The sequence below is a fragment of the Gordonia sp. C13 genome, assembly GCF_023218005.1.
In the GTDB taxonomy this organism is placed as follows: Bacteria; Actinomycetota; Actinomycetes; order Mycobacteriales; family Mycobacteriaceae; genus Gordonia; species Gordonia namibiensis.
On record NZ_JALPSY010000003.1, the window covers coordinates 115,344 to 171,224 of the forward strand.

Below are 55,881 nucleotides of genomic sequence, written 5' to 3' on the forward strand. Positions count from 1 at the left end.
CACGCGGTAGCGGCAACACAGTGAGCACGGCAACCGCGAGGACCACTCCGCCGATGATGTTGGCCCAGGAGACGGTGCCCCACAACAACACCCAGACAAAGGTCAGCCAGGCGATGGTCCACAGCCGGACGCCGACCTCACGGCTGTCGCTGCCGAGCCACTTCGGCAGGCGTGTGTGATTGCGCAACCACACCAGCGCACTGACGAAATGCCAGAAGATGAACAGCAGTGACACCCGCCAGGTGTTGATCACCAGCGACAACACGGGTCCCTTGGTGGACACCACCGGCGCGCGTCGTTTCGGTGCCGTGGTCCGGGCACTCTGTTCGGGCTTCCCGGTGGGCTGCTCTTCGGAAGTCATCGTGATTCACCTCCGCCCAATACGGCCTCGACGTACACGCCGCGGTGGACGACGTCGGTCGCGGCGCTGTCGGTGAAGTCGAAGATCGGTCCGGCCCACACGGTGAGCACCAGACCGGCGAGGACCATCGCGAACGTGGGGAGAACCATCATCGCCGGCATGCGGCCGACGTCCTCGCGTTCGGAGAAGGCGCCGTCGTCGCGTTCGTCGATCAGTGCGGACGGTCCCTGGTCGGCGAGCTCGCCCTCGGGGGCGTCGGCACGCGGCCGCCAGAAACCCTTGGTCCAGATGCGGGCCACCACGTACAACGTGAGGAGGCTGGTGACGACCGAGCCGGCCACCAGAATCCAGGCGAGCACCGATCCGTTCTGGGCGCCGGCCTCGAGAAGCGCGACCTTGCCGATGAACCCGGAGAACGGTGGGATGCCGCCCAGGTTGAGCGCCGGGACGAGGAACAGGATGGCGAGGACGGGGCTGGCGATGAGGCCGCCGAGACGGCGCAGCGACGCCGATCCCGCCTGGCGTTCGATGAGTCCCACCACGAGGAACAACGTGGTCTGGACGAGGATGTGGTGGGCGACGTAGTAGATCGCCGCCGACATCCCCAGTTCCGACGACAGGGCGACGCCGAAGACCATGTAGCCGATGTGGCTGACGAGCGTGAACGACAGCAGACGTTTGATGTCGGACTGGGCGATCGCACCGAAGATGCCCACGATCATCGTCAGCAGACCCGCGACCATCAGCACCGTGTCCATCGACCCACCGGGGAACAACAGGGTGTGGGCGCGGACGATCGCGTACACGCCGACCTTGGTGAGCAGGCCCGCGAACACGGCGGTGACCGGGGCCGGTGCGGTTGGGTACGAGTCGGGCAGCCACGTCGACAGCGGGAAGACCGCGGCCTTGATGCCGAATGCCACGAGCAGCACGGCGTAGAGCGCGTTGCGGGTGCCGCTGGAGACGTCGTCGAGCCGGACCGCCATCTCCGCGAGGTTCAGCGTGCCCGTGGTCGCGTAGGCGAAGGCGATGCCGGCCAAGAAGATCAGCGACGACGCCATCGACACCATCACGTACGACGCACCGGCTCGGACGCGTTCCTCGCTGGCGCCGAGCGTGAGCAGCACGAAGCTCGCGGTGAGGAGCACCTCGAAGGAGACGTAGAGGTTGAACAGGTCGCCGGCGAGGAAGGCGTTGCAGACGCCCGCGGTCAGGATGAGGTAGGTCGGCAGGAAGATCGATGTCGGCTGCTGGGCTGTGCCGTCGCGGATACCCTGACCGATCGCGTACACGATGACGCAGAGGAGCACGATCGTCGAGACGACCAGCATCAGGGCGGCGAGCTGGTCGACGACCAGCGTGATGCCGAGTGGACCGTTCGGGAAGCCCTTGTCACCCCAACCGCCTATGGCAACCGCGAAGGTGCCGTGCCGGTCGGTCAGGAAGAGCAGCAGACACGACGCGATGAAGGCCACGGAGATCGCGGCGATGGCGACCACGCGCTGGAACCGCGGGCTGCGGCCGAGCAGCAGCGACAGCGCGGCGGCGCCGAGGGGGACCAGCGTCGGCAGCGTGATCAGGACGGGAATCCAGGACGGTTGCGGAATCATCGGTCACCCCCTTCGGAATCGTGTTCGGCGTCGTCGGTGTCGACCTGCTCCCCGGAGCTCCCGATGACCTTCGGGTCGTCGGACTCGTCTTCGGGGATCTTGTCGCCCACGAGGTCGGGGTCGTCCTCGAGGTCGTCGGACCCGATCTCGTCGATGACGTCGGAGTCGGTCGGCATGATGTCGGTCTCGTGCAGTGCCGCGTGCCGTTCGGCGACCTCCTCGGGGGAGAGGGGGTTGCCCGAGTCGTCGAAGTAGTCGCCGCTCGCGGTGTCGGACAGGGTGACCGGGTCGTCGCTGCGGTCGCGGTCGGGAGCCGTGTCGAGGGTGCCGGTCTTGATCTTGACGTCCTCGACGTCGTCCTCGAGGTCGTCGTCGTCGCGGTTGATCACGAACAGCCGGTAGACCAGGGCGAGCACGAAGGCCGCGACGCCCATGGTGATGACGATCGCGGTCAGGACCATTCCCTGGGCGAGCGGGTCGGCGTCGGCGGCACGGTTCTCCGACGATCGGCCCAGGATCGGCGGGTTACCCATCCCGCCGGACACCACGATGATCAACAGGTTGAGCGAGTTGCCGGCCAGGAGCAGACCGAACAGCATCCGGACCAGGCTGCGTTCCATCAGCAGGTACACGCCGCAGGCGGCCATGATCCCGACGACGAGGAGGAGCGGGAGGTTGGTGCTCATCGGGCCACCTCTTCCTCTCCGGTCGGAACGTTCTCCGCGGTCGGTTCGTCGGATTCGGCCGGGATCGCTGTCGGGTCGTCCTGGATGCGGGCGGGTGTGCGTGCCATCGTCGTCTCGACGTCGAGGCGGGCGCCGAGGCTGCGCAGCACGTCGAGCACCAGGCCGATCACGATGAGGTAAATGCCTAGGTCGAAGAACAGCGCGGTGACCAGCTTGATCTCGCCGAGGACCGGGACGGTGATCTCGAAGACCGCCGACGAGAGCGCGGGTGCCCCGAAGAACATCGAGGTGACGGCAGTGGCCGCGGAGATCGCCAGACCCGCACCGAGGATGCGGCCCGGTTCGATGGGCAGGGCCTCACCCAGTTCGTAGCGGCCGCCCGCCAGGTAGCGCAGGACCAGGGCGAGACCCATGGTCAGACCGCCTGCGAAGCCGCCGCCGGGCGAGTTGTGGCCGGCGTAGAAGAAGTAGACCGAGAGGATCACCATCGTCGGGAACAGCAGTCGGGTGGTGGCCTCGAGGACCATCGACCGATGCCGTGGATCGCGCAGACCCGAGCCGAGCAGCCAGGTCGTGCGGTCCGGTGGGATCTGATCTTCGTCGTCATCCGGGTCGCTGCCGCTGATACCCGCCTGCGGGCGGGCCGCGTCGGCGACGCGTGGAGCAGCGCCGAAGCGTCGGTTGCGGAACACCATCGAGGCGACGCCGGTCGCGGCGGCGATCAGCACCGACACCTCGCCGAGCGTGTCCCAGGCGCGGATGTCGACCAGCAGGACGTTCACCGCGTTGGCGCCGTGGCCGTACTTGTAGGCGGCCTCGGGGAGGTCGACGTGCAGCGGTTCGGTCGAGCGTGCGGAGGCCGCGTACAGGCCGATCACGACGAGCATGGCGCCGAAGGCGAGACCGATGAGCGCGCGCAGGGGCTTGAAGCCGGTGGCGTGCCGCTTCTCGGGTTCGGCCGGCAGTTTGCGCAGGACGAGCACGAAGATGACCAGCGTCAGCGTCTCCACCAGGAACTGGGTGAGCGCGAGGTCGGGGGCACCGTAGAGGGCGAAGAGCATGCCGCAGCCGTAACCGGTGATGCCGACGAGCAGCGTCGCGGCGAGGCGGTTGCGCAGGACGACCGCCGCGATCGCCGCGGCGATCATGATGCCGCCGATGACCAACTGGGGCGCGGTGGCGGCGTAGTCGATCTGCAGTTGGTCGCGGGCGCCGACGAACAGCACGATCGTCGGCAACAGGATCGCCGTGCAGAGGATGATGCCCTGGGTGACCGGCAGCGAGCCGCGCTGGGTGTTGCGCGTGAGCAGCAGCGAGATGGTGTCGGCGGACCGCAGCGCGGCGTCGTAGATGCGGTCGGCGTTGAGCACCGGCCGGAAGCCGAAGACGCGGTCGCGGATCCTGCGGATGCCGAGGAAGGCGATGACGCCGCCGACGATCACGATGATCGAGAAGATCACCGGGAGTCCGAAACCGTGCCACAGAGCGAGGTGTTCGAGCTCGTGTCCGTAGCTGTTCAGGGTCTCGGCGTAGGGCTCGAAGAGGCCGCCGATCGGCCCGCTGACGAATCCGGCGACCACACCGGCGACCGCGAGGACGACCGGGGAGATGTAGAAGGCCCAGGCGGGGGCGTGCATCTTCGCCACGGCCGGGCTGGGGGTGTTGCGGACCTTGCGTCCGAACGCACCCCACAGGAAGCGGAGCGTGTATGCGCAGGTGAGGATCGATCCGACCAGCAGGACGATGTCGACGGTGTGGGCCTGCCAGGAGTCGAGGGCCCCGGTGTCCCAGACCGACGCGAAGGCGGTCTCCTTGCCGATGAACCCGAAGGTGAACGGGATGCCGGCCATGCTGGCGCCGGCGAGCGCCGCGGTGGCGGCGAGCACCGGCAGGCGATGTCCGAGGCGCGCGAGCTTGCGGATGTCGCGGGTACCGGTCGCGTGGTCGATGATGCCGACGACCATGAACAGCGACGCCTTGAACATGGCGTGTGCGACGAGCATGGCGAGACCGGCCATGGCCACGTTCGCGTCGCCGATGCCGACGAGTACGGCCATGAATCCCAGCTGGGACACGGTGCCGAAGGCGAGGATGAGCTTCAGGTCGAGTTCACGCAGTGAACGCCAGCCGCCGAGGACCATCGTCAGCGCACCGAGGCCGACGACGGCGATCTGCCAGCTGGCGGTGGCCGAGAACCCGGGGGCCAGGCGAGCGATCAGGTAGATGCCGGCCTTCACCATCGCCGCGGCATGCAGGTACGCGCTGACCGGGGTGGGGGCGGCCATGGCGCCCGGGAGCCAGAAGTGGAACGGGACGATGGCCGACTTGCTGAGCGCGCCGATGAGCAGCAGGACGATCGCGATGTCGACGTAGACGCCGGTCGGCGGTGCCGAGACGATCTCGGAGAGCAGGTAGGTCCCGGACCGCTCGCCCAGCATGATGATGCCGACGAGCATGGCCAGACCGCCGAACGTGGTGACCAGCAGGGCCTGGGTGGCCGAGCGGCGGGCCGTCGCGCGCACGTTGTAGAAGCCGACGAGCATGAACGACAGGACGGTCGTGAGCTCCCAGAACACGTAGAGCACGAGCATGTTGTCGGCGATGACCAGGCCGAACATGGCGCCGGCGAAGGCGACCATCTCGCCGCCGAAGAGTGCGACGCGCGGGCGGGCGTCGTCGAAGTAGTGGGCGCAGTAGCAGAGTACGAGGGCGCCGACGCCGAGGATCAGGACCGACAGGATGGCTGTGAGGGTGTCGAACCGGGTGACGATGTCCATCTGCAGCGACGGAACCCAGCTCACCGTCTCGACGACGGCGTGGTCGGCCTCGGGGGCGGGCCAGTGGGAGATCACCCAGATCAGGGCGCCGAGGGGCGCGAGCGCGAGGATGTAGAAACCTCGGGTGCCGATCCAGTGGATGACTGCGGGCGCAATCAGTGCGCACACTGCCAACGCAGCCAACACAGAAATCAAAAGGGCACTCCGTCTTTCTCCCGGCGGGGTGTCACGGGCGATCACCCGCGGGGACTACTTTACCGTTGCCCGTATGTTCCGGTTCGACTGGCTCTGGCGCCTACTTGTGGTACTCGCATCGATCGTCATGGTCGGAGGCGTCCTGGCGGGGTGCGGCGACGAGGAACAAGCAGGTCCGGACGGTGTCCCGCTGCCTTCTGACTTCCCGGTCACACAGGTGCCGCTGATCGACGGTCACGTGCTCTCCGCCAGTGGTACCCGGGCCGACGGCTGGGAGGTCACCGTCCAGGGACCGGCGAACGCCGGTAACCAGCTCGAGGCGGCGACGAAGAAGCTGACCGACGCCGGCTTCGTCGAATCGCATCGCTCCACCGAGGGCGGACAGTCCGTTGCCGTGCTGTCCGCGGCCAAGGGCGGATCGACCTACTGGGTCCAGATCGGGGCCTCGCCACAGGCTGCCGGTGGCGGCGCGTCGGTGTTCTATCTGGTCAACGCCGAGTAGGTGCTTGCGTCGAGGCCTGACCGCAGGGCATGTGGGGACCCTCAGTCCAACCGACGCTCGGCATAGGCCCGGAGGTTCTCCACCTGGTCGGGGTCGAGCGACGGGCGGACCCGCTTCCTGGCCTCGGCGACGTCGTCGGCGGTGACTGCCGCGGCGTTGATGTCGCGACGCATCGCCGACAGTGCGGCTTCGCGGAGCAACGCCGAACAGTCGGCGGCGGAGTAACCCTCGAGGTCGGCGGCGAGCTCGTCGAGGTCGATGTCGGCGAGGGGGACGTCGCGGCCGCTGGTTCGCAAGATGTCCCCGCGGGCAGCGGCGTCCGGCGGCGGCACGAAGACCAAGCGCTCGAGGCGTCCGGGCCGCAGCAGTGCCGGGTCGATGAGGTCGGGCCGGTTGGTCGCGCCGAGTACGACGACGTCCTGCAGTGGTTCGACGCCGTCGAGTTCGGTGAGCAGCGAGGCGACCACACGGTCGGCCACCCCGGAGTCGGTGGATTGCCCACGACGCGGCGCGAGCGCGTCGACCTCGTCGAGGAAGATCAGCGACGGCGCCGACTCGCGGGCGCGGGCGAACAGGTCGCGGACCGCCTTCTCCGACGAGCCGACCCACTTGTCCATCAGCTCGGCACCTTTGACGGTGTGCACCGACAGCTGCCCGGACGCGGCGAGCGCGCGGACGACGAAGGTCTTGCCACATCCGGGAGGACCGAAGAGCAGCACACCGCGCGGCGGGTCGACGCCGAGCCGGGCGAAGGTGTCGGGATGCTGCAGCGGCCACAGCACCGCCTCGGTCAGGGCCTGCTTGGTCTCGACCATGTCGCCGACGTCGGCGAGGGTGATCGAACCGAGTGCCACCTCGGGAGAATCCGACCGGGACACGGGCCGGATGACGTCGAGCGCGCCGACGAGATCCTCGGTGCGGAGGGCCGGTTCGGACTTGCCGGCGCTGGCGCGGGTCGCGGCACGCAGGGCAGCCTCGCGGGTGAGTGCGGCGAGGTCGCCGGCGACGAAACCGGGGGTGCGGGCGGCAACCGAGTCGAGGTCGAGGTCGCCCTCGGTGGGCACGGTCGACAGGATCGCCGACAACAGTCGTGCGCGTGTCGCGGCGTCGGGCAGGCCGATGATCAGTTCGCGGTCGCACAGCGACGGGTCGCGCAGGCGCGAGTCGAGGCGAACGGGTTCGGCGGTGGTCGCGACGAGCGCGATCCGGCCGTCGGAGATACCCGAGCGCAGCTCGTCGAGGATGAGGGTGGCGACCGGTTCCGGTTCGGACGGCAGCAGGGCGTCGATGTCGGTGATGAGCAGGACCCCACCGGTCGCCCGGGCGCGGGCCACCGCGTCGGCGACCGTGCGCAGGCGGGTGTTGGGTTCGGTGGCGCCGGTCGTCGGGCCGTCGACGGTGACGAGGGTCCGCTTGGCGCAGACCGATCGGACCAGCGTCGCCTTGCCGCCGCCCGCGGGCCCGGTCACCAGGACGCCGAGGCGCGGTGCGGCGCCCAGGGTTCGCAGGACATCGGGCTCGTCGAGCGTGATCGCCAGCCATTCGGTGAGCTTGGTGATCTGCGAGTCGACGCCGACCAGTTCCGACACCGGCCGGACCGGGACGTCGGGTTCCTCGACCGGGACCACCCCGACGGGCGTTGCGGTCGTCGTCGGTGACGGTGAACCGACCGGCGCGTCCGGCACGATGCCGAGGGCGCCCGGGATACGCGGGGAGCCGGCGCGGTCGCCGAGTGGGGGCACCTCGCCGGCGGTCGTCGACCACAACACGGCGGTGTTGGTCTGGACGCTGACGGGCGAGCCCGGATCGGTGCCGGTGACGGTGAGCAGCTCGGTGGTCCAGGTGATGCCCACCGAGCGGGCGAGGGCGCGCGTCGCCTCGGTCGCGGCGAGTTCGGGTCCGAGGTCGCGGGGCAGCAGCGACACCGCGTCGCCGACCGAGAGCACCTTGCCCAGCAGCGCGCGTCGGAGCGTGGACTCGGTGATCGACTGCGTGGCCAGCACCGAACCGTTCACGACGACCCGGCTCGCGCCGTGCACGACGACCGGCGCGAGGACGACCGAGGCGTTCTCCTTGACCCCGGCGTTGGAGAAGAGGATCTCGTCGAGCAGGGCGACCCCGGTCGGCGCCGACGAGTCGGTCGCCGCGACCACCGCGGCGGTCACACGGGCGCCGGTGATCGACACGGCGTCCCATTCGCGCAGGGAGAGCGCGGTCAGCACCTCGGGGTGGACCCGGATGATGCCTCGGCGTGCCTCGGCGGCGGAGGCGTTGAGCCGCGCGGTCAGCGTCAGGGACACCTGTGAGCTCATTCGGTCTCGCTTTCGGTCTGATCGGCAACCGGCTCGGAGGACTTCGTGGCGACCGGAGCGCCGGTGGGCCGGTTGAGGCCCAACCTGCGCTGCGACTTCAACACCGGGCGTCGTCGGCGGCCACCCGGCGCGGCCTTCGACGCCTTGCGCTGCGCACGTCGTTCGGAGGGCTTCTCGTTCCAGTACTCCGGTCGGGAGGCCACCCAGCGCCGCGACCGCCAGGCGAACGGGATGTGAATCGCGTAGGCGAGGATGCCGATCATCATCAGCACGTACGGGTAGGTGAGCAGGAGGGCGGCACAGACCGCGACGAGGACCAAGAGGCCGGCGATCGCGCGGGACGGGATCGACGCGGTCTTGAAGGACGCGGTCGGGACGCGGCTGACCGCGAGGAAGGCCACCAGGACGAGCCAGCCGCCGACGGCCGGCAGCGAGGTCCACCAGCCGTCGCCGAACTGCTGGGCCAGGCCGATCGGAAGCAGCGCACAGATCGCGGCCGCGGGCGCGGGGATGCCCACGAAGAAGTCCCGCGTGTACGCGGGCGCCTCGTCGTCGTCGAGCAGGGTGTTGAACCTCGCCAGGCGCAGCACGATCGCACAGCAGTAGATGAGCGCGAGTGCCCAACCGAGATCCTGGCCGTCGAGCAGGAAGAAGTAGACGATCATCGCCGGTACGACGCCGAAGTTGATGGCGTCGGCGAGGGAGTCGATCTCGGCACCGATCCGACTCGTCGCACCCATGAGGCGGGCGACCCGTCCGTCGATCCCGTCGAGGAAGGCCGCGGCCACCAACAGACCCATGGCGGCGTCGATGTCGCCGGTGGTCGCCGAGCGCATCGCCGTCAGTCCCGCGCAGATCGCGAGGATCGTCAGCGACGACGGGATGATGAGGCGGCCGGCCTGAGCCTGCTTACGGAGACGCCGCCGCTCGGGTTCGCGCGGTTCCGCTGGTGTCGGGGCATGGGCCTGCGCCTGGCGTCGCGCCGACCGCGCGGTGGGGTTCTTGGAGGGCCGGCGGATTCCGGTGCCGCCGACCCGGCGCCCGGCGGGACCGTCGGAGGAGTTCGCAGCTTGGGGGTTCACGGGCCGGATCAGAGGTCGAGGTGGGCGAAGGGGGTCTCGCCGCCGACGGCGCGCTGACCCACCGAGACGCGGGGCGTGGTGCCCTTGGGGAAGTAGACGTCGACCCGGGAACCGAAGCGGATCAACCCGTAGGTGTCGCCGAGCCGCAGGGCGTCGCCGACCTTCGCGTCGCAGACGATACGGCGTGCGATGAGTCCCGCGATCTGCACGACTGCGAGGTCGGGTCCGGCGTCGCCGCCGGTCTTCGTCGTACGGATGGTCATGGTGGTGCGCTCGTTGTCACGGCTGGCCTCGGGCAGGTCCGCAGACAGGAACGCGCCCGGAGTGTGCGTGACCGCGGTGACCGTTCCGGCGATGGGCACACGCTGTACATGGACGTCGAAGATCGACAGGAAGGTCGAGACGCGGGGCAGCGGATCGGTGCCCAGACCGGCTTCGGCCGGTGGGACGGCCTCGTCGACGAGTGCGATCGTGCCGTCGGCAGGTGCGACGACCACGCCCGGCTCGGTCGGCGGGATACGACTCGGGTGCCGGAAGAACGCGGCACATGCCCCCGCGGTCAGAGCCGCGGGTCGCGCGATCCAGCGGTGGCGGCGTCCGAGCAGCGCGACCGCCGCGGGGGCGGCGACGAACGGGATACCGGCCGGATGGATCGGCGGGACGGTCTCACGGGCCAGGTCGAGGAAATGGGCGACACGACCGACGTTGCCCTCGTCCGGACGCGGACGTCTGGCCACGATCTACCTCCTGTTGTGCCCGATGCGGGCCGCTCGATGAATGTGGCGCACCACGGGTCGGGTACGACTCCGGTCCAGCTTAGAGCTCAGCGCAGGACGAGCACGTCGACTGCGGATCCGACGGCCAGACCGTCGACCTCGGTGGGCACGTCGATCAGTGCATCGGCTTCGGCGAGGAAGCGGAGGTGATGGGAGCCGGGCGGGCCGATCGGGTCGACGACGACGCCCGATCCGTCTTCGTCGGTCCGGAGGACTCCACGGAGGAACTGCCGCTTGCCCTGCGGTGACCGGATGTCGGCACCCAGTCGGGCGGTCACCCGACGTCGCTGTGGCGGCAACCCCATTGCGGCACGGAGTGCCGGCCGGATGAAGACCTCGAAGGACACCAGGGCACTGACCGGGTTGCCCGGGAGTGTGATGATCGGCACGGTGGGCCCGGGCGTTCCGTCGGGCCGGTCGGATGCGGTGTGGTGACCGCACCCCTGCGGCATGCCGGGTTGCATCGCTACCTTCACGAACTCCACCGAACCGGTGGCCGACAGCGCGTCCTTCACGACCTCGAAGGCGCCCGCGCTGACACCCCCGGAGGTGATGATCAGGTCGGCCTCGCCGGCGACCTGATCGAGCCGTGCGAGGAAGTCGCCGGTATTGTCCGGCACGAAGTGCACGTGCCGGCCGATCGCCCCGGCCTCGATGGCGGCGGTGGTGAGCATCGCCCCGTTCGACTCGTAGATCTGCCCGTGCTGCAACGGTTTTCCGGGTTCGACGAGTTCCGAGCCGGTGGACAGCACAACAACGTGCAGCGGGCGGGCGACGGTGATCTCGGCGATCCCGAGCGCGGCGAGCAGCCCGACCTGCGGTGCTCCGATGACGGTGCCGGCAGGTAGTGCACGCTCGCCCCGCGCGATGTCGGAACCCGCACGTCGGAGGTGTTTTCCGGATTCGACCGGTGCCGTGAAGGTGACCGTCTCCGCGGCCGCCACCGGGCCGACGACCGCGTCGGTCAGTTCCACCGGGACGATGGCGTCGGCGCCGGCCGGCAACGGGGCGCCGGTCATGATGCGGTGCGCGGTTCCGGGTGTCAGTGCGAGGGCGTCGGTGCGCCCGGCCGGGATGTCCGCGGCGACGGGCAGCGTGACGGGGGAGTCAGGGGAGGCGCCCGCGAGATCGTCGGCGAGGACGGCGAATCCGTCCATGGCCGAGTTGTCGAAACCGGGCAACGACAGCGGCGCGTCGACGTCGTCGAACGTCGCCCTGCCCAGCGCCTCCGACAGGGACAACCGGACGGGAACGGGTGGGCCGAACAAGGCGGAGACGACGGCCTGATGCTCTGCGACGGTACGCATGCGCTCAGGATGCCAGGTGAGTCGACGCGTCCGGTCGGGGTACCCGGTTCGAGGGATGCCTGCACTGCGTCGCCGGGGACCGCAGACTACATTCGTGCGCATGGCATTGGGTCTGCTTCTCGACATCGACGGGGTGATGGTCACCTCGTGGAAGGCTCTGCCCGGCGCAGTGGAGGCCGTCTCCCGACTCGCCGACCGCAAGATCCCGCGGATGTTCCTCACCAACACCACCTCGCGCTCGCGCAACGAGATCGCGGAGTTGTTGAACGACTGCGGGTTCTTCGTCGATGCCGACGAGATCCTGACGGCCGCGAAGCTGACCGCCGAATACGTCGGGACCACCTTCCCGGGTAAGCGGGTGTGGGTTCTCAACCAGGGCCCGATCGCCGAGGACATGACCGGCGTCGAGCTGACCGACGACCCGGCGGACGCCGAGGTCGTGGTGCTCGGTGGGGCAGGCCCCGTGTTCACCCACGATGCGTTGTCGAAGGTCCTCGAGATGCTGCTCGACGGAGTGCCCGTGATCGCCATGCACCGGTCGATGACGTGGTCGACGGCCGACGGGCTGTCGATCGACACCGGCGTCTACCTCGAAGGGCTCGAGAAGGCGTCGGGCAAGAAGATCAAGGCGATCGGCAAACCGTCGCCGCTCGGATTCCGTGCCGCCACCGACATGCTGGGACTCGAGCCCACCCAGGTGGTGATGGTCGGCGACGACATGCACAACGACGTCCTGGGTGCGCAGGCGTCGGCGCTGATCGGTGTGCTGGTGCGCACCGGCAAGTTCCGCGAGGAGGCGCTCGATGCGCTCGCGCGTGACGAGTTCGGGCCCTACCCGGACCACGTCATCGACTCGGTGGCCGACCTCCCCGAGCTGATCGACAAGATCAGCGGAACCTGACGGGCGTCACCGGTTCTCAGACGCGGTCGAGCTGGCTCTCCGCGGCGCGCTTGATCTTGCCGAGGGTCTCGGCCATCCCCAGTTTGAGTTCGGCCTCGAAGGAATCGGCACCGCCGAACAGCTTGTCGACGAGCAGCGACGACACCTTGGTGGTGGAGCCGTTCACCTCGCGGCGCTCGGTCACGGTCACGCCCGACCCGTTCGGGGTGATGGCGTAGCTCCAGACGGTGTGGTTCTCGGCCACGCGGAAGGCGATCTCCTGGTTGGGCGTGAAGCGCACGACCTTGGAGGTGGTGGGCCACACCAGCGGGCCACGGCGGTTGATGTTGATGGTCTTGGTCCCCAGGCCGACGGTGCCCCCGCGGATGATCATCTTCTTGCACTGCGGGCTCCACTCGCCCATGCGCTGGAGATCGGAGATCACCGACCACACCTGCTCGGCGGATGCGTCGATGTCGATGGACTCTTCGATGAGTGATGCGGTCATGGTCGCCAACACTATGGGCTTGTTGGCGCACCGTCAATAGGTTGTTGGCGGACCGTCAATAGGGCTGGGTCGCGCCTCCGAAACGGGCTCAGACCAGCAGTGTCATACCGATGACGGCACCGATGCCGACGAAGACCGCGGCGGTGATCCAGCCGGCGGGATGCTCGTCGTTCTCCAGCAGAAGCGTGCCGAGCTTGCCCGGGGTCAGCCAGTCGATGAGCACGAACGACCACATCATCACCGCGATCGTCAGGACCACGTATGCGGCGGTGTAGAGCAGCGCCCGCCACAGCTCGAGGAGTTCGGTGTCGATGACCGAGCAGACCAGCACGATCGACAGGCCGATGACCATCGAGGTGGTGAGGATGACGGCGTTGCGGTTGTGGTCGATCCACACCAGCTGCCGCAGCCGGCCCGGGGTCACCATGTCGAGCGCCACGAAGCCGACGACGAGCAGGGCGATCCCGACGAGGCTGAACGACGCCCCAGCGGCCAGATTGTCACGCAGCAATTCCATCCGAGTCCCTCTCTCCTCACCGACGTTCGCAGATGAACACTATCGGTGGGCAGGGCAACGGGGTGGGAGGCGAAGCCCACCCCTTGCTCCCTGAGGTGCGAGCGAAGCGAGCCACGAAGGGCTGGTGACGATTTCTCACCAGGCCTTCGTGGCTCGTCGCTATCGCTCCTCAGGCAGCGGAGGGGTGTCAGCCGACGCTGAGCATGTCGTAGGACGCGAGGTTCTTCGACAGCTTGGTGACGTGGGCGTCCGCGTCGCCGAGGGTGTGGCTGATCGCGGTCAGGCGGCTGACGTAGTGCGCGATCGGGTACTCGGCGGTCATGCCGATACCGCCGTGCATCTGGATGGCCTCCTGGCCGATCAGGCGTGCCGAACGCACGGTCTGCAGCTTCACGCGCGAGGCGATGGCCGCGTCGGCGATACCGTCCGAGAGCGCGACCGTCGCGTACAGCACCATGCTGCGGGCGAGCTCGAGCTGGACGTACATGTCCGCGGCGCGGTGGGTGAGCGACTGGAAGGTGGCCAGCGGAACGCCGAACTGCTTGCGCGACTTCAGGTATTCGACGGTCAGCTCGAGGCTGCGCTCCATGGCGCCGAGGGCCTCGGCGCACAGTGCGGTCTGGATGCCGATCTCCGCGTTGGCGATGAGCTCGGTTGCGTCGCCGCTGCCGAGGCGGGTGGCCTTGGCGTCGTTGAACGTGAACTCGGCCCCGCGTCGACGATCGTGGGTGCGGTACGCGGTGCGGGTGACACCCTCGGCGTCGGCGTCGATGAGGAACAGACCCACCTCGTCGCCCACGCGTGCCGAGACGATCAGCTTGTGTGCGGAATCGCCGTGTCCGACAAGCGTCTTGGTGCCGTTGAGCACGCCCTCGGCGGTGGCGGTGGTGGCCACCGCGGCCAGCGGCCAGCGGTCGCCGGGCTCGTTGTGGGCGAAGGCCATCAGCAGCTCACCGGAGGCGAGACCGCCGCGCAGCTCGGCGCGTGTCGCGTCGTCGGCGGCGTCGAGCAGCGAGCCGGGGACCAGCACCGAGTCCAGGTACGGCTCGGGGGCGAGTGCGCGACCGAGTTCGGTCATCACGCTGGTGAACTCGACCGGTCCGGCGTCCATGCCGCCCTCGGACTCGGGGAAGGTCAGGCCGAGGATGCCGATCTCCGCGAGTGACTTCCACACCTTCTCGCTGTAGCCGAGATCGGTGTCGGTCACCTTGCGGAGGGTCTCCACGTCGTAGGTCTTGGTGAGGACCTCGCGCACGGTGTCGCGCAACATCCCCTGTTCTTCGGAAAGCTCGAAATCCATTGTCGTCCTTGGTCTGTGAAGTCGAAGTGAGGTCGGAGGGGCCGGCGGTCAGAGACCGAGGACCGCCTTGTCGATGATCTGGCGCTGGACCTCGGAGGAACCGCCGTAGATCGAGACCTTGCGGTAGTTGAGGTACTCGGGTGTGGCCAGCTGGGCCCACTCGGGTGCGTCGACCTGGGCGCTGCCGTTCGGCGCGTCGGCGGCGACCTCGGCGACCGGGAGCGAGTCCGGGCCGGCGATGTCGGAGAGGAGCTCCTTGGCGGCCTGCTGCAGCTGGCTGCCCTTCAGCTTCAGCAGCGACGAGGCGGGGTTCGGCTTGCCGTCGGCCGACGACGCGGCCACGCGCAGCTGGGTGACCTCGAGGGCGAGCAGTTCGTTCTCGATCTCGGCGAGGCGCGTGGCGAACAGCGGGTCGTCGAGGAGGGTCCCGTGGGCGGTCTTGGTCTGTGCGGCAAGACGCTTCGCGCGGGCGAGGTTGGTCTTGGTGTAGCCGACGCGGGCGATGCCGCTGCGCTCGTTGCCCAGCAGGAACTTGGCCTGGGTCCAGCCGCTGTTCTCCTCGCCGACCATGTTCTCGGCGGGCACCTTGACGTCGTTGAAGAAGACCTCGTTGACCTCGTAGCTACCGTCGATCAGCTGGATCGGACGCAGTTCGATGCCCGGGGTGTCCATCGGGATCAGGAACATGCTGATGCCGGCCTGCTTCTTGACGTCCGGGTTGGTGCGGGCGAGCAGGAAGATCCAGTCGGCGTACTGGCCCAGCGTGGTCCAGGTCTTCTGGCCGTTGATGACGTAGTGGTCGCCGTCGCGGACCGCGCGGGTCTTGAGGGATGCGAGGTCGGAGCCGGCCTCGGGCTCGGAGAAGCCCTGGCACCACCAGATGTCGAGGTTGGCGGTCTTCGGCAGGAAGCGTTCCTTCATCTCCTGCGAGCCGAACTGGGCGATGACCGGGCCGATCATGCCGGCGTTGAACGGCAGCGGGTCGGGGACGAACGCCAGGCTCATCTCCTCGCGGTAGATGTGGAACTGGATCGGGGTCCAGTCCTTGCCGCCCCACTCGACCGGCCAGTTCGGGGTGTGCACGCCGTGCTCGTTGAGGATGCGCGCCGAGGTGATGATGTCGTCGGGGTAGTTGAGCTTCCCCTCTTCGTTCCGCTTGCGGAGGTCCTCGGGGACCTTCGCGAAGATGCTGCGCAGTTCCTCGCGGAACGCCTCTTCCTCCGGACTGAACTTCAGGTGCATGGGTTCTTCTCTACTCCTGTCGGGGGTTGCCGGGTGTTCGGCGACACCAATCACGGACCGTCTACCTGGGAGAACCCTGAAGACCGGCCGCTGACTAAGCGCTTGCTTAGTGATATCTTGCACTATGCCGCGCATCGGAGGCGGTGTCAATCGGCTGGAACAGGCGCGAGGTCGCCGAGTGAACGAGGGGGTGGACGTGGTCTCGTCAACGGAACCGACGACCCGTGCGCAACCGGTCGCTGCCCGACAGCGGTTGTTGCTCGCCGCGGTCGAGGCGTTCGCAGCGAAGGGCTTCAACGCCACGACGACCCGTGACATCGCCAACGGCGCGCAGATGAGTTCGGCCGCGGTCTACGTGCACTTCCGGTCCAAGGAGGAGTTGCTCTTCGAGCTCTCCGACGCCGGGCACCGACGCATCCTGGCCATGATCGACGAGGTCGACGATCCGACGGCCCCGCCCGGGGAACGACTCGAGACGGTCATCGGCGCCTTCACCGAGCACCATGCGCGCGAACACGTGCGCGGCCGCGTCGTGAACTACGAACTCGCATCGCTCGCCCCCGAACACCTCGAGCCGGTCATGGAACTGCGTCGGGAGATCACTCGGCGAGTGCGTGCCATCGTCGACGCCGGGATCGAGAACGGCGACTTCGACGTGTCCGATTCCCAGGCCACCACCAACGCGATGCTGTCGATGGGCATCGACCTCGCGCGCTGGTACCGCGCCGAGAACTCACTCCCGCCCGAGAAGATGGGCGAGTTCTATGCGCAGCTGGCCACCCGGATGGTGGGGCTGCGGGGCCGGGGCTGATCCCGGCGTCCGTTCAGGACTTGCCGACCGCCACCGGCTCCGTCGCGTCTTCCGGTTCAGGAGTTGCCGACTCGGTCCTGGCGGCGGCGCGTCGCATGACGACCGCCAGCCCCGCCCCGAACAGTGCGACGGCGAGGACGTAGCCGACGTATCCGATGACCGTCGCGCGTAGCCCGATGTGGGACACGACGATTCCCGCGATCACGGCAGGCATGCTGAACGCGAGGTAGCTGGCGACGAACACCGAGGAGTAGACCTGTCCGCGCTTGGCGGGAGGTGTCGCGGCGGTGATGTTGTCCATGGCGCTGAGGAAGGTCGCCGCCCAGCCGGAGCCGGCCACGAGCGAGCCGAGGATGTAGAGCGGCAGGATCTCGGTCAGGACGCCGGACAGCGAGATCAGGACGCCGATGGCGAGGGTCGGGTAACCGTAGGCCTGTTTGAACGTCGCCGGTCGTCCGGTGATGAACAGCGAGGTGATCGTCGCGCTGGCGAAGAAGGTGAAGAGGATGAGCCCGGCCTCACCGTGGTTGGTGACCCCGAAGACCCGTGCGACGACCGAGGAGCCGAGCGACAGATACAGCCCGCCGAGTGACCAGGTGGCCACCAGGGTGGGTACCGCGGCGAAGAACACCGGGCGGACCTCGCGGGGCACCCGAACCTGGGGTGCGAGAGTCGTGGCCAGGTGCCGGCGCGAGGTGAAGCCCACGCGTTCGCGGGTCTCCGGGACCACGAGGAGTGCGATCAGCAGCGCCGCGAACAGTCCGAGAACGACCTCGTAGACCAGAATTCGGGGCGCGGGTGCGTACTCGACGAGCAGTCCGGCGACACCGACACCGGTCGCGAGACCGAAGGCCGGGGCGGCGCCGATGATCGTCGAGCCGAGTCGGGCGGTGGGCTGGAGGTCGACGGTCGTCGCGGTGAGCGTGCCCATGGCCGCGCCGGTGGCGAGGCCCTGCAGCGCGCGTGCGGCGAGCAACGTCCCCACGTCCCCGGCGACGACGAAGAGCACCATGCTGGCGATCAGCAGGACGAGTGCGACCGCAAGCACCGGGCGACGGCCGATGTGGTCGGAGAGCGACCCCACCGTCAGCAGACTCGACAGCATCGTGACCACGTAGACCGCGAAGACCAGGGTCAGGGTGAGTGACGAGAAACCCCAGAGCTCCTGATAGATGGGGTACAGCGGCGACGGAGCTGCGGAGGCGAAGAGCACCATCACGTACGTGGCCGCGATCAGCCAGAACGCGCGGTGGGGATGTAGCGGCGCCATGTCGTCTCCTTAACGCAAATGCAGTTGCATTTAGAACGACGATAGCCGCGGATTCCTTCCAAAAGCAATCAGATTTGCAATAATGGCTGCATGGCTATGGGCAGCGCAACACCGCAGGCGGATACCGCGGACGCGACACCGCGCGCGAAGAGGCCCGGCGGTCGGAGCGCTCGCGTCCAGTCGGCGGTGTACGCCGCCGTCGGGCAACTCGTCGGTGCCGGCCAGCGCGACACGATGACGATCCCCGAGGTCGCCGACCTCGCCGGCGTCAACCCGACCAGCATCTACCGCAGGTGGGGCTCGATCGACGCGCTCCTGGGCGAGGTGGCGGTTGCCGCACTGACGCAGGGTGAACCGCTGCCCGACACGGGCGTGCTCCGCGACGACATCGCCGAGTGGGCGCGCGTGATCGCCGCCGACATCGGCCGGCCGAAGCGGCGGGCCTACCTGCGTGCGATGGTCGCGGCGCGCGACGACGTCGTCGAGGTGTGCCCGTGCTGGGAGATCCGCCGCGAGCAGGTCGAGGAGATGATCGCGCGGGCGCGCGAGCGCGGCGAGGCGACGCCGTCGGTGCGGCAGCTCCTCGACCATGTGATCGCACCCCTCTACCACCACGCGGTCTTCGGTCTCGCGGTCGACGACGCCTACGTCGCGGAGCTGGTCGACGATGTCGCCGCGATGCTGGGAGCGGCCCCGGGGTCCGCCGGAGGGCGATAGGGTCCGGGCATGAAGAAGGTTCACGCGTTCACAGACGACGCACTCGGTGATCTCGATGCCGTCGGCATCGCCGACGCCATCGCCGCCCGGGAGATCTCGGCCGCCGAGGCTGTCGAAGCGGCTCTCGCCCGGATCGACGCAGTCAATCCCCAGCTGAACGCGGTCGCCTTCGACGACCGCGAGCGTGCCCGCAAGCGCGCCGTCGACAACGACTTCCCGTCCGGATCGTTCGTCGGCGTGCCGTCGATCATCAAGAACAACACCGACTTCGCGGGCCTGCCCACCTGCCACGGGTCGGCTGCGGTCGCGCCGAACCCGGCCTCGGCGAACGAGGCCTTCACCAACCAGTTCCTGGCGACCGGCGTGAACCTCGTCGGGGCGTCGAACATGCCGGCTTTCGGGCTGACCGCGACGACCGAGTACGTCGACCGGGAGCCGACTCGCAACCCGTGGGACACCGACTACTCTGCCGGTGGCTCCTCCGGTGGTTCGGCCGCCCTCGTGGCGGCGGGCGCGCTGCCGATCGCGCATGCCAACGACGGTGGCGGGTCGATCCGGATCCCCGCTGCCGCATGCGGTCTCGTGGGACTCAAACCGAGCCGGGGTCGAACCGCGCCGGCGAAGCAGACCGAGGATGCGCCGATCGACCTGGTGTGCAACGGGATCGTGAGCCGGTCGGTGCGGGACACCGCTCGCTTCCTCGACGACTCGCAGGGCTTCCGTCCCGGTCCCGGCCTGCCGCCGGTCGGTCTGGTGGAAGGGCCGGGGGAGAGGCGGCTGCGGATCGCGCTGATCACCGAACCGATCACCGGCCAGCTGCTCGACCGCGACACCCAGCGGTGCGTCACCGAGGTCGCCGAACTCGTCGAATCGCTCGGTCACCGAACGGAGATGGTGCCGCTACCGGTCGACCGCGCCTACATCCGGCAGTTCATCGACTACTGGTCGCTGCTGGCCTTCGCGCTGGACCGCACCGGTAAGCGGTTGCACGACAAGGGCTTCGATCGCAAGCAGCTCGACCCGTTGACCCGCGGTCTGTCGCGCAACGCCCTGCGGCACTTCTACCGCATGCCGTCGTCGATCCGCGGTCTCCGACGCTCCACCGCCGCGTTCCGGTCGCTCCACGAGCAGTTCGACGTGATCCTGTCGCCGACGCTCGCACACCTGCCGCCGGAGATCGGTTACCTCGACCCGGGCATCGACTTCGGCGAGGCGATGGACCGTCTCACGCGCTACGTCGCGTTCACGCCCGCGAACAACACGTCGGGCACCCCGGCGATCAGTCTGCCTCTGGGACAGGCGAAGTCGGGACTGCCCGTGGGTACCCAGTTCTCCGCCGACCTCGGTGACGAGCGGACCCTGCTGGAACTCGCATTCGAACTCGAGGCGGCCCGGCCGTTCGCGCGGATCCAGGACGCCTGAGCGCTGGAACTCAGCTGCTCCAGACTGCCCTCCGTAAACCCACCACGAATGGCCAGGTCCACCACCTTTCGAGGTGGTGGACCTGGCCATAAGGGGTGGGTTTGCTGCGAAGGCTAGTGCTGCACGGCCTTCTCCGCGCCGATGCCGGTGAGGGAGCGAACCTCCATCTCCGCGTTGCGTTCCGGGGTTCCGGCGTCGCTCGGCGAGGTCAGGGTGCCGATGATGCCGAGGACGAAGGCCAGCGGGATCGAGACGATGCCCGGGTTGGCCAGCGGGAACCAGGCGAAGTCGGCGCCGGGGATCATCGCGGTCGACGAGCCGGAGACGGCCGGCGAGAAGACGATCAGCAGAATCGTGGAGATCAGGCCACCGTACATGCTCCACAGGGCGCCGCGGGTGTTGAAGCGCTTCCAGTAGAGCGAGTACACGATCGTCGGCAGGTTCGCCGCCGCGGCGATGGCGAAGGCCAGGGCCACCAGGAAGGCGATGTTCTGACCGTTGGCCAGGATGCCGAGCACGATGCCGAGGACACCGAGCACGACGACGGTGTACCGCGAGACGCGGACCTGGTCGTCCTCACTCACCTTGTTGCGCTTGATGACCGACGCGTAGATGTCGTGGGCGAACGAGGCCGACGCGGTGATCGCCAGGCCGGCGACGACAGCGAGGATCGTGGCGAAAGCGACCGCGGAGATGATGCCGAGGAGCACCACACCGCCGAGTTCGAAGGCCAGTAGCGGTGCCGCGGCGTTCTGTCCGCCGGCGGCGGCGAGGATCTTGTCCGGTCCGACCAGAGCGGCCGCGCCGTAACCCAGGATGAGGGTGAACAGGTAGAAGGCGCCGATGAGCGCGATCGCCCAGACCACCGACTTACGAGCCTCTTTCGCGGTCGGCACGGTGTAGAAGCGCATCAGCACGTGCGGCAGGCCCGCGGTGCCGAGGACCAGGGCGATGGCCAGCGAGAGGAAGTTGATCTTGGACTCGAGCGAACCGCCGTACTGGGCGCCGGGTGCGAGAACGTCACGCGAGGCGACCTTTTCGCTGCCGGAGCTGCTGATGGCGTCCTGTGCGGCACCGAGGATCGACGACAGGTTCATGCCGAACTTGGCGAGGACGATGAAGGTCATGATCGCCGCGCCGCTGATGAGCAGCACCGCCTTGATGATCTGCACCCAGGTGGTGCCCTTCATGCCGCCGATGAGGACGTAGACGATCATCAGCGCGCCGACGACCGCGATCACGATCGACTGGCCGAGACGGCCCTCGATGTCGAGCAGGAGGGCGACGAGGCCACCGGCACCGGCCATCTGGGCGAGGAGGTAGAACAGCGAGACCGCGAGGGTCGAGATGGCCGCCGCGAGACGGACCGGCCGCTGCTTCAGGCGGAAGCTGAGGACGTCGGCCATCGTGAACTTGCCGGTGTTGCGCAGCAATTCGGCGACGAGCAGCAATGCGACGAGCCACGCGACGAGGAAGCCGATGGAGTAGAGGAAGCCGTCGTAGCCGTAGACCGCGATGGCGCCGGCGATGCCGAGGAAGCTGGCCGCCGACAGGTAGTCGCCGGCGATGGCGATGCCGTTCTGCGGGCCGGAGAAGCCACGGCCTCCGGTGAAGAAGTCCGCGGCCGAATTGTTGTTCTTGCTGGCCCGGATGACGATGTACATCGTGATCGCCACGAATGCGGCGAAGATCGCGATGTTGGCGACCGGGCTGCCGACGGTGGCGGCGAGCGTGGTGGTGTGGACGGAGGTGTTCACAGCGACGGGCCGCCTTCCATCTCGTTGCGGATGGCCTCGGCACGCGGGTCGAGTTCGCGGTTCGCGAAGCGTACGTACAGGCCGGTGATGACGAATGTGGTCACGAACTGCAGCAGTCCGAGGATCAGGCCGAGGTTGATGTTGCCCCACACCTGGATGGCCATGAAGTCATGCGCGAAGGCGCCGAGCAGCACGTAGATCGCGTACCAGATCAGGAAGAACGCGGTCATCGGGAAGATGAACTTGCGCAGGCGCGCCTTCAGCTCCTGGAACTGAGGGCTGTTCTGCATCTCGATGAACTGTTCGCCCGACGGCGCATGCGGTGGTGCCGCTGCTGGCTGGTCGATGTTCGACACGCTGTCCTCCAAGTCGATGGGGCCACGCGGCGGAGGCCGCTGTGATGGCACTTCGGGGAACAGCCTGATTGAGGCGCAGATCACACCGCAATCGGTGTCGTGGGTCACACGCCGAAGGTCGTCGACTGTGCGACGGGCGGTCGATCACATCCGACGAACGGTGAACGGTCAGGCGCCGGGAAGCCGGTCGACGCCCATCCCGACGCGTTCGGGGACGTGCATCCGCGCGAAGGTACGGGCGAGATCGCCGGGCAGCCGTCGTCGGGTCGCGAGGCTGACCAGCACCATCGTGCCGAAGGCAAGCGGCACGGTGACCGCGCCCGGATAACCGACCAGTGCGGCCGGCCAGCCGCCCAACACGTCGTCGTCGATCACCCCGGCGATCGCCAGGGAGGTGGCCGAACCCGACGACACCCCGCCGACGATCAGCCCGGCGATCGCGCCGGCGGACGTCAGGCCCCGCCACCAGATGCCGAGAACGAGCAGCGGACACAGCGTCGACGCGGCGACGGCGAACACCAGCCCGACGGTCCGGGACAGTTCCAGTGAACCCGCCGCCAGCGAGAGCGCGATCGGGATGGCCCCGCCGATGACCGCGGCGATACGGAAGTCGCGCACGCGCCCGCGGAAGACATCGGTCGCCAGCGCCCCCGCCACGGACACCAGGAGACCCGACGACGTGGCCAGAAACGCTGCGATCGCGCCGGCCGCCACCAGCGCGGCCAGGATCTGCCCGGCCAGGCCCCCGATGGCGGCGCTCGGCAGCAGGAGGACCGCGGCGTCGGATGTACCGGTGATCAGCAGCTCGGGCACGTAGAGACGCGCGAACACCCCGAGGAGGACGGGGAACAGGTAGAACAGCGACAGCAGTGCGATCGCGGCGAGCGCCGTTCGACGCGCCGTGCGGCCGTCCGGATTGGTGTAGAAGCGCACCAGGACGTGAGGCAGACCCATCACGCCGAGGAACGTCGCGAGGATCAGGGAGAGCACCCCGAACAGCGGGTGGCGCCCGCCGAGACCGCCGCCGGGCGCCACCCAGTCCGACCCGTGGACCGGGGCTCCCGCCACGACCGGGGTGGCCGCGCCGGCGTCGAGGAAGATGACGGAGTCGGCGGAGATGACATGACCACCGGGGGACGGAATCGGGGCGTCGACCACCGGCGAACCGTCGAGCGTGCCGGTGACGCGTACTCCCTTGGACTCGGCGACGGTCACCGAGACATCGGTGGTGACGTCGACGGTGGTGGCGGTCGTGACCCGCGGCGGTGCGGGTTCGCCGACACGCGCCGGATCGTTCGCGAACACCCCGATCAGCACGAGGGTGGGAATCGCGATGGCGGTCAGCTTGAGCCAGTACTGGAATGCCTGCACGAACGTGATCGACCGCATCCCGCCACCGACGACGTTCACGATCACGATCAGCCCGACGCCGACCACGCCCGTCCAGACGGGTGCGCCGAGCAGGATGTTGAGCGTGAGTCCCGCGCCCTGGAACTGGGGGATGAGGTACAGCACGCAGACCACGACCACGACCACCATCGCGGTCTTTCGCACGACCGTCGAGGAGAGCCGGAACTCGGCGAAGTCGGGCACGGTGTAGGCGCCCGAACGACGCAGTGGTGCGGCGACGAACAGCAGTAGGCCGAGATATCCGGCGGTGAACCCGACCGGGTACCAGAGCGCGTCGGCGCCGTACTTCGCGACGAGTCCGGCGACACCGAGGAACGACGCCGCCGACAGGTACTCACCCGACACCGCAGCGGCGTTCCATCGCGACCCGACGGCCCGTGAGGCCACCAGGAAATCCGACGTCGTGCGGGAGAACCGGCCGCCCCAGGCCCCGACCACGATGGTGGCGACGGCCGCGGTGAACAACCCCACGGCGGTCAGCACGTCGACGCCGCTCACGTCCCACCCGGATCGCCGGCGTCGTCGTCGACGAGACTCATGAAGTCACGTTCGGCGTGTTCGGCCAGCCGTACGTACAACAGCCCGGTCAGGTACAGCACCGGATAGGCGAGGAGTCCGAGGACGAGCCAGGTGATCCGGATGCCGAAGACGGTCGTCTCGGCCACGTTCGGGAGCAGCACGGCGAGCAGCGGGATCGCCACCACGACGACGAGCAGACTCCCGCCGAGACGCAACGCCAACCCGAGTTGTGCGCGCATCAGGCCGCGCACCAGCGCGTCGCCGACCTCGGTCTGTTCCTGGACCTCCACCCGGGTGCGCACCATCCGGGCGCCACGCCGGGAGGCGAGAACGACGCGCTCGCGTTGCGGATTCTCAGACATCGCCGCGACCGGCGGGGGAACGGTACTGGCGCAACGGGTCCCGGATGAGCCGGTCCTTCAGGTCGCGGACCTGACGACGGCTGACGGGCAGCTCCACCGCTTCCGACGCCCCGTTCGCGCGCACGCTGACGACGGTCCCGCCCCCGGTGGTCCGCAGGCCGGTGACCATCGGCAGGGCCACCAGATAGGACCGGTGGACCCGGGCGAATCCCTTGTCCTGCCAGCGTGACTCGAGGGTCGACAGCGGAATGCGGACCAGGTGGGCGCCGGAATCGGCATGGAGTCGGGCGTAGTCGCCGACGGCCTCGACCCACGAGATCGAATCACGCCGGACGAGCGAGGTCACCCCGCTCATCTCGACCGGGATCACCTCGTCGGAGGCGGCTCGCGGCTCACCCGGAGGCGTCGCGGTCGGACTGCCCCCGGCGGGCTTGGTACGGGCGTCGAGGCCGGCGCGGACCCGGCCGAGCGCCTGGGCGAGTCGTTCCTCGCGGAGCGGCTTCAGCAGATAGTCGACGGCGCCGACCTCGAAGGCGTCGACCGCCTTGTCCTCGTGTGCGGTGACGAAGACGATCGCGGGAGGCCGCGCGTACTTGGCGAGAACGCCGGCGAGTTCGAGTCCGGACAGGCCCGGCATGTTGATGTCGAGGAAGATCGCGTCGACCCGGCGGGAGTTGAGTTCGCGAAGGGCGCCGGTCGCATCCGTCGCGGCGTACACCTCGGTGACGGCCTCCTGCCGGTCCAAAAGGTAGCGGAGTTCGTCGAGAGCAGGAGGTTCGTCGTCGACGGCGAGCACCACCAGCCCGGACATCCATCTCCTCCCGACTGCTGCGCTGACGCGCGACTCCCGCCGACCGCTGCGCTGACGCGCGACTCCCGCCGACCGCTGCGCTGACGCGCGACGACGGACATGAGGATCGTACCGCGTGGGCCGCGTCACAGACCGGAACCGGCCGTCTCCCTTGGCAGCTGATTCACAGGCAAAAAGTCCGGTCGGGTGGGTGTGCCCGTCGGCTGTCTCGATACCCTGTCCACGACCATCCCGACGTCAGACGGACTCACCGAGCAATTCGCTGCACAGCGTCGCCTCGATGCGTTGGACGCAAGATAGGAAGAAAGTCACTGTGTTCTCCCGGTTCAAACCCAAGAACGATCTCTTCTACGGGTTGTTCACGTCCTCGGCCCAGTGCCTGGCCGAGGGGACCAAGACCCTCACCGGCCTGTTGGAACCCGAACCGGACTTCGAGGAGATCGCGCGCCGGATGGTCGACCTCGAACACGACTGCGACCGCATCACCCACGAGATGTTCCGCACGGTCAACTCGAGCTTCATCACGCCGTTCGACCGCTCCGACATCTACGTCCTCGGATCGAGCCTGGACGATGTCATGGACCACATCGAGGCCGCGACCCACCTCATGGCCCTCTACGGCGTCACCGAGCTCCCGCAGCACCTGCGCGAGATGATCGAGATCCTCGACACCTCGGCGAGCGTGACCGCCGACGCGATGCCGCGGCTGGCCGGCATGAAGGATCTCGAGCGGTACTGGATCGAGATCAACGCCCTCGAGAACCGCGCCGACCACACCTACCGGACCTTCCTGGCCTACCTGTTCGACGGCCACCTCGATGCGCTGAGCGTGATGAAGCTCAAGGACGTCGCCGACGAACTCGAGGATGCGGCCGATTCCTTCGAGAAGGTCGCCAACATCGTCGAGACCATCGTCCTCAAGGAGTCGTGACACACCCGTGTTCGCACTTCTCGTGGTGATCGGTCTTGCCATGGCCTTCACGTTCACCAACGGTTTCCACGACTCTGCCAACGCGATCGCGACCTCGGTGTCGACCCGCGCCCTGACGCTCCGCGCGGCGCTGGCGATGGCCGCCGTCGGCAACCTGGTCGGTTCCTTCTTCGGCGCCAAGGTGGCCAGCACGGTCGGCTCCGGCATCATCGATCTCAAAGAGGGACCGGACGCGCTGATGCTCGTCGGGTGCGCCCTCGTCGGTGCCATCACCTGGAACCTCATCACCTGGTGGTTCGGCCTGCCGTCATCGTCATCGCACGCGCTGATCGGCGGCATGGTGGGCGCGGCCCTGGTCGCCGGGGTCACCGTGCTCTGGGCCGGCGTCGTGGAGAAGATCCTGCTGCCGATGGTGCTCTCGCCGCTCGCCGGCTTCGTGCTGGGCGCCGCGGCGATGCTGGCGATCATGTGGCTGTTCCGCAACGCCTCGCCGGCCATCACCGGACGGCGCTTCCGGCACGCACAGACCGTCTCGGCCGCGATGATGGCGTTCGGTCACGGCATGCAGGACGCGGCCAAGACGATGGGCATCGTGGTGCTCGCACTCGTCGTCGCCGGATACCAGGACGACTACTCGATCCCGCTGTGGTGCTTCCTGCTGACGGCTGTGGTCCTGGCCGTCGGTACGGCCACCGGCGGCATGCGCATCATGCGCACGCTCGGCCGCAAGATCATCGAGCTCGACCCGCCGCAGGGCTTCGCCGCCGAGGCCACCGCCGCCTCGGTGCTCTACGTCGCCTCGGCCGGCCTGGGTGCACCCATCTCGACCACCCACGTGATCTCCTCGGCGATCATGGGCGTGGGTTCGACCAAGCGCACCAGCGCCGTCCGGTGGGGCACCGCCGGCAACATGGCCGCCGCGTGGGTGACCACCTTCCCCGCGGCCGCCGCTTTCGCCGCTGCCACATTCCTGCTCGCGAAGATGGTCTTCTAGCTCTCACGCCCGGATACCCGCCCGGAACTTCGGCACCCGCATGCCCACCTTGGTCCCGGCGCCCACCGCGGTCTCGACCACCAGCCCGTAATCGTTGCCGAACGCCGCGCGGAGGCGATGGTCGACGTTGGTGAGCCCGACGTGAGCGCCCTCGCTGTGGTCGAGGGCGTCGAGTGCGCCGCTGCGCAGGAGTTCGGGGTCCATTCCGACGCCGTCGTCCTCGACGGTGATGACGCAGTCGGTGCCCTCGTCGGCCGCGGTGATGATGATGGTGCCGCCGCCCTTCGACGCGAGTCCGTGCCGGACCGCGTTCTCCACGAGCGGTTGCAATGCGAGGAACGGTACGACGACGTTCAGGACCTCCGGCGCGACGTGCAGCTTCACGTCGAGGGAGTTGCCGAAGCGGGCCCGTTCGAGGGTGAGGTAGCGGTCGATGTTGCGCAGCTCGTCGGCCAGCACGGTGTACTCGCCGCTCGCGCGGAACGAGTAGCGCGTGAAATCGGCGAAGTCGAGGACGAGTTCGCGGGCACGGTCGGGGTCGGTGCGGACGAACGAGGCGATCGTGTTGAGGGCGTTGTAGATGAAGTGCGGGCTGATCTGCGCGCGGAGCGCGAGCACCTCGGCACGGTCCAGGCGCGCGCGGGAGGCATCGAGTTCGGCCAACTCGATCTGGCTCGACACATAGCGGGCGACCTCGGCGACGGCGCCGAGCATGCCCGGCCCCGGACGGCGGGTCGTGGCGACGACGAGAACGCCGACGTTGACGTCGCTGGCGACGAGTGGCTGCGCGATGAGGGCCCGTACCGGCGACTCCGCGCCGCACGGGTCGGACACCAGGACACGTCGCTGGTCACCGGTCGCCGACGCCGCTGCCTTGGCGGCCTCGCGCAGCATGTCGGGGTCCCAGATCTCGTCGTCGTCCGGCTCGTGGGCGAGGCGCCGCGGCTCGTCGTCGAACAGGGCGACGGCCTCGGCGGAGGTCAGCGTGCGCAGGTGGGGGAGTGCCTCGGCCGCCGACTCGTCGGAGAGCCCGGTGCGTAGCGATCGCGCGGCCAGAGACGCGGTGTGCAGCGCCATGTGCACGGCGCGTTCGGTCGGTGTGGTGACCTGACGCCGAGTCCGGACCAGCGCGACGAGGCCGAGCACCATGATCAGCAGCAGGATCGAACCGACGATGGCCACTTCGCTCGACATGGTGTCACCCTAATTGACATCGCAGGTCAGAGACGGCGCGTTCGGCCGCTTGCATCGGTGTGACCGGTGTCGCGAATCGTGTTGGGGCGCGCGACGATACGCGACTCCTGCGTCGAGACCCGTTCAGTAGATGGCCCACTCGCCCTGCGCGTACCGCAGGATTCGCGGGTCCATCAGGGTCGACGGGGGAAGGTCGAGTGGTTGCCGGTCGAGCGGGAAGACGGTCGCCGCGGTGAGCTGTTCCGCACTCAGGAACCGCAGCGGCCCGGGGGCGTCGACGGTCGGGCTGATCGGCCCGTCGGCACCCGCGAGGTGGAAACCCCAGTCGCCGAATGCCGGGACGTCGACGTGGTACGGGGTGGCCGGGAGCCCGGCCTCCCTCATGGTGGAGGCGATGCACCAGAACGACTTCGGCGCGAAGTACGGCGAACCTGCCTGCACGACAACGCGGCCGTGCTCCGCGAGGTGTGCGCGCACGAGTGCGTAGAACTCGGTGGAGTACAACTTGGCGGTGGCGGAGTCGTCGGGATCGGGCATGTCGACGATGATCACGTCGAAACGACGATTCGTCTGCCGCAACCAGCTGAAGGCGTCGGCGGTCACCACCTCGGCCCGACGATCGGTCATCGACCCCTGGTTGAGCGAGGTCAGGCGGGAGTCGGTGCGTGCCAGCCGGATCATCTCCGGGTCGAGTTCGACGAGCGTCACGTCCTGCGCATCCGGGTAGCGGAGCACCTCACGCAGCGCCAGACCGTCGCCGCCACCGAGCACGAGCACCGAGGACCGGTCACCCGACATAGCCGGATGGACGAGTGCCTCGTGATACCGGTGCTCGTCGATCGAGGAGAACTGGAGGTCGCCGTTCAGGAAGAGGCGGGTGTCCGGGCCTGCGCCGGTGGACCTCTCGGTGATCACGATGTCCTGGTAGGCGCTGCGGGCGGCGGCCACGATCGGGTCGCGGTAGAGGGCCTGCCGGGCGGTCACCTCGAACCGGGCGGACAGCATCAGGCCGGCCACGAGAGCCGCGACCACCGCCAGCGCCCCGGCGGACAGCAGGGCGAGTTGGCCGCGGCCCAACGACTTCCGGAAGATGACGAACACCAGGAAGCAACCCGCGGCCGCGTTGACGAGTCCGACCACGAGCGCCCCGCGCAGCTGACCGAACAACGGCAGCAACAGGAAAGGGAAGCAGAGACCGCCGATCAGCGCGCCGATGTAGTCGACGGCGAACATGTCCGCGACCGCCGCGCCCGGCTCCTGGCGTCGAATCCGTTGCAGCAGCACCATCAACAACGGGATCTCGGCCCCGATCAGGACGCCGAGGACGAAGGCCACCACGATGAGCGCCGGCGTGTACAGCTCCAGGTAGGCGAAGGCGGCGTAGAGGGCCATCACCGACAGTCCGCCGAGGAGGGCGAGCAGCAACTCGATGACCGCGAATGCGGCAACCGAGTGCGGTTGGAGCGGTTTCGCGGCGAGGGATCCGACACCCATCGCGAACACCATCACCGCGAGGACGATCGACGCCTGCGTCGCGGTGTTGCCGATCAGGAAGGAACCCAGCGACACCAGCGCCAACTCGTACACGAGACCGCAGGCGGCGCAGACGAACACCACGGCCAACAGGGCGGACCGCGCGAAACGTGGTCGCGCGGACAGCGGTTCGGTCGAGGTGTCGGTGAGCGTCACGGAAAGTCAGCTCTCACAGGAGCGCGTGCTCACAGGATGGAGGCGGCGATGATGACCGCGACCCCGATGTGGGCGATGCCCTGCACCCATACTGCCGGGTGGCTTTCCGGGTGGACGAGGATCTCGCCGAGCTTGCCGGGGGTCAGAGCGTCGATGACCAGGAAGGTCACGCCCATCACGATCAGGCCGATCGCGGAGTAGACCACCGTGTAGGTGAGGCCCTCGAGCAGGCGACCCTCGCTGGCGACGATTGCGGCGGTCACGATGATCGCCACCGCCAAGAGGTTGGATCCCACCAGGATTCCGGCGTTGCGGTTGCGTTCGGCCCAGAGCTGGTGACGCAACTTGCCCGGGGTCAGCAGGTCGACGATCGCGAACGACACGATCATCACGATCACCCCGACACCCGCGTAGGCACCTGCGGCGTAGGCGTTCTCGGTCATGTCAGCGAGCATGGTCATCTCCGTGGGTTCGGGCCGTGGTTTCGGTCTGGGGGATCGGTCGCGAGAACTGGGGTCCGGGCGTCACTTGCCGCCACCTCCACTGCCGCCACCGCGATTGCTGCTGCCGCTGCCGGAATAACCCGGCGTCGGAACCCAGAAGGCGCCGACGTAGTTGTGGTACCGGTTGTAACCCGACCGGTAGTCACGGCTCAGCATCACGCGGGTCTGGTTGGCGGCGTAGGGGAACAGGGCGACCATGTAGTCGCGGTACTGGAGGAACTGGGTGCCCGCGACATTGCCCGTCCCCGATGCGCCGGCGCGCTGATCGGTGGGGCGTTCGGCGTCACGGATGTCCTCGGCGACCTCGGTGGGGGTGCCCTCGGCGACGTAGGCGTCCACGTCCCCCTCGTCCAGGGTGGTATTGCGTTCGTAGTTCTGGGAGATGAAGTCGCGCGCCGACCCACCCAGCCCGCCACGCAGGGCACGGGCGCCGCACGCGCCGAGCAGCGCAAAGATCGTGATCACCACGATGATGCCGATGATGATGTTGCGGATGCGGTTGAGCCGGCGGCGCGGGTCGGGCTGCGGTTGGCCGGGCGGGTATGTCATGCGCGCATCGCTCCGCGGTGGATCACGCTGGTCGTGATGACCACGTCACCGGCCTGCGGATAGGTGTGCCAGGTGTGCCACGAGATCTGTTCGGCCGTCGATTCGGAGACGATCGCGGTCACCGCGTGGGGGTCGCCGGGGAACACACCCATCACGCTCGGGTTCCCCGACGCCATCTGTTCGGTGACGCGGACTCCGAGTTGTTCGACGAGCGCGGCCATCTGATCGTCGGTGGCACGCTCGATGCGGGAGCTGAAGAGATAACCGCTCTGCTGGAAGGTCTCCGGCAGCGCCGAGCTCACGTCGGGCAGGCATGCGACGGTCTCGCAGATGCGCTGGGCGCCGTCGTCGACGACGACCTGATGGCTCGCGCCGAGCAGGCGTACCGACACCGTGATGCCGTCGATCTCGCCGTCCTCCCGGGCCAGGGGCTCCTGCAGCGGGGCGTCGAGCGAGAAGCCGAGCTGAGCGGCACCGGTGTCGGCGTATGCGACGGGGAGACGGGCGACGGTCGCACCGAGTTCGGGCTGTTCTGACATGTGTCTCGCAGTCCTTCGTCGCTCAGATGTTCTGGTCGGAGGGGTTGCTGGGGAAGATGCGGTAATCGGTCCGGCCGAGGAGCTCGCCGCGCGCGCATTCCCAGCCGCTGCCGTAGTCCTCGAAGGACAACCGATCCTCACCCGCCTGATAGTCGTGGTAGGCCATCCGGCCCGACGCCGCGACGCCGGTCGTGCCGGCCGAGGTGAACCGGGCACTGCCGGCCTCCTCGGAGTGATACCGACGGCCGTCGACCTCGACCGACCCGGGGCCGGGCTCGACCACGACGCCGGACAGTTCATGCCACAGCACGACCTCCAGGTCGGGGTCGTCCTCGACCGAGATCCACGCCTTGTTTCCGACTCCGGTGTCGAGGAAGTTTTCGGTCCAGGTGTAGCCGTCCTGGGTCAGCCGCACGGTGCCGCGCACCGCGTAGGTCTCGCCGCGCAGCTCGACGAGGTCGCCGGGCTTCAGTTGACGGGGGTCGCCGTAGACGGAGTCGTCGTCGGCGGAGGAGAACGGATCTCCGGGCCGGTAGGTGCGGTTGCGCAGGGCGTCCGCCTCGGCCTGCCGGGCCTTGCGGTTGCCCAGGAAGTTGAAGATGACGACCACCGCGATGATCGCGAGCAGTGCCACGACGATGATCAGCAGGAACTCCACACCGCAGACCCTAGTCGACAGAGTGGCCTCGGGAGGCTACTCGTCGGCGCTGTGGATGACGTCGGTGATGCGCGGAGGCACGCCGTCAGGGCCGCCCGATGGTGCGGCTGTCCCCGCGGAACTCGGCGACCACCTCGTCGCCGACGCGCACCGTGACGTCGTAGATCCCGTTCCGGCCGAAGCGTGCGCGTTCGACCGCTGACGCGGTCAGCCGGTCGCCCTGGTGAGTGGGGCGCAGGTAGCGGATGTCGGCGCGTGCGGCGACGGCTGCGGCGTCGTGGCTGTTGCAGGCCAACGCGAAGGTGGTGTCAGCCAGAAGGAAGACGTAACCGCCGTGTGTGATGCCGTGGCCGTTGACCATGTGCTCGGTGACCGTCATGGTGGCGCGCGCGAGGCCGTCGTCGAGTTCGAGCAACTCGATGCCGAGTGCGCTGGACGCGAGATCGGCATCGAACATGCTGCGGGCGATCTGGTGTCGGCGGGAATCGTCGTGCACGGCGGTCACGCGACTCACGGACCGACAGTCTCTTCGGTGTGGATGAACATCGACACCGGTTTGGTCGCGAAGTTGCGGACGTCCTTGCCCGCCGCGGCCATCTCCGGGGACGCGAGTCCTGCCCGAAGCGCGGCGTCGTCGTCGAAATACAGACTGGCGATGGCATAGTAGGGCGGGGCGGTGCCGTCCATAGACGTCACCTTGCCCCAGGTGAACTCGCGCAGTCCCGGCACTCGACTCGCAAGCGGGATGTGTACGCGCCTGTAGTACTCGTCGAAGGCCTCGGTGTCGGTGGGCTGTCCGTAACAGACGGCGACGCGCACGCTCATTGCTGTGCCTCCTTCGCGACGAGGGTCAGGACGTCGTAGGTGGCGACGACGTCGTCGTTCTGGTTGGTCACCACCGCATCCCAGCGCACCTCGCCGTAATCGGCGCTCTGGCGTGGGGTCAGCTGCTTGGCGGTGAGAGTGACGGTGAGGCTGTCGTCGGCCTTGACCGGGGTGAGGAACCGGAGAGTGTCGACGCCGAAATTGGCCAGCACAGGACCGGGGTTCGGTTCGACGAACAGGCCCGCGGCCAGCGACACCACCAGATAGCCGTGCGCGACGATGCCGCCGAACAGGGGATTCGCCGCAGCCGCCTCCGCGTCGGTGTGCGCATAGAACGTGTCGCCGGTGAACTCGGCGAAATGGTCGATGTCGGCGAGCGTCACCTGTCGTGGACCGCCGACGATGGTGTCCCCGATACGCAACTCCGCCAAGTTCTTCCGGAAGGGATGAACGTCGCCGAGGTGGCGTCGCGACCCGGGGACCCAGCTGTTGCCGACCGCGGTGAGTACATCGGGTGTGCCCTGGACGGCCGTGCGCTGCATGTAATGCAGCACACCGCGGATGCCGCCGAGTTCCTCGCCGCCGCCGGCACGGCCGGGGCCGCCGTGCACCAGGACCGGCAGCGGCGACCCGTGTCCGGTCGACTCGCGGGCGTCCTCGCTGTTCAGGACCAGTACGCGCCCGTGGTACGGCGCAAGACCCAGGACGATCTCCCGGGCCACGCCGGTGTCCTTGGTGACCAGCGAGGCCACGAGGCTGCCCTGACCGCGGGCGGCCAGTGCGACGGCGTCGGCGGTGTCGGTGTAGCCGATGACGGTCGAGACTGGGCCGAACGCCTCGATGTCGTGGGGTTCGGTGGCGTCGTTGTCATTGGCGCGCAGCAGTATCGGGGACATGAAAGCGCCGGATTCGGTGCCGGTGCCCACCGCGTCGACGTGTTCGGGGTCGCCGAAGACGATCTCGGCGGATTTGGTGAGGCCCCGAACGGAGGTGCGGACCTCCTCGCGCTGCTCGAGACTCGCCAGGGCGCCCATCGTGACCCCATCGGCACGGGGGTCTCCGACCACCACCTTCGCCAATCGTGCACTGGTGGCTTCGATGACGGCATCCACCCGGTCGGCCGGGACGAGGGCCCGACGGATCGCGGTACACTTCTGGCCGGCCTTCACGGTCATCTCGGTGACGAGTTGCTTGACGAACAGGTCGAACTCCGGACCATCAACGGCGACATCGGGTCCCAGGATCGACGCGTTGAGCGAGTCGGCCTCGGCGGTGAAATGGGTACCGGCGGCGACGATGCCCGGATGCGACCGCAGCAGTGCCGCGGTCGCGGCCGAGCCGGTGAACGCCACCGAATCCTGTCCGTCGAGATGGTCGAGCAGATCGTCCGTGCTGCCGCAGATCAGCTGGATCGATCCCTCGGGCAGCAGGCAGCTCTCGATGATCCGCCGGACGACGAGCTCGGTGAGGTAGGCGGTCTGACTGGCAGGCTTGATGATCGAGGGGACACCCGCGATGAAGGCGGGTGCGAGTTTCTCCAGGAAACCCCAGACCGGGAAGTTGAAGGCATTGATCTGCACGGCCACCCCGTGGCGCGGGGTGTAGATGTGCCGGCCGAGGAAGGTGCCCTTCTTGCCGAGCTGCTCCACACCGCCGTCGAGATAGACGGTGTCGTTGGGCAATTCGCGACGAGCTTTGCTCGCGTAGCTGAGCACGGTGCCGATGCCGCCGTCGATGTCGACAGCCGAATCCCGTGTCGTCGCACCGGTGGAAGTCGAGAGTTCGTAGAACTCCTCTTTGCCCGCCATCAGTGTGAGCCCGAGCTGTTTGAGCAGCCCCGCACGCTCATGGAAGGTCAGGGCGCGCAATGCGGGCCCGCCGACCGCCCGGGCGTGGGCGACCATGCCCGCCACATCCAGACCCGATGACGAGATGCGTGCGACATCGCTGCCGTCCACCGCGCTCGTCACCACCGATCCCGCGTCGTCAGCGGTGAACCATCGTCCTTGTGTGTAGCTCTCGAGCAGTCTGGTCACATCAACTCCATCCACCGTACGTTCGGTCGGTAATTACCATCGCTGCGAGGGTGGGGAGTTGTCAAGAGCGGGTGGCTGGGCGTCAGCTACGACGCAGGCCGTCGAAGGTCAGGGCGACGACGGCGTCGCCGAGGTCGGGGGCCGAACCGCCGGTCCGGGGGCGGTACCACTCGATGAGCGAGTTCACGGTGCCGAAGAGCAGGCGCGCGACCAGTGCGGGGTCGATCTCGGGGTTGAGATCGCCTTCGTCGGCGGCCGCGGTGACGAGCTCGGAGACGAACGTGTCGAACTCGCGCCGACGGGCCATCGCGCGGCGTTCGACCGCGGAATTGCCGCGGACCCGCAACAGCAGGGTGACGTACGGGAGCTCGGCCACCAGGATGTCGACACTGCGCCTGACCAGGTATTCCAGTCTGTCGATGTAGCGGCCCTCGGTCGCCTGCGCCTCGACGGTGACGGCGAACAGTGCGTTGAGGGCGCGGTTCAGTGCCAGCTCGAGTAGCTCTTCCTTGCCCGCCACGTGGTGGTAGATCGACGACTTGCTGATGCCGAGGCGCTCGGCGAGGGCGTCCATGCTGGTGCCGTCGTAGCCCTTGTCGTTGAACACCTTGACCGCGACCGCGAGGAGTGAGTCGAGGTCGTACCCGGGTCGGCCCGGCCGACCGGTTCTGCGGGGTGCTCGAGTGCTGGCCATGTCCAACATCTTGTCATCTCCTCCCGCATGCATCGGCCAACCGGCAGGCGACCGGGTATTGATTACCGACCGAAAGGTTGGTTACTGTGACCCCATCCAGTGAGGAGTCCACATGTCCGACGCGCAGACCGTCGAGGTCGAGGAGCGCGATGACCGGTTCGTCATCACGCTGAACCGGCCCGCCCGACGCAACGCCATCAACGCCGCGATGATCGCCGAACTGCACGACGCGTGCGCCCGGATCGAGCGTGATCCCAAGCCGGTCGTGCTGGTGGGTCGCGGTGACGATTTCGCCGGCGGCGCCGACATCGCCGAACTCCGCGACCGTCGCCGCGAGGACGCGCTGGCCGGTATCAACCGGTCGCTGTTCGACCGCGTCGCATCGCTGCCGCTGCCGACGGTTGCCGCGGTGAGCGGCTATGCCCTCGGCGGGGGCGCTGAGTTGTCCTATGCGTGCGACATCCGGATCGCCACCCCGACCGCGGTGTTCGGCAACCCCGAACCCGGGCTCGGCATCCTCGCCGCCGCGGGGGCGAGCTACCGATTGCCCTCGCTGGTCGGCACGTCGGTGGCCAAGCAGGTGTTGCTCGGTGGGCGCAGTCTCGACGCGGAGGCCGCTCAGCAGGCGGGCCTGGTTCTGGAGGTCGTCGACGACCACGTGTCCGCCGCGCACCGGGTCGTCGACCGGATCGTGCGGCAGTCGCCGCTGGCTCTGAGGCTGACCAAGACCATTCTCGTTGCGCCGGGGGCGCATTCATGGGCCGACGACATCGCGCAGGCAGTGCTTTTCGAGACCGAGGACAAGCAGGAGCGGATGACCGCGTTCCTGGAGAGGAAACGTTGACCGGAATTCCCGTACGAGTCGGGGTGGTGGGTGGCGGCCGGATGGGTGCCGGCATCGCGCAGGTGTTCGCGACGCTCGGATCGATGGTGACCATCGTCGAGACCGCCGACCGGCAGGCCGCACTCGACCGCGTCGTCACCGGACTGCGTCGTGCCGACGAGCGCGGCAAGCTCGACGGTCGAGAAGTCGACGAGGTGGCGGGCCGGGTGTCGGCGGTCGCCGCGGTTCACGATCTGCCCACCGACACCGATCTCGTGGTGGAGGCGGTGCCAGAGGTTCCGGCTCTCAAGGTCGATGTCCTGACGGCCGTAGAGGATTCGGTGGGGGCGCGCACGGTCATCGCCTCCAACACCAGTTCCATCTCCATCGCCGAACTGGGCGCCGCGCTCACCGATCCGAGGCGCTTCATCGGTATGCACTTCTTCAACCCCGTGCCGGCCTCGTCCCTGGTGGAGATCGTCCGGACGCCGTCGACCTCGGCTTCTGTCGTGGACGTGGTCGGCGGGTGGGTGTCCATGCTCGGGAAATCCGAGGTCCTGGTGAATGATTCGCCCGGCTTTGCCACGAGTCGACTGGGGGTGTGCCTGGGGCTCGAGGCGATTCGGATGCTGGAAGACGGCGTCGCCGACGCGGAGTCGATCGACCGCGCGATGGAACTGGGATATCGACATCCGATGGGTCCGCTGCGTTCCACCGATCTCGTCGGACTCGACGTGCGTCTGGCCATCGCCGAACACCTCGAAAGCACGCTGGGCGAGCGCTTCTCACCGCCGCAGCTGTTACGTGACAAAGTCGCTCGCGGTGACCTCGGACGCAAGTCCGGCCGCGGGTTCCACGAGTGGGAAGGCTCGACATCATGACCGTGACCATCGACATCGCGGACGGGCTGGCCATCCTCACCCTGGCCCGTGCACAGGCGCACAACGCATTGGATGCGGCGACGAAGGTCGCGTTCCTGGAAGCGGTGACCACCGCCGCTGCGGACCCGTCCGTCCGTGCGGTGCTCCTCACTGCGGAGGGTAAAAACTTCTGTGTCGGACAGGATCTTGCCGAACACGTCACCGCACTCGAGTCCGACCCGTCCACCGCGATGAACACGGTGGCCGAGCACTACAACCCGCTCGTTCGTGCCCTGGCGGCGCTGCGGGTGCCCGTCGTGTCCGCCGTCCCCGGTGCGTGCGTGGGCGCGGGCTGGGGTCTGGTGCTGGCCACCGACATCCGGATCGCCGGTCGCAAGACCTCGTTCGCGACGGCCTTCAGCGGTATAGCCCTCGCGAGCGACTCGGGTCTCAGTTACTCGCTGGTGCAGCGCCTCGGTGCCGACCGCGCCCGTGCTCTGCTGCTTCTCGGCGAGAAGGTCGGTGCGCAACAGGCGTTGGACTGGGGTCTGGTCCACCGGGTCGTCGACGACGAGGATGTCGTCGATGTTGCTCGGGAGACCGCCCGTGCGCTGTCGGAGGGGCCGACCGCGGCCTACCGCGAGATCAAATCCCTTGTCGCCGCGTCGGCCGACGGCCTCGACGCCGCACTCGATCGCGAACTCCATGCGCAGGTCAGGCTGGGTGCCGGCGTCGACCATCGGGCCGCGGTGTCAGCGTTCCTCGCCAAGGAGGAGCCGGTCTTCGTCGGTTCCTGACGCCGGCGCGGTTGTGCTCCGGCTCACTGTCGTACATACTATTACCAACCGAACAGTCGGTTTCGAAAGTAGGGTGAATGTCCACGTCAAATGCCATAACGGCCGACGCTTCTGCTCTCGATGACGAGTTTGCCAGGACGATTGCCGACGACCTGCGGATCGAACCACGGGACTGGATGCCCGACGGCTACCGCAAGACGCTGGTCCGCCAGATCGCCCAGCATGCGCATTCGGAGATCATCGGCATGCAGCCCGAGGGCAACTGGCTGACCCGCGCACCGTCGTTGCGGCGTAAGGCGATCCTCATGGCGAAGGTGCAGGACGAGGCCGGCCACGGCCTCTACCTGTACTCGGCTGCGGAGACGCTGGGCGTCGAGCGGGCCGAGCTCACCGAGAAGCTGATCGAGGGCAAGCAGAAGTACTCGTCGATCTTCAACTATCCGACCCTGACCTACGCCGACGTCGGCACCATCGGTTGGTTGGTCGACGGTGCCGCCATCTGCAACCAGGTCCCGTTGTGCCGCAGCTCCTTCGGTCCGTACGCGCGAGCCATGATCCGGGTGTGCAAGGAGGAGTCCTTCCACCAGCGGCAGGGCTACGAACTGCTGTCGACGATGATGCGCGGGACCGATGCGCAGCGCGCGATGGTCCAGGAGTCTGTCGATCGTTGGTGGTGGCCGGCACTGATGATGTTCGGCCCGCCCGACGACCAGTCGCCCAACACCGAGCAGTCGATGAAGTGGCGGATCAAGCGACACACGAATGACGAACTGCGCCAGCGTTTTGTCGACATGAGTGTGCCGCAGGCCAAGGCGCTCGGTGTCACCTTCCCCGACCCGGACCTCATCTGGAATCCCGACCGCGGGGCCCACGACTTCGGCGAACCGGACTGGAGCGAGTTCACCGAGGTCATCAAGGGCAACGGCGCGGCGAACGCCGAGCGCATCGCCAATCGCCGTGCCGCACACGAGAACGGCGCATGGGTGCGCGAGGCCGCCACGGCCTTCGCTGCACGCGGACAGGAGAGCGCACGGTGAACGACCACACGTCAACCAGCAACACGGTGAAAGCGGACTGGCCGCTGTACGAGGTGTTCCTGCGCGGCAAGCGCGGACTGAACCACGTGCATGTCGGCTCGCTCCACGCCGCCGACGACGAGATGGCGTTGCGGCATGCACGCGATGTCTATACCCGGCGCAATGAGGGAGTGAGTATCTGGGTGGTGGCCTCGACCGCGGTGGTCGCGTCGAGCCCGTCGGAGAAGGATCCGTTCTTTGCCCCGAGCGGCGACAAGGTCTACCGTCATCCGACGTTCTACGAGATCCCCGACAACGTCCCCCACATGTGAGGTCGCAGGACAGATGACAGATCACGACAACGCTTACGACGGTCTCGTCGACGAGGACTCGCACGGGCAGTGGGCGTTCGGCACCAGCTTCGCCGACCCGCTTGCCGGCGTCGACACCACGGTCCCCGCCGACATCGACCCGAGTGCACTCGCGGAGTACTGCCTGATGCTCGGTGACGACGCACTGATCAGCTCGCAGCGACTGGCGCAATGGGCCGCTCGCGCACCCGAACTCGAAGAAGAAGTCGCGCTGGCCAACATCGGCCTCGACCTCCTCGGCGAGGCCCGGCTGCTGCTCGCACGGGCCGCAGCCGCCGACGCCGCGGTGGTTCCGGTCATCTCCGAGACCTCGCCGGCGCCCGCCGAGGATGCGCTCGCCTTCTTCCGCGACGAAGCGGCCTTCCGCAACGTCCGCCTGGTCGAACTGGACAACGGTGACTTCGCGGTGTCGATCGTCCGGCTACTGGTGTTCACCACCTGGCGGCTGGCGATCTTCGACCGGCTGCGCACCTCTCGCGATCCGGTGCTCGCGGCCGTAGCCCATAAGGGTGTCAAAGAGCTGACGTACCACCGCGACTACGCGGCGCGCTGGACGGTCACACTCGGGTGCGGCACCGCCGAGTCGCGGCGACGCGTCTGGGAGGCGCTCGTGCGGGTGTGGCCTTACGTCGAAGAACTGTTCCGCCCGACCGGCGAAGAGATCGTCCTCGCCGCAGCCGGGGTGGGCGTGGACCCGCGGACCGTCCGCGACGAGTTCGACGCGGTCATCGATCAAGTCCTGCACGCCGCCGAACTCGATCGCCCCGCGGGCGGGTCCGCCGGCACCGTGGGGGGACGTGAAGGCCGGCGCGGCCTGCACACCGAGGCGATGGGCCTGCTGCTGACCGAGATGCAGAGCGTCGCCCGCGCACATCCCGAAGGTGTGTGGTGAGCATGTCCCGAACACTGAGCATGGCCGGAACACTGAGCGGGACCAGCCAACAGACCGCGCGGGAACTCGCCGCATCGGTCACCGACCCCGAGATGCCGATGCTGACTCTCGCGGACCTCGGCGTCCTGCGCGGCGTAGAGGTCGACGACGACGGTTCGGTGGTCGTGACGATCACCCCGACCTACTCGGGGTGTCCCGCGATCGCGACCATGCGCGACGACATCGAGTACACCCTTGCACAGCAGGGCTTCTCACGCGTCGTGGTGCGCACACAGTTGCAGCCGGCGTGGTCCACGGACTGGATCTCGGCGCACGGCCGGCAGAAACTCGCCGACAGCGGATACTCGGTTCCCGGCGCGGTCGCCTCGCGTCCGAGCGGACCGATCCCGCTCACCCTCACCGCACGCCCACGGACCCTGTCGTGTCCCCGATGTGGTTCCGCCGACACCCAACTCGTCTCCGAGTTCGGCGCGACCCTGTGCAAAGCGCACTACCGCTGCCGCGGTTGCCTCGAGCCCTTCGATCATGTGAAAGAGATCTGACATGACCATCACCGCCGAGGCGATCGACGCACCATCGCGTACCAGGTCGTTCCACACGCTGACCGTAGCCGACGTCGAGAAGCTCTGCGACGATGCGGTCGCCGTCCGCTTCGACGTCCCCGCCGACCTGGCCGCGGACTACGACTTCCGTCCGGGACAGTCGCTGACGTTGCGGCGTTTCATCGACGGCGTCGAGCATCGCCGTTCCTACTCGATCTGTGCGCCCGCCGGGAACTCACCGCGGGTTGGAGTCCGCGAGGTCGCTGACGGACTCTTCTCCACCTGGCTGGTGCGCGACGTGCACCCCGGCGACCGCATCGACGTCGCGCCGCCGGCCGGGGCGTTCGTGGCCGACCCCTCGGCCGGCGGCCGGCATGTGCTCATCGCCGCGGGTTCGGGGATCACACCGATGCTGTCGATCGCCTCGTCGGTCCTGGAAAACCCGGACGCGCAGGTGATCCTGCTCTACGGCAACCGGCGGTCGCGGTCGGTGATGTTCGCCGAGGAGATCGCCGACCTGAAAGACCGGTTCGGCGCACGATTCGACGTCATCCATGTGCTGTCCCGCGAACCGCGTGAGGTGGAACTGTTCAGCGGCAGGCTCGATGCGGGTCGGCTGCGAACGATCCTGGACACACTCGTCCCGACTCCCGACATCGACCACTTCTGGCTGTGCGGTCCCTACGGGATGGTGACCGACGCCCGAGAGGTGCTGAGCGGCATGGATATTGCTGGGGAGCAGGTCCACTTCGAACTGTTCTACGTCGACGATGTGCCGCCACCGCAGGAAAAGCATCGCGAGCCGGGTGTGACCGAGCCGAGCAGCGACGTCACCATCGTCCTCGACGGCCGGTCGGTCAGCGGCCGCCTGCCGCGCGACGAGTCGATCCTCGACGCGGGTGAACAGTTGCGCTCGGATCTCCCGTTCGCCTGCAAGGGCGGAGTGTGCGGCACGTGCCGGGCCAAGGTGACCGTCGGCGAGGTCGACATGCGCCGCAACTATGCTCTCGAAAACTCAGAGGTGGCAGACGGATTCGTCCTCACCTGCCAGACTTTCCCTGTCGGCAACACCGTCACTGTCGACTTCGACGCCTGACACGATCCTGGAGTACGACATGACCAGCACCCTTTCCCGACCCACCGCCGGCAGCCCCGAGTCGAACCTGGAGTTCGCCACTCGTGACCAGATCGCGGCAACCCAACTTGCGCGGCTGAAGTGGTCGCTGCGGCACGCATATGACAACGTCCCGCATTACCGCGCGGCGTTCGACGCACGAGGTGTACACCCCGACGACCTCCAGGAACTGTCCGACCTGCGACTGTTCCCGTTCACCGCGAAAAACGATCTGCGGGAGAACTATCCGCTCGGCATGCTTGCGGTACCGCAGGATCAGGTATCGCGGATCCACGCGTCATCGGGTACCACCGGACGGCCGACGGTGGTCGGATACACCGCCCGCGACCTGGACACCTGGGCGGACCTGGTGGCCCGCAGCCTGCGTGCGGGTGGTGTGCGGCCTGGTGACAAGGTGCACGTCGCCTACGGGTATGGCCTGTTCACCGGCGGTCTCGGGGCCCACTATGGAGCAGAACGTCTGGGCTGCACGGTGATCCCCATGTCGGGAGGCATGACCGAACGACAGATTCAGCTGATCGAGGACTTCCGGCCGGACGCGATCATGGTGACGCCGTCGTACATGCTGACCATCGTCGACGCGATGCTCGCAAAGGGGATCGACCCGACCACGACCTCGCTGCGCACCGGAGTGTTCGGTGCCGAGCCGTGGACCGAGCAGATGCGGCGTGAGCTCGAGCAGCAGCTCGGGATGGACGCGGTCGACATCTATGGCCTCTCGGAGGTCATGGGGCCCGGGGTCGCGCAGGAATGTGTGGAAACCAAAGACGGACTGCATATCTGGGAGGATCACTTCTATCCGGAGATCATCGATCCGATGACCGGTGAGGTGCTTCCCGACGGGGAGGAGGGTGAGCTGGTGTTCACCTCGCTCACCAAGGAAGCCATGCCGATCATCCGATACCGCACGCGCGACCTGACCAGGCTGCTCCCCGGAACCGCGCGATCCATGCGCCGTATGCAGAAGGTGACCGGCCGGACCGACGACATGATCATCCTGCGCGGAGTGAATCTGTTCCCGACCCAGATAGAGGAGCTCATCCTGGGCGTTCCGACGCTGGCTCCGCAGTTCCAGTGTGTGCTGGAGCGGCCCGGACGCATGGACCAGATGACGGTGAAAGTCGAGTACCGCCACGATGTCTCCGGCGATCACCGCGGAGCGGCCGCCGCCCAACTGCAGTCGTTGATCAAGGACCGGATCGGCGTCAGCGTGGCGGTGGATGTCGTCGAATCCGGTGTCCTGTTCCGTTCGACGGGCAAGGCCAAGCGACTCGTGGACAACCGGCCCAAGGCCTGACCGAATCCGACGCGAGAAGAGTCACGAACGCCCTGCGGGCGTTCGTGACTCTTCTGTGCGTGCCGATGCCGCGACAACTCTACGCAACTCGGCGATGACAGTCGACGTATCGGAGTTGCGGGTGCAGAGGGACAACGGGCATGAGGGCACGTCGTCGACCGGGACGAAGGCCACGCCGGGGTTCCGGTAGCTTTGCGCCACGAACTGGCCCGTGATGGACACTGCCTGCCCGGCTGCCACCACCTCCAGCAGTTCGTCCATCGTGCGGACCGACGGCCCGTAGCGCACCGCTGCGCCACTCGGCCGTGGATCGCAGGCCCACCAGCGCACCCATACCGGATCGGCGTCGTCGTTGGTGACGTGGATCTCGTCGTCCAGATCTGCGAGGTGGACGACTGAATGATCGGCCAGCGCATGGGTTCTCGGTAGAGCCACGACTCTCCCCTCGTGGCGGATGACATCGAGTCGCAGGCCGGTGGAATCGGCGAAGGGCGGGCGTACCAGCGCGGCGTCGACCTGACCCTCACGCACCGCCGAGGTCTGATGCGACCACGGAAGTTCGACCATCTGCACCGTTACGTCGGGTACCCGTCGCCGTAACTCGTCGAGGATCTCGTGGGTACGGATTCCCGTCGACGCCGTCATGAACCCGATTCGCAAGGTATGGGCCAATTCTCGGCGGTAGCTGTTCACGGCGGCGACCGCCCGGTCGGCCGCCGAGACCGACTCCCTGGCCTCGGCGAGGAACCGTTCGCCGGCCGGGGTCGGACGGACGGGGCGTGCGGTCCGGTCGAGCAGCTCGGCACCGAGGGACCGTTCCAGCTTGCGGATCTGCTGACTCAACGACGGCGTGCTGATGTACAGGCGCTCTGCGGCGCGCCCGAAATGCCCTTCGTCGACGACGGCGATCAGGTAGCGCACCAGGTGCAGATTGAGGGTCACAGGGACAGACCCTACCAAGCGGGTGTGACGCAGGACACTATACGGCAAGCCTTCCACCTGCAGTGTTAGTCAAACGGCTAACGTCGGTGTGAGTATTTGTAATGGACGCCACCTTTGATGGGCGCAATGATTGACCTCACATCGGAGGTCTGATGGCCCCCCGCTGATCGCGGGTTCGGACATTCCGGTGTCGGAGATCATTCCGGCCGACTCGCCGCCCTCTTTCGCGGCGGCATTCTCACTCCTCGTACGACGGGAAATCATGTCCAATTCCTCAGCCCCCAAACGGTCTATCGTCACCGGAGCCGCATCCGGAATCGGATACGCGATCGCGGAGCGCCTCATCGCCGACGGAGGGTCGGTTGTCGCCTTCGATCTCGACTCCGGAGGTCTGGATGACGCGGCAAAACAGCTCGGCGACAACTACATTGCTCAACCGGGGAGTGTGACCGACGCGGACGACATCCAGGCGGCGGTCGCCCGTGCGGAGTCCGACCTCGGCGGCCTCGACAGTCTGTTCAACGTGGCCGGCGCGATCCGCCCTGGTCCGATCACCGACTTGGACGGAGAGACATGGGATTTCACCGTCGACATCGTGCTGCGCGGTGTGTTCCTCTGCACCAAGTACGCAGCGCAGAGCATGATCCGTGCCGGTGAAGGCGGATCGATCGTCGTCGTGTCATCGGTCAATGCCCACATCCCGCTGTACGGCGGAAGTGCATATGCCGCAGGCAAGGCCGGTGCAGACATGTTCGCCAAGAACGCGGCCCTCGAACTGGGGCGCCACGGAATCCGCGTCAACTCGGTCCTGCCCGGTCTCGTCGACACCCCGATGGCCGGCTTCATCCTCGAGAACGAGGGGATCATGGCCGAATTCGATGCCAACGCAGTCCTCAAGCGGCCGGCCAAGCCGTCGGAGCTCGCGGCCCCCGCGGTGTTCCTGGCTTCCGATGACGCCAGCTACATCACCGGCTCCAGCCTCGTCGTCGACGGCGGTTATGAGATCGGCAGCTACCCAGACCTCAGCAAGTACCTGTGAAGGAGAGATCACAACAATGAGTACAGCCCACGCTCCAGTTGCCACCCGTACGTCGTATGAGGAGGAGTTCGTCCACATGATGGACGATGTCGACGACCTCATCGACACCCTGGAGAATCCCAAGCACCGCAAGATCCTCATCAACTACCGCAGGCATGGACTGTTGGAGGTCTCCGGTCGGTACGAGGAACTGCTCGCGCCCAACATGACCGTCTCGCATCCGCACTACCGGCTCTTCGAAGGTGGGCAGGGGACGATTCTCGACGGGATGGACACGGTTCGTGCCTTCTATCAGCAGCTCGCTGCGATGGACATGCTCGTGATGTGGACGGGTAAGCAGAAGATGGCCGTGCACGACTGGGGCTTCGCCGGAGAGGCCGAGTTCAGCCAGTTCGTACCCGGTGCGTTGCTCGGCGACAACGTCTTCGATTCGGTGAACAGCGACCCGGGCGCGTCCTCGTCGTCACCGTACGACGCTGATTCGTTCTACCTCGTCCGCCGGACGCTCGCCTTCTTCTGGCCTTATGACGAGGACGGCAAGATGATCGGCGAGCACGTCTACGAGGACGCCGAGTCCAAGGTGGTCACCAGGGTCGGCAATGACGAGGTCATCACCGGCGCACGCGCCGCCGAACTGTTGGCTCCGATCATCGACAAGTACGGCGTGCCGCAGTGAGCGATTGAAAGGTCTGATTCGCTTCGGTCGACGAGCCGCCGCGGGGAGTCATCCCGTGGCGGCTCGTCGTGCGGGGCCCGCGGACATCAGCGGTTCACGCCGCGCAGGAGCCCGATCACCGGTGCGAACTGTTCGAGAACGGGTTCGAGGACCGTGATGTAGCTGATCCCGGTGCGCTCGCGGAGGTCGACGAGCTGGTCGGCGATGCCGGCGGAGGAGTCGATGAGGATCGAGGGCAGGTCGAGGAATTCCCGGGGACTCATCGGCAGGTCCCACTTCGCGATGTTCTCCTCGGCGACGCAAATCGGGTCGTCGGTGACCACGACGAGCTGCATCAGCAGATTCCATTCGATGTCGTCTGCCCGGGCGCCGGCCGCGGCGCGGGCGAAGGCGACCCGTTCGTCGAACTCGGCCGCCGGCAACGGTTCCAGATCGCCGTCACGTCCCGTCCGCGCCGCGGTGAACCCGACGATGTCGGCCTGCTCGGCGGCCATCCGGAGCACCCGGTCGCCGTTCCCGCCGAGGAGTAGCGGCACGCGCTCCTGGACGGGGCGCGGCGTGTGGCCGGGATCGTTCAGCAGCGACGTAACCCGGGTCACCGCCTCGGCCAGGTGATCGACGCGGCGGCCCGCCGGCCGGAATTCGATTCCGGCCGACTCGAACTCCTCTTTGACGTAGCCGGTGCCCAGTCCGAGCTCGACGCGACCGTCGGAGAGCTGGTCGACGGTCGCCACATCGCGGGCGAGCAGCGCCGGGTTGGTGAACGCCGCGTTGAGGACGAACGGGCCCACGCGGAGTCGTTCGGTCGCGGCGGCCGCCGTCGCGAGTGCAGGCCAGGGGCTCGGGATGCCGAGGTGGTCCGGGACCAGCAGGACGTCGAAGCCGAGCTGTTCGACGTGCCGCGCGCGCTCTTTCCAGGACGAGCTGGTGTCCACGGCGAGCATGTTGACCCCGAACCGGAACGGCCTGTTCGCGAGAGACATGTCCACAACCTAGCCAGGGGCTCGGCGGCCGGCCAGGTGGATGCGGTGGAGTCCGGGCCGGTGCGACCTTGCACTCGCCAGGGGCGAGTGCTAAAACGGACGTTGGCACTCGCGAGCTGTGAGTGCCAGGTCGGGACGGTGAGATCGGTACCGAATGACACACCGGTCGTCCGTCGCGGGCACCGAGTTCCGGCCATACGAACCTAGTGTCACCCCCTTCGGAGGATCACTTACCCATGGCCAAGCAAATCGCGTTCGACGAAGAGGCCCGTCGCGGCCTCGAGCGGGGCCTCAACAGCCTCGCCGACGCCGTCAAGGTGACGTTGGGACCCAAGGGTCGCAACGTCGTTCTGGAGAAGAAGTGGGGCGCCCCCACGATCACCAACGATGGTGTTTCCATCGCCAAGGAGATCGAGCTGGAGGATCCCTACGAGAAGATCGGCGCCGAGCTGGTCAAGGAAGTCGCCAAGAAGACCGACGATGTCGCGGGCGACGGAACCACCACCGCCACCGTCCTGGCACAGGCTCTCGTCCGTGAGGGTCTGCGCAACGTCGCTGCCGGCGCCAACCCGCTGGGTCTGAAGCGCGGCATCGAGAAGGCCGTCGAGGCTGTCACCGAGTCGCTGCTGAAGAGCGCCAAGGAGGTCGAGACCAAGGAGCAGATCGCTGCCACCGCGGGCATCTCGGCCGGTGACCCCTCGATCGGCGAGCTCATCGCCGAGGCGATGGACAAGGTCGGCAAGGAAGGCGTCATCACGGTCGAGGAGTCCAACACCTTCGGCCTGCAGCTCGAGCTCACCGAGGGCATGCGCTTCGACAAGGGCTACATCTCGGGGTACTTCGTCACCGACGCCGACCGTCAGGAAGCCGTCCTCGACGACCCGTACATCCTGCTCGTCTCGGGCAAGGTCTCGACCATCAAGGACCTGCTGCCGCTGCTGGAGAAGGTCATCCAGGCCGGCAAGCCGCTGCTGATCATCGCCGAGGACGTCGAGGGCGAAGCCCTCTCGACCCTGGTCGTCAACAAGCTCAAGGGCACCTTCAAGTCCGTCGCCGTCAAGGCTCCGGGCTTCGGTGACCGCCGCAAGGCCATGCTGGCCGACATCGCCATCCTCACCGGTGGCGAGGTCATCAGCGAAGAGGTCGGCCTGTCCCTCGAGGGCGCCGGCATCGAGCTCCTCGGTACCGCTCGCAAGGTCGTCGTCACCAAGGACGAGACCACCATCGTCGAGGGCGCGGGCGATCCCGACGCCATCGCCGGTCGCGTGGCCCAGATCCGTGGCGAGATCGAGAACAGCGACTCCGACTACGACCGTGAGAAGCTGCAGGAGCGCCTGGCCAAGCTGGCCGGCGGTGTTGCGGTCATCAAGGCGGGCGCGGCCACCGAGGTCGAGCTCAAGGAGCGCAAGCACCGCATCGAAGATGCCGTGCGCAACGCCAAGGCTGCCGTCGAAGAGGGCATCGTCGCCGGTGGTGGCGTGGCCCTGCTCCAGTCGGAGCCGGCCATCGACGCACTCTCGCTCGAGGGTGACGAGGCCACTGGCGCCAACATCGTCCGCGTCGCTCTCTCGGCTCCGGCCAAGCAGATCGCCGTCAACGCCGGCCTCGAGCCGGGCGTCGTCGCCGACAAGGTCCTGAACTCGCCCACCGGCACCGGCCTCAACGCCGCGACCGGTGAGTACGAGGACCTGCTGGCCGCCGGCATCAACGACCCGGTGAAGGTCACCCGCTCGGCGCTGCAGAACGCAGCCTCGATCGCGGCTCTGTTCCTCACCACCGAGGCCGTCGTCGCCGACAAGCCGGAGAAGAACGCCGCACCGGCCATGCCGGGCGCCGACGAGATGGGCGGCATGGGCTTCTGATCCAGAACCCCTAGCTCCACCAGCTCTACAGCACACGAACCGGCCCACTCCCTTGCGGAGTGGGCCGGTTTCGTCTGTCCGTGTTCGAGTCGTCGGCCGGAATGGCGCGCGACAGAAGGGGGTTGAAGACCACATGGCTTCTCCCATCACCGTCGACATCTGGTCCGACATCGCCTGCCCCTGGTGCTTCATCGGGAAGCGCCGCTTCGAGGCGGGTCTCGCCGAGTTCGCCGGACGTGACGACGTCGAGGTGACCTACCGCAGCTACGAACTCGCACCGGACACGCCGGTCGACTTCGAGGGCTCGGAGATCGACTTCCTGGTCCGGCACAAGGGAATGCCCGCCGCCCAGGTCGAGGGGATGCTCGAGCAGGTCCGCGGGATCGCGGCCGACCTCGGCCTCGACTACTACTTCGACAACCTCCGGCACACCAAGACCCTCAAGGCTCACGAGGCGCTGCACTTCGCGCGCGCCCACGGCAAGCAGCCGGAGTTGGCGGAACGGCTGTTCCAGGCGTACTTCGAGCAGGGGCGGCACGTCGGCAGGCCCGCCGATCTCGCCGACCTGGCCGCGGAGGTCGGGTTGGACCGCGACGCCGTGCTCGCGGCGCTCGAATCCGGCGACCATGCCGAGGCGGTCGCCGCCGACATCGACCAGGCGCGCACCTACGGGATCAGCGGCGTCCCGTTCTTCGTCTTCAACGGCAGATACGGCGTGTCCGGCGCGCAGCCCGCCGAGACCTTCACCCAGGTCCTGGAAAAGGTGCACGCCGACTGATCCTCGTGTGCGAACTGCCGGGTTTGGGTAAGGCACCTTCGATGCAGACGTTCCTGCCCTACCCGGACTTCCGGCGGTCCGCCGAGGCCCTCGATCCCGCGCGGCTGGGCAAGCAGCGGGTGGAGACCCTGCAGATCCTGCGTGCCCTGGAGCTGTTCGACTACGGCTGGGGCAACCACCCGGCGGTCACGATGTGGCGCGGGCACACTCCCGCTCTCGTCTCCTATGGCCTGGCCTTCGTCGACGTCTGGCGTCGTGAGGGACGCGCGGACACCACCGCTGCGATGATCGCCGAGTTCGCACCGGAGGTGGTGGGCGCCTCCCAGTCGGATCTCGCCGACGCCGGTCTGATGCCGCCGTGGCTGGGCGACGACCGCCTCCATCGGAGCCATCGGTCGGCGTTGCTGCGCAAGGATCCCGACTTCTACGTCGCTGAGTTCGGCGACGTCGCCGACGACCTCCCGTATTTCTGGCCCGAACCGCCGGAAGCGGCGCCGGACCGGAATGACCGTGATCGCACGGTGTGGATCATCCGGCCGTCATCGAAGGAGCAGTTCGACGAGTTCCGTCGGCGCGACATCGTCGGCCTCGGAACCGAGTCCGGTGTCGACGTCGACGCCGCGACGGCCACTGCCGACGGGCTGCGCGCCCTGCTCAAGGAGTGCAGCCCGGGACGGCGACCGGGCAAGGACCTCCGCGTACTGGCGTCCTTCGTCGACGACCTGACTCCCGGCGACGAGGTGGCAGTCGTCGATGCCGACGACCCGACGGTGCTCCCGCTCGGGGTCGTCGAGAGCGAGTACGAGTTCACCAGGCGTGGAAAGACTCTCGCTCCCCATAGACGGCGTGTTCGGTGGACCGGCACGGTGGCACGGTCGTCGGTGATCCCGCCTGCACTCCTGCAGAATCCACGAAGGATGTTCCCGGTCCCGGTGAACGCCTAGAAAGGCGACACACCGTGGGGTCGTCCGATCGGTCGAAATTTCTTCGCCGGCACGCGCCGGGAACGGTGAGACATTTCTGTGGAACCGATCTCAGCGTTGACCGGCTGATTAGCAGAATCCCCGGTCACAACGATTTCGTCGGAGATGGACAATTGTCCTAAGGATCGCGAATTCATGATTGTCGAACGTTATTTCGCGATGACAGACCGGAGAATCGTGTCGAAAACGCGGAAGAAACCGTTGTTGTCGTTGCGGGTGAGTATCGTCGCGACGTATTCGGATCGATACCTGAGCGTTGGGAATCTGTTGTCGGGCAGATACGACGTTTTACGACATATGAAGGGACGGAGATGTCCGTGACGCGCGGAAACCTCCAGCGGCGAACGGTTCGGGCTTTTGCCGCAGTCATCGTAGTCGTTCTCTCGCTGGCGATTTCTGCCACCGCGGTGGCAGATACCGGGGTGAAAGCGGAGCGGGCCGACCTGCTCGCCCGAGCGATGGCGGAAGGACGGGCCCTTGACCTGACCGTGCACTCACCGTCGATGAACCGTGATGTGCCGGTTCGCGTGCTCGTCGCGGCGGACACGTCGGTGCCCCGTCCGACGCTCTACCTGCTCAACGGCTCCGGTGGCGGGGAGGGTGACGCGCACTGGTTCGTGCAGACAGACATCGTCAAGTTCGCGGCCGACAAGAACGTGAGCATCGTGGTGCCGATGAGCGGCGGCTACAGCTATTACACGGATTGGGTGAAGGTCGATCCCAACTTCGGTATCAACAAATGGACGACGTTCCTCACCAGGGAGCTGCCTCCGGTCATCGACCAGAAGGTGAACGGTAGCGGGGCCAACGGCATTGCCGGGATCTCCATGGCAGGAACATCGGTGCTCGCTCTGGCCGAGAGTGCGCCGGATCTCTACCGCGCGGTGGCTGCGTACAGCGGATGCGCCGAGACTTCCACCCGGCTCGGTCAGTTGGCCGTCCAGGCGGTGGTCGGCGAAAGGGGAGACGTCAGGAACATGTGGGGGCCGGTCGGTGGTCCGGGCTGGCGTGATCACGACCCCGTGATCAACGCTCACAAACTCCGTGGCAAGGCGATCTATGTCAGCAGCGGCACCGGCCTGCCCGGGAGGCACGATCGCTTGGCGAACGAGGCGATCGACGGCGACGTAGTCGAGTACGCCAGGATCGTCGGTGTGGGCGGCCCACTCGAGGCGGCGACCTATTACTGCACGCAGAACCTCGACAAGAGGCTCAAGCAACTGCGCATCCCTGCCACCTTCGACTACGAGCCCGGGACGCATTCCTGGCCGTATTGGCAGGACCAGCTGGCAAAGTCGTGGCCGATGCTCGAACGCGCTCTGACCCGCTGATCGACCGGCTGGGCTCTGATGAGGCGTGTTCATCTGCAACGATGTGTCGCGTGACTGTGACACCCGGTGCGCCGAGCCCGATCGGCAGCCTCCCGAATCTGCGTGACCTCGGCGGCTGGCAGACCGCCGACGGGCGAGTGGTGCGGTCCGGGCTGCTGTTCCGGTCGACGGACTTCTCGTCGCTCGCCGACTCCGACGTCGCCGCGCTCGAGGCGCTCGGCCTCCGCACGGTGTACGACCTCCGGTCGGTGCACGAGAGGGAGGCCATCCCGGACCCGTCCCTGCCCGATGTCACCGAGATCGGGCTCGATGTGCTGGCCGATGCGCAGATGTCGATCCCGGCCAACATCGGTGCCGTACTCGCGGATCCGGCCGTGATCGCCCAGGCCGACAAGGTCCTGGCCGGTGGTAAGGCGCGGGAGATGATCTCGGGCACCTACCGCGAGATGATCACCTTGCCGAGCGCGACGGCCGCCTATTCGGAGTTCTATCGCGGACTTCTCGGCGACGCACCGAGCCCGATCCTCTTCCACTGCACGACCGGCAAAGACCGCACCGGCTGGGCCGCCGCCGCATTCCTCACCCTCGTCGGGGTGGGGAAGGAGGACGTCTACCGCGACTACCTGCTCACCAACGAGCGGCTCATCCCGGCGCTGAAACACATCTTCGACGGTTTCGCGGCTGCGGGCGGCGACCCGCAGCTCCTCGTCGGGGTGCTCGGTGTCGACTCGGGTTACCTCGACGCGGCCTTCGACCAGGTCCGGACCCGGTTCGGGGGCATCGAGGGGTATTTCAGCGAGGCGCTCGGCATCGGTACCCGCGAGCAGGACAAGATCCGCGAGCGTTTCCTCGTCGAGGGCTGATCGGGTCTACCGGAAGACGATGCATGTGGTCGTGCCGTGCGCGACCAGTTTCCCGTCGTCGGAGTACACCTTTCCCTCGGCCGTGGCCGTGGTGCGTCCGGCGTGGATGACGGTGCCGACGCCGGTCAGCTCACCGGCGTCGACGGCGACGGTACGGATGTAGTTCACCTTCAGTTCGAGCGTGGTGTAGCCGACCCCGGCCGGAAGCGTCGTGTGGACCGCACAGCCCATGACCGAGTCGAGCAGGGTCGCGCAGATTCCGCCGTGGACGGTGCCGAGCGGATTGGCGAAATCGGGCTGCGGGGTCACCGCGAAGGTCACCGTGCCCTCCTCGATCTGTTTGGGAACCATGCCCAGGAGTCGGCCGATGCTCGGCCTGTCGGTACCGGCCCCGCCCTCCTGCCAGGCGCGCAGCAGTTCCAGGCCGGACATGGCGGTCGGATCGGTGGGTTCGGTGGAAGTCGTCATGACTATGCATGGTTGCATAGAAACCGACGATTATGAAGACCTGCATACTTGCTTGGTCGCGCGTTCGGAGCCGCGTGGCTATGTATAGTTGCATAGACCACCCGGAAAGAGATGAAGGAGCAGGTCATGGCGCCGCATTCCGCCGAATCCGTCATCTCCGGATCGGATGAGCGTGGCCCCCGGGAACGGATGATCGTCCACGCCGCTGATCTGATCGGCCGCGACGGCGTCGCCGCGACCTCTATCGGCGACGTCATCTCCGCGAGCGCCGCGCCCCGCGGGTCCATCTACCACCATTTCCCCGGCGGCAAGACGCAGCTCATGACCGAGGCGGTCCGGTACGCGGGAGACTTCATCGCCGAGCGGCTCGCGCGGCGGGCCACCCTCACCCCTGCTGAGACGGTTCGCGAGATAGGCGGCGTCTGGCGGCGCATGCTGGTCAACACCGACTTTCAGTTCGGCTGCCCGGTCATCGCCGGCGGCCTGGCACGGAGGGGCGAGCCCGAGGTGGCCGACGCCGCAGCCGAGATCCTCCGTCGCTGGTCCGATCTCATCACCGCCCGGCTCGTCGTCGACGGCGTGGACAGTGAACGCGCCGATTCGCTGGCGAATCTGATCGTGGCCGCCATCGAGGGAGCGGTTGCACTGTGCCAGACGCAACGCAGCGTCGACCCGCTCGATCGTGTGATCGCCGAACTGGCCGCGCTCTGCGATGCGGCGGTCTACCGGTAGGCGCTTGTCGCCCTTACGCCGTTGGCTTGTGGCGAGCTCCGTAGTAGGTTCACGGTGGCGCCACCTCGGTGGCAGTACGCCGTGAAAACGACGCTGGGCCGAGTTCGGGAGGGGACGCGATGACGCCGGTCTTCCGGCATGTGCTGGGCTCGGACTTCGACCGCCTCCATCCCAACGTCGCCTGGCGTTACGGCATCGACTCCACCTCCGGAGTCGCCCAGATCTGCCACGGGATGTACGAGTCGGTGTACGTGTCGTCGGCGATGCCCCCGCCGGCTCTCTGGCATTACGCCAAGCGGAACGCCCTGCCGTCCAGAACCAGTCGGATGGTCCCGTTCACCCAGGCCTACTACTGCTACGTCGACGAACTCGAGCGCGAATCCCTGGCGGTGCTGCGGACCTTCCAGTACACGACCGGTCCGCGCAAGCTCAACTCCCTCCTCGTCGCGGGACACACCGGCCTCGTCGACTACTTCGGCGACGGACCCGAGTTCCTCTATCCGATCCAGCCGTCGGTGACCCCGGCCGGCGAGCTGCTCCTCGAGAGCGGGCCGATGCGGTGGCTGGGACGTGGACCGAAGGTGGGCATGAAGGGCCTCTTCACCGCGCAGATGAAGTACATCGAGGGATGGGACGAAAAGCGCGAACGCTTCCGTTGCGACATGACGGTACGGAACCCGGTCATCGGCGAGATCATGCATTTCCGTGGATGGTTCACCGCCGTGGACCAGGCATGCACACTGCGGGACATCCCCGACGAGGCGTGGCCGGTGAATCTCGTCGACCGGGAGAGCTGACTCCCCTCCGCGTCCCTGTGGGGGCGTCCCGGGTCGCCCGACCAGCACGGATCTCGCCGGAGTGCGGTTCGGTGTGTGCCCGCGGAAGCCGGACGGTAGGTTCACCCCATGGCAGTCTCCGCGAACATCGAATTCGACGTATCCGCCCCGGCCTCGGTGGTGATGGAAGTACTCATGGACATCGAGTCCCTCCCGGATTGGTCGGGCCCCCACAAGGAGGCCGAGATCGTCGACGAGTACGACGACGGCACTCCGAAGACGGTGCGCATGGTGGTCACCGCGGCCGGCATCTCCGACGAGCAGACCTGCACCTACGAGTGGACCGACACGACCTGCGAGTGGCACCTGCTCGAATCGAATCAGCTCAGCGAACAACACGGGAAGTACACCGTCACCGCCACCGACAAGGGCTCGCGTGTGCATTTCGACCTGGCCGTGGACCTCAAGATCAAACTCCCCGGGCTGATCGTGAAGCGGGCGCAGAAGATGGCCGTCGACACCGCACGCAAGGGGCTCACCGCCGAGGCGGAGAAGCGCGCTGCCGGCTGATCCGAACCGCGTTAGAACCGGGCCGGCGTCATCCGAACGTGTA

The 55,881-nt window shown here is 67.6% G+C and carries 57 protein-coding genes (1 of these 57 cut by a window edge); 26 read left to right on the plus strand and 31 right to left on the minus strand.

Annotated features, from left to right (window positions below):
- The 4 genes in view from M1L58_RS04270 to M1L58_RS04285 are tightly spaced (each overlapping or abutting the next) and all read right to left on the minus strand, a layout consistent with a single transcriptional unit that may run on beyond the window.
- Positions 1 to 361 carry the beginning of a Na+/H+ antiporter subunit E gene (locus M1L58_RS04270; RefSeq protein WP_248657947.1) on the minus strand. Its footprint begins 494 nt before the window's first position, so the window shows 361 of its 855 coding nt (coding positions 1-361); it begins with the start codon at positions 359 to 361; its stop codon lies beyond the left edge, outside the window.
- Positions 358 to 1,971, minus strand: coding sequence for a Na+/H+ antiporter subunit D (locus M1L58_RS04275; RefSeq protein ID WP_248657948.1), 1,614 nt, complete (start codon positions 1,969 to 1,971; stop codon positions 358 to 360). The genes M1L58_RS04270 and M1L58_RS04275 overlap by 4 nt, the downstream gene beginning before the upstream one ends.
- Positions 1,968 to 2,657, minus strand: a complete 690-nt coding sequence (locus M1L58_RS04280) for a Na(+)/H(+) antiporter subunit C (protein ID WP_006867325.1) — start codon at positions 2,655 to 2,657, stop codon at positions 1,968 to 1,970. Before M1L58_RS04280 ends, M1L58_RS04275 begins: the two co-directional genes overlap by 4 nt.
- Complete coding sequence (locus tag M1L58_RS04285) at positions 2,654 to 5,629, minus strand: Na+/H+ antiporter subunit A (protein WP_248657949.1); 2,976 nt, start codon at positions 5,627 to 5,629, stop codon at positions 2,654 to 2,656. Before M1L58_RS04285 ends, M1L58_RS04280 begins: the two co-directional genes overlap by 4 nt.
- Before the next feature lie 73 nt (positions 5,630 to 5,702).
- On the opposite strand from M1L58_RS04285, the gene M1L58_RS04290 reads away from it, so the two are divergent.
- Positions 5,703 to 6,131 (plus strand): hypothetical protein, encoded by a 429-nt coding sequence (locus M1L58_RS04290; protein WP_006867323.1) that lies wholly within the window; start codon positions 5,703 to 5,705, stop codon positions 6,129 to 6,131.
- Between the two features lie 41 nt (positions 6,132 to 6,172).
- Here M1L58_RS04290 and M1L58_RS04295 read toward each other — a convergent pair whose 3' ends face one another.
- The 4 genes from M1L58_RS04295 to moeA all read right to left on the minus strand — a co-directional run bounded on the left by M1L58_RS04295 (position 6,173) and on the right by moeA (position 11,608).
- Positions 6,173 to 8,443, minus strand: coding sequence for an AAA family ATPase (locus M1L58_RS04295; protein ID WP_248657950.1), 2,271 nt, complete (start codon positions 8,441 to 8,443; stop codon positions 6,173 to 6,175).
- Positions 8,440 to 9,525 carry a CDP-alcohol phosphatidyltransferase family protein gene (locus tag M1L58_RS04300; protein WP_248657951.1) on the minus strand — a complete coding sequence of 362 codons (1,086 nt, stop codon included), beginning with the start codon at positions 9,523 to 9,525 and terminating at the stop codon, positions 8,440 to 8,442. Before M1L58_RS04300 ends, M1L58_RS04295 begins: the two co-directional genes overlap by 4 nt.
- A gap of 8 nt (positions 9,526 to 9,533) precedes the next feature.
- Complete coding sequence (locus M1L58_RS04305; protein WP_248657952.1) at positions 9,534 to 10,262, minus strand: phosphatidylserine decarboxylase; 729 nt, start codon at positions 10,260 to 10,262, stop codon at positions 9,534 to 9,536.
- Between the two features lie 86 nt (positions 10,263 to 10,348).
- The gene (moeA, locus tag M1L58_RS04310) at positions 10,349 to 11,608 is read right to left on the minus strand and encodes a molybdopterin molybdotransferase MoeA (protein WP_248657953.1); all 1,260 of its coding nucleotides are present in this window, start codon (positions 11,606 to 11,608) and stop codon (positions 10,349 to 10,351) included.
- 100 nt (positions 11,609 to 11,708) lie between these two features.
- Here moeA and M1L58_RS04315 point away from each other — a divergent pair, with 100 nt between their 5' ends.
- Complete coding sequence (locus tag M1L58_RS04315; protein WP_006867318.1) at positions 11,709 to 12,509, plus strand: HAD-IIA family hydrolase; 801 nt, start codon at positions 11,709 to 11,711, stop codon at positions 12,507 to 12,509.
- 16 nt (positions 12,510 to 12,525) lie between these two features.
- Here the strand turns inward: M1L58_RS04315 and M1L58_RS04320 are convergent, their stop codons facing one another.
- The 4 genes from M1L58_RS04320 to M1L58_RS04335 all read right to left on the minus strand — a co-directional run bounded on the left by M1L58_RS04320 (position 12,526) and on the right by M1L58_RS04335 (position 16,055).
- Positions 12,526 to 12,996 (minus strand): SRPBCC family protein, encoded by a 471-nt coding sequence (locus tag M1L58_RS04320; protein ID WP_040536417.1) that lies wholly within the window; start codon positions 12,994 to 12,996, stop codon positions 12,526 to 12,528.
- 88 nt (positions 12,997 to 13,084) lie between these two features.
- Positions 13,085 to 13,513 (minus strand): DUF350 domain-containing protein, encoded by a 429-nt coding sequence (locus tag M1L58_RS04325; protein ID WP_248657954.1) that lies wholly within the window; start codon positions 13,511 to 13,513, stop codon positions 13,085 to 13,087.
- A gap of 187 nt (positions 13,514 to 13,700) precedes the next feature.
- The gene (locus M1L58_RS04330) at positions 13,701 to 14,813 is read right to left on the minus strand and encodes an acyl-CoA dehydrogenase family protein (protein WP_006867315.1); all 1,113 of its coding nucleotides are present in this window, start codon (positions 14,811 to 14,813) and stop codon (positions 13,701 to 13,703) included.
- Between the two features lie 48 nt (positions 14,814 to 14,861).
- Complete coding sequence (locus tag M1L58_RS04335) at positions 14,862 to 16,055, minus strand: acyl-CoA dehydrogenase family protein (RefSeq protein WP_006867314.1); 1,194 nt, start codon at positions 16,053 to 16,055, stop codon at positions 14,862 to 14,864.
- A gap of 124 nt (positions 16,056 to 16,179) precedes the next feature.
- Between M1L58_RS04335 and M1L58_RS04340 the strand changes: the two genes are divergently transcribed.
- Positions 16,180 to 16,866, plus strand: a complete 687-nt coding sequence (locus tag M1L58_RS04340) for a TetR/AcrR family transcriptional regulator (RefSeq protein WP_282578319.1) — start codon at positions 16,180 to 16,182, stop codon at positions 16,864 to 16,866.
- 13 nt (positions 16,867 to 16,879) lie between these two features.
- On the opposite strand, the gene M1L58_RS04345 is transcribed toward M1L58_RS04340, so the two are convergent.
- Entirely contained in the window at positions 16,880 to 18,136 is a 1,257-nt protein-coding gene (locus M1L58_RS04345; RefSeq protein WP_248657955.1) for an MFS transporter, read from the minus strand.
- Positions 18,137 to 18,226: 90 nt separating this feature from the next.
- Between M1L58_RS04345 and M1L58_RS04350 the strand changes: the two genes are divergently transcribed.
- Together M1L58_RS04350 and M1L58_RS04355 are read left to right on the plus strand one after the other, a co-directional pair.
- Positions 18,227 to 18,853 carry a TetR/AcrR family transcriptional regulator gene (locus M1L58_RS04350; protein WP_248657956.1) on the plus strand — a complete coding sequence of 209 codons (627 nt, stop codon included), beginning with the start codon at positions 18,227 to 18,229 and terminating at the stop codon, positions 18,851 to 18,853.
- A gap of 9 nt (positions 18,854 to 18,862) precedes the next feature.
- Positions 18,863 to 20,275 (plus strand): amidase, encoded by a 1,413-nt coding sequence (locus tag M1L58_RS04355; RefSeq protein WP_248657957.1) that lies wholly within the window; start codon positions 18,863 to 18,865, stop codon positions 20,273 to 20,275.
- A 113-nt stretch (positions 20,276 to 20,388) separates the two neighbouring features.
- Here the strand turns inward: M1L58_RS04355 and M1L58_RS04360 are convergent, their stop codons facing one another.
- The 5 genes from M1L58_RS04360 to M1L58_RS04380 all read right to left on the minus strand — a co-directional run bounded on the left by M1L58_RS04360 (position 20,389) and on the right by M1L58_RS04380 (position 25,490).
- On the minus strand, positions 20,389 to 22,032 hold the full coding sequence (locus tag M1L58_RS04360; RefSeq protein ID WP_006867309.1) for a solute symporter family protein: 1,644 nt from the start codon (positions 22,030 to 22,032) through the stop codon (positions 20,389 to 20,391).
- Positions 22,029 to 22,388: a DUF485 domain-containing protein gene (locus M1L58_RS04365; RefSeq protein WP_006867308.1), complete on the minus strand. Its 360-nt coding sequence runs from the start codon at positions 22,386 to 22,388 to the stop codon at positions 22,029 to 22,031. Before M1L58_RS04365 ends, M1L58_RS04360 begins: the two co-directional genes overlap by 4 nt.
- Before the next feature lie 168 nt (positions 22,389 to 22,556).
- Positions 22,557 to 24,296 carry a sodium/solute symporter gene (locus M1L58_RS04370; RefSeq protein ID WP_248657958.1) on the minus strand — a complete coding sequence of 580 codons (1,740 nt, stop codon included), beginning with the start codon at positions 24,294 to 24,296 and terminating at the stop codon, positions 22,557 to 22,559.
- Positions 24,293 to 24,679 carry a hypothetical protein gene (locus tag M1L58_RS04375; protein WP_006867306.1) on the minus strand — a complete coding sequence of 129 codons (387 nt, stop codon included), beginning with the start codon at positions 24,677 to 24,679 and terminating at the stop codon, positions 24,293 to 24,295. Before M1L58_RS04375 ends, M1L58_RS04370 begins: the two co-directional genes overlap by 4 nt.
- Positions 24,672 to 25,490, minus strand: a complete 819-nt coding sequence (locus M1L58_RS04380; RefSeq protein WP_248657959.1) for a LytR/AlgR family response regulator transcription factor — start codon at positions 25,488 to 25,490, stop codon at positions 24,672 to 24,674. The genes M1L58_RS04375 and M1L58_RS04380 overlap by 8 nt, the downstream gene beginning before the upstream one ends.
- A gap of 313 nt (positions 25,491 to 25,803) precedes the next feature.
- On the opposite strand from M1L58_RS04380, the gene M1L58_RS04385 reads away from it, so the two are divergent.
- Positions 25,804 to 26,421, plus strand: coding sequence for a DUF47 domain-containing protein (locus M1L58_RS04385; protein ID WP_006867304.1), 618 nt, complete (start codon positions 25,804 to 25,806; stop codon positions 26,419 to 26,421).
- Positions 26,422 to 26,428: 7 nt separating this feature from the next.
- Entirely contained in the window at positions 26,429 to 27,415 is a 987-nt protein-coding gene (locus M1L58_RS04390; RefSeq protein ID WP_006867303.1) for an inorganic phosphate transporter, read from the plus strand.
- Between the two features lie 3 nt (positions 27,416 to 27,418).
- On the opposite strand, the gene M1L58_RS04395 is transcribed toward M1L58_RS04390, so the two are convergent.
- The 10 genes from M1L58_RS04395 to M1L58_RS04440 form a co-directional block, all read right to left on the minus strand.
- On the minus strand, positions 27,419 to 28,609 hold the full coding sequence (locus tag M1L58_RS04395; protein ID WP_248657960.1) for a sensor histidine kinase: 1,191 nt from the start codon (positions 28,607 to 28,609) through the stop codon (positions 27,419 to 27,421).
- A 123-nt stretch (positions 28,610 to 28,732) separates the two neighbouring features.
- Complete coding sequence (locus M1L58_RS04400; RefSeq protein WP_248657961.1) at positions 28,733 to 30,298, minus strand: polyamine aminopropyltransferase; 1,566 nt, start codon at positions 30,296 to 30,298, stop codon at positions 28,733 to 28,735.
- A 29-nt stretch (positions 30,299 to 30,327) separates the two neighbouring features.
- Positions 30,328 to 30,753 (minus strand): DUF350 domain-containing protein, encoded by a 426-nt coding sequence (locus M1L58_RS04405; RefSeq protein ID WP_006867300.1) that lies wholly within the window; start codon positions 30,751 to 30,753, stop codon positions 30,328 to 30,330.
- A gap of 69 nt (positions 30,754 to 30,822) precedes the next feature.
- Positions 30,823 to 31,350, minus strand: coding sequence for a DUF4247 domain-containing protein (locus M1L58_RS04410; protein ID WP_248657962.1), 528 nt, complete (start codon positions 31,348 to 31,350; stop codon positions 30,823 to 30,825).
- The gene (locus M1L58_RS04415) at positions 31,347 to 31,889 is read right to left on the minus strand and encodes a DUF2617 family protein (protein ID WP_248657963.1); all 543 of its coding nucleotides are present in this window, start codon (positions 31,887 to 31,889) and stop codon (positions 31,347 to 31,349) included. The genes M1L58_RS04410 and M1L58_RS04415 overlap by 4 nt, the downstream gene beginning before the upstream one ends.
- 22 nt (positions 31,890 to 31,911) lie before the next feature.
- Entirely contained in the window at positions 31,912 to 32,547 is a 636-nt protein-coding gene (locus M1L58_RS04420; protein WP_248657964.1) for a DUF4178 domain-containing protein, read from the minus strand.
- A gap of 85 nt (positions 32,548 to 32,632) precedes the next feature.
- Positions 32,633 to 33,004, minus strand: a complete 372-nt coding sequence (gene paaI / locus M1L58_RS04425; protein WP_248658051.1) for a hydroxyphenylacetyl-CoA thioesterase PaaI — start codon at positions 33,002 to 33,004, stop codon at positions 32,633 to 32,635.
- Positions 33,005 to 33,057: 53 nt separating this feature from the next.
- Positions 33,058 to 33,372 carry an EthD family reductase gene (locus M1L58_RS04430; protein WP_248657965.1) on the minus strand — a complete coding sequence of 105 codons (315 nt, stop codon included), beginning with the start codon at positions 33,370 to 33,372 and terminating at the stop codon, positions 33,058 to 33,060.
- On the minus strand, positions 33,369 to 35,408 hold the full coding sequence (gene paaZ / locus M1L58_RS04435) for a phenylacetic acid degradation bifunctional protein PaaZ (RefSeq protein WP_248657966.1): 2,040 nt from the start codon (positions 35,406 to 35,408) through the stop codon (positions 33,369 to 33,371). The genes M1L58_RS04430 and paaZ overlap by 4 nt, the downstream gene beginning before the upstream one ends.
- 82 nt (positions 35,409 to 35,490) lie before the next feature.
- Complete coding sequence (locus M1L58_RS04440; protein ID WP_248657967.1) at positions 35,491 to 36,111, minus strand: TetR/AcrR family transcriptional regulator; 621 nt, start codon at positions 36,109 to 36,111, stop codon at positions 35,491 to 35,493.
- A gap of 103 nt (positions 36,112 to 36,214) precedes the next feature.
- Here M1L58_RS04440 and M1L58_RS04445 point away from each other — a divergent pair, with 103 nt between their 5' ends.
- From M1L58_RS04445 to paaK, 9 genes are all read left to right on the plus strand, one after another.
- Complete coding sequence (locus M1L58_RS04445; RefSeq protein WP_248657968.1) at positions 36,215 to 36,946, plus strand: enoyl-CoA hydratase/isomerase family protein; 732 nt, start codon at positions 36,215 to 36,217, stop codon at positions 36,944 to 36,946.
- Positions 36,943 to 37,806, plus strand: coding sequence for a 3-hydroxyacyl-CoA dehydrogenase family protein (locus M1L58_RS04450; protein WP_282578320.1), 864 nt, complete (start codon positions 36,943 to 36,945; stop codon positions 37,804 to 37,806). The genes M1L58_RS04445 and M1L58_RS04450 overlap by 4 nt, the downstream gene beginning before the upstream one ends.
- On the plus strand, positions 37,803 to 38,582 hold the full coding sequence (locus M1L58_RS04455) for an enoyl-CoA hydratase/isomerase family protein (RefSeq protein ID WP_248657969.1): 780 nt from the start codon (positions 37,803 to 37,805) through the stop codon (positions 38,580 to 38,582). The genes M1L58_RS04450 and M1L58_RS04455 overlap by 4 nt, the downstream gene beginning before the upstream one ends.
- Positions 38,583 to 38,659: 77 nt before the next feature.
- Positions 38,660 to 39,619 carry a 1,2-phenylacetyl-CoA epoxidase subunit PaaA gene (paaA, locus tag M1L58_RS04460; RefSeq protein WP_248657970.1) on the plus strand — a complete coding sequence of 320 codons (960 nt, stop codon included), beginning with the start codon at positions 38,660 to 38,662 and terminating at the stop codon, positions 39,617 to 39,619.
- Positions 39,616 to 39,930: a 1,2-phenylacetyl-CoA epoxidase subunit PaaB gene (paaB, locus tag M1L58_RS04465; RefSeq protein ID WP_074851773.1), complete on the plus strand. Its 315-nt coding sequence runs from the start codon at positions 39,616 to 39,618 to the stop codon at positions 39,928 to 39,930. Before paaA ends, paaB begins: the two co-directional genes overlap by 4 nt.
- Before the next feature lie 13 nt (positions 39,931 to 39,943).
- The gene (gene paaC, locus M1L58_RS04470; RefSeq protein ID WP_248657971.1) at positions 39,944 to 40,861 is read left to right on the plus strand and encodes a 1,2-phenylacetyl-CoA epoxidase subunit PaaC; all 918 of its coding nucleotides are present in this window, start codon (positions 39,944 to 39,946) and stop codon (positions 40,859 to 40,861) included.
- Between the two features lie 2 nt (positions 40,862 to 40,863).
- Positions 40,864 to 41,403, plus strand: a complete 540-nt coding sequence (gene paaD, locus M1L58_RS04475) for a 1,2-phenylacetyl-CoA epoxidase subunit PaaD (protein ID WP_248657972.1) — start codon at positions 40,864 to 40,866, stop codon at positions 41,401 to 41,403.
- A 1-nt stretch (position 41,404) separates the two neighbouring features.
- Positions 41,405 to 42,499 (plus strand): 1,2-phenylacetyl-CoA epoxidase subunit PaaE, encoded by a 1,095-nt coding sequence (gene paaE / locus M1L58_RS04480; RefSeq protein WP_248657973.1) that lies wholly within the window; start codon positions 41,405 to 41,407, stop codon positions 42,497 to 42,499.
- Positions 42,500 to 42,518: 19 nt separating this feature from the next.
- Positions 42,519 to 43,835, plus strand: coding sequence for a phenylacetate--CoA ligase PaaK (paaK, locus tag M1L58_RS04485; protein ID WP_248657974.1), 1,317 nt, complete (start codon positions 42,519 to 42,521; stop codon positions 43,833 to 43,835).
- A gap of 21 nt (positions 43,836 to 43,856) precedes the next feature.
- Here the strand turns inward: paaK and M1L58_RS04490 are convergent, their stop codons facing one another.
- The gene (locus tag M1L58_RS04490) at positions 43,857 to 44,777 is read right to left on the minus strand and encodes a LysR family transcriptional regulator (RefSeq protein ID WP_248657975.1); all 921 of its coding nucleotides are present in this window, start codon (positions 44,775 to 44,777) and stop codon (positions 43,857 to 43,859) included.
- A gap of 262 nt (positions 44,778 to 45,039) precedes the next feature.
- On the opposite strand from M1L58_RS04490, the gene M1L58_RS04495 reads away from it, so the two are divergent.
- Complete coding sequence (locus M1L58_RS04495) at positions 45,040 to 45,816, plus strand: SDR family NAD(P)-dependent oxidoreductase (protein WP_248657976.1); 777 nt, start codon at positions 45,040 to 45,042, stop codon at positions 45,814 to 45,816.
- Between the two features lie 16 nt (positions 45,817 to 45,832).
- Positions 45,833 to 46,492 carry a hypothetical protein gene (locus M1L58_RS04500; RefSeq protein WP_248657977.1) on the plus strand — a complete coding sequence of 220 codons (660 nt, stop codon included), beginning with the start codon at positions 45,833 to 45,835 and terminating at the stop codon, positions 46,490 to 46,492.
- A gap of 86 nt (positions 46,493 to 46,578) precedes the next feature.
- On the opposite strand, the gene M1L58_RS04505 is transcribed toward M1L58_RS04500, so the two are convergent.
- Positions 46,579 to 47,475 (minus strand): TIGR03621 family F420-dependent LLM class oxidoreductase, encoded by an 897-nt coding sequence (locus M1L58_RS04505; protein ID WP_248657978.1) that lies wholly within the window; start codon positions 47,473 to 47,475, stop codon positions 46,579 to 46,581.
- 236 nt (positions 47,476 to 47,711) lie between these two features.
- Between M1L58_RS04505 and groL the strand changes: the two genes are divergently transcribed.
- From groL to M1L58_RS04530, 5 genes are all read left to right on the plus strand, one after another.
- Positions 47,712 to 49,337, plus strand: coding sequence for a chaperonin GroEL (gene groL, locus M1L58_RS04510; RefSeq protein WP_006867295.1), 1,626 nt, complete (start codon positions 47,712 to 47,714; stop codon positions 49,335 to 49,337).
- A 133-nt stretch (positions 49,338 to 49,470) separates the two neighbouring features.
- Positions 49,471 to 50,115, plus strand: coding sequence for a DsbA family oxidoreductase (locus M1L58_RS04515; protein ID WP_248657979.1), 645 nt, complete (start codon positions 49,471 to 49,473; stop codon positions 50,113 to 50,115).
- A 41-nt stretch (positions 50,116 to 50,156) separates the two neighbouring features.
- Positions 50,157 to 51,059, plus strand: a complete 903-nt coding sequence (locus tag M1L58_RS04520) for an MSMEG_6728 family protein (protein ID WP_232716035.1) — start codon at positions 50,157 to 50,159, stop codon at positions 51,057 to 51,059.
- 350 nt (positions 51,060 to 51,409) lie between these two features.
- Positions 51,410 to 52,429, plus strand: coding sequence for an alpha/beta hydrolase (locus tag M1L58_RS04525; RefSeq protein WP_248657980.1), 1,020 nt, complete (start codon positions 51,410 to 51,412; stop codon positions 52,427 to 52,429).
- 50 nt (positions 52,430 to 52,479) lie between these two features.
- Positions 52,480 to 53,292 carry a tyrosine-protein phosphatase gene (locus M1L58_RS04530; protein ID WP_248657981.1) on the plus strand — a complete coding sequence of 271 codons (813 nt, stop codon included), beginning with the start codon at positions 52,480 to 52,482 and terminating at the stop codon, positions 53,290 to 53,292.
- 6 nt (positions 53,293 to 53,298) lie between these two features.
- On the opposite strand, the gene M1L58_RS04535 is transcribed toward M1L58_RS04530, so the two are convergent.
- Positions 53,299 to 53,778, minus strand: coding sequence for a PaaI family thioesterase (locus M1L58_RS04535; protein WP_248657982.1), 480 nt, complete (start codon positions 53,776 to 53,778; stop codon positions 53,299 to 53,301).
- 108 nt (positions 53,779 to 53,886) lie between these two features.
- Here M1L58_RS04535 and M1L58_RS04540 point away from each other — a divergent pair, with 108 nt between their 5' ends.
- From M1L58_RS04540 to M1L58_RS04550, 3 genes are all read left to right on the plus strand, one after another.
- A complete protein-coding gene (locus tag M1L58_RS04540) occupies positions 53,887 to 54,492 on the plus strand; it encodes a TetR/AcrR family transcriptional regulator (protein ID WP_248657983.1) in 606 nt (201 codons plus the stop codon).
- A gap of 119 nt (positions 54,493 to 54,611) precedes the next feature.
- Positions 54,612 to 55,289, plus strand: a complete 678-nt coding sequence (locus tag M1L58_RS04545) for a DUF4166 domain-containing protein (RefSeq protein WP_248657984.1) — start codon at positions 54,612 to 54,614, stop codon at positions 55,287 to 55,289.
- Positions 55,290 to 55,397: 108 nt separating this feature from the next.
- Positions 55,398 to 55,838 carry an SRPBCC family protein gene (locus M1L58_RS04550; protein WP_006867287.1) on the plus strand — a complete coding sequence of 147 codons (441 nt, stop codon included), beginning with the start codon at positions 55,398 to 55,400 and terminating at the stop codon, positions 55,836 to 55,838.
- Positions 55,839 to 55,881 lie beyond the last annotated feature (43 nt).

Excerpts from the sequence above, each read along its gene's own strand:
- M1L58_RS04330 (WP_006867315.1), bottom strand. The coding sequence starts at position 14,813 with ATGGATTTCGAGCTTTCCGAAGAACAGGGGATGTTGCGCGACACCGTG.
- M1L58_RS04505 (WP_248657978.1), bottom strand. The coding sequence starts at position 47,475 with ATGTCTCTCGCGAACAGGCCGTTCCGGTTCGGGGTCAACATGCTCGCC.
- M1L58_RS04335 (WP_006867314.1), bottom strand. The coding sequence starts at position 16,055 with ATGCACCTGAAGTTCAGTCCGGAGGAAGAGGCGTTCCGCGAGGAACTG.
- M1L58_RS04495 (WP_248657976.1), top strand. The coding sequence starts at position 45,040 with ATGTCCAATTCCTCAGCCCCCAAACGGTCTATCGTCACCGGAGCCGCA.
- M1L58_RS04535 (WP_248657982.1), bottom strand. The coding sequence starts at position 53,778 with ATGCAACCATGCATAGTCATGACGACTTCCACCGAACCCACCGATCCG.
- M1L58_RS04440 (WP_248657967.1), bottom strand. The coding sequence starts at position 36,111 with ATGTTGGACATGGCCAGCACTCGAGCACCCCGCAGAACCGGTCGGCCG.
- M1L58_RS04540 (WP_248657983.1), top strand. The coding sequence starts at position 53,887 with ATGGCGCCGCATTCCGCCGAATCCGTCATCTCCGGATCGGATGAGCGT.
- M1L58_RS04520 (WP_232716035.1), top strand. The coding sequence starts at position 50,157 with ATGCAGACGTTCCTGCCCTACCCGGACTTCCGGCGGTCCGCCGAGGCC.
- paaD (WP_248657972.1), top strand. The coding sequence starts at position 40,864 with ATGTCCCGAACACTGAGCATGGCCGGAACACTGAGCGGGACCAGCCAA.
- M1L58_RS04380 (WP_248657959.1), bottom strand. The coding sequence starts at position 25,490 with ATGTCCGGGCTGGTGGTGCTCGCCGTCGACGACGAACCTCCTGCTCTC.
- M1L58_RS04405 (WP_006867300.1), bottom strand. The coding sequence starts at position 30,753 with ATGCTCGCTGACATGACCGAGAACGCCTACGCCGCAGGTGCCTACGCG.
- paaI (WP_248658051.1), bottom strand. The coding sequence starts at position 33,004 with ATGTTCGATGCCGATCTCGCGTCCAGCGCACTCGGCATCGAGTTGCTC.
- M1L58_RS04375 (WP_006867306.1), bottom strand. The coding sequence starts at position 24,679 with ATGTCTGAGAATCCGCAACGCGAGCGCGTCGTTCTCGCCTCCCGGCGT.
- M1L58_RS04455 (WP_248657969.1), top strand. The coding sequence starts at position 37,803 with ATGACCGTGACCATCGACATCGCGGACGGGCTGGCCATCCTCACCCTG.
- M1L58_RS04320 (WP_040536417.1), bottom strand. The coding sequence starts at position 12,996 with ATGACCGCATCACTCATCGAAGAGTCCATCGACATCGACGCATCCGCC.
- M1L58_RS04325 (WP_248657954.1), bottom strand. The coding sequence starts at position 13,513 with ATGGAATTGCTGCGTGACAATCTGGCCGCTGGGGCGTCGTTCAGCCTC.
- M1L58_RS04315 (WP_006867318.1), top strand. The coding sequence starts at position 11,709 with ATGGCATTGGGTCTGCTTCTCGACATCGACGGGGTGATGGTCACCTCG.
- paaA (WP_248657970.1), top strand. The coding sequence starts at position 38,660 with ATGTCCACGTCAAATGCCATAACGGCCGACGCTTCTGCTCTCGATGAC.
- M1L58_RS04515 (WP_248657979.1), top strand. The coding sequence starts at position 49,471 with ATGGCTTCTCCCATCACCGTCGACATCTGGTCCGACATCGCCTGCCCC.
- M1L58_RS04295 (WP_248657950.1), bottom strand. The coding sequence starts at position 8,443 with ATGAGCTCACAGGTGTCCCTGACGCTGACCGCGCGGCTCAACGCCTCC.
- M1L58_RS04500 (WP_248657977.1), top strand. The coding sequence starts at position 45,833 with ATGAGTACAGCCCACGCTCCAGTTGCCACCCGTACGTCGTATGAGGAG.
- M1L58_RS04445 (WP_248657968.1), top strand. The coding sequence starts at position 36,215 with ATGTCCGACGCGCAGACCGTCGAGGTCGAGGAGCGCGATGACCGGTTC.
- M1L58_RS04345 (WP_248657955.1), bottom strand. The coding sequence starts at position 18,136 with ATGGCGCCGCTACATCCCCACCGCGCGTTCTGGCTGATCGCGGCCACG.
- paaC (WP_248657971.1), top strand. The coding sequence starts at position 39,944 with ATGACAGATCACGACAACGCTTACGACGGTCTCGTCGACGAGGACTCG.
- groL (WP_006867295.1), top strand. The coding sequence starts at position 47,712 with ATGGCCAAGCAAATCGCGTTCGACGAAGAGGCCCGTCGCGGCCTCGAG.
- moeA (WP_248657953.1), bottom strand. The coding sequence starts at position 11,608 with ATGCGTACCGTCGCAGAGCATCAGGCCGTCGTCTCCGCCTTGTTCGGC.
- M1L58_RS04525 (WP_248657980.1), top strand. The coding sequence starts at position 51,410 with ATGTCCGTGACGCGCGGAAACCTCCAGCGGCGAACGGTTCGGGCTTTT.
- M1L58_RS04550 (WP_006867287.1), top strand. The coding sequence starts at position 55,398 with ATGGCAGTCTCCGCGAACATCGAATTCGACGTATCCGCCCCGGCCTCG.
- M1L58_RS04275 (WP_248657948.1), bottom strand. The coding sequence starts at position 1,971 with ATGATTCCGCAACCGTCCTGGATTCCCGTCCTGATCACGCTGCCGACG.
- M1L58_RS04395 (WP_248657960.1), bottom strand. The coding sequence starts at position 28,609 with ATGTCGAGCGAAGTGGCCATCGTCGGTTCGATCCTGCTGCTGATCATG.
- paaK (WP_248657974.1), top strand. The coding sequence starts at position 42,519 with ATGACCAGCACCCTTTCCCGACCCACCGCCGGCAGCCCCGAGTCGAAC.
- M1L58_RS04355 (WP_248657957.1), top strand. The coding sequence starts at position 18,863 with ATGAAGAAGGTTCACGCGTTCACAGACGACGCACTCGGTGATCTCGAT.
- M1L58_RS04340 (WP_282578319.1), top strand. The coding sequence starts at position 16,180 with ATGCCGCGCATCGGAGGCGGTGTCAATCGGCTGGAACAGGCGCGAGGT.
- M1L58_RS04415 (WP_248657963.1), bottom strand. The coding sequence starts at position 31,889 with ATGTCAGAACAGCCCGAACTCGGTGCGACCGTCGCCCGTCTCCCCGTC.
- M1L58_RS04545 (WP_248657984.1), top strand. The coding sequence starts at position 54,612 with ATGACGCCGGTCTTCCGGCATGTGCTGGGCTCGGACTTCGACCGCCTC.
- M1L58_RS04280 (WP_006867325.1), bottom strand. The coding sequence starts at position 2,657 with ATGAGCACCAACCTCCCGCTCCTCCTCGTCGTCGGGATCATGGCCGCC.
- M1L58_RS04410 (WP_248657962.1), bottom strand. The coding sequence starts at position 31,350 with ATGACATACCCGCCCGGCCAACCGCAGCCCGACCCGCGCCGCCGGCTC.
- paaE (WP_248657973.1), top strand. The coding sequence starts at position 41,405 with ATGACCATCACCGCCGAGGCGATCGACGCACCATCGCGTACCAGGTCG.
- M1L58_RS04430 (WP_248657965.1), bottom strand. The coding sequence starts at position 33,372 with ATGAGCGTGCGCGTCGCCGTCTGTTACGGACAGCCCACCGACACCGAG.
- M1L58_RS04290 (WP_006867323.1), top strand. The coding sequence starts at position 5,703 with ATGTTCCGGTTCGACTGGCTCTGGCGCCTACTTGTGGTACTCGCATCG.
- M1L58_RS04350 (WP_248657956.1), top strand. The coding sequence starts at position 18,227 with ATGGCTATGGGCAGCGCAACACCGCAGGCGGATACCGCGGACGCGACA.